At 70.0% G+C, this 56,654-nt stretch carries 49 protein-coding genes and 1 pseudogene (2 of these 50 cut by a window edge); 25 read left to right on the top strand and 25 right to left on the bottom strand.

Going from position 1 to position 56,654, the window contains the following annotated elements:
• From ACTOWY_RS30220 to ACTOWY_RS30200, 5 genes are all read right to left on the bottom strand, one after another.
• Positions 1-901, bottom strand: partial view of an AlkA N-terminal domain-containing protein gene (locus tag ACTOWY_RS30220; RefSeq protein WP_441312999.1) — the 5' portion only. Its footprint begins 569 nt before the window's first position; the window shows 901 of its 1,470 coding nt (coding positions 1-901); the start codon lies at positions 899-901; the stop codon falls past the left edge of the window.
• Between the two features lie 71 nt (positions 902-972).
• On the bottom strand, positions 973-2,379 hold the full coding sequence (locus tag ACTOWY_RS30215; RefSeq protein ID WP_441312998.1) for a glycoside hydrolase family 28 protein: 1,407 nt from the start codon (positions 2,377-2,379) through the stop codon (positions 973-975).
• A gap of 277 nt (positions 2,380-2,656) precedes the next feature.
• Entirely contained in the window at positions 2,657-4,813 is a 2,157-nt protein-coding gene (locus tag ACTOWY_RS30210) for a putative bifunctional diguanylate cyclase/phosphodiesterase (RefSeq protein WP_441312997.1), read from the bottom strand.
• Positions 4,814-4,992: 179 nt separating this feature from the next.
• Positions 4,993-5,838, bottom strand: a complete 846-nt coding sequence (locus tag ACTOWY_RS30205; protein WP_441312996.1) for an NAD(P)H-binding protein — start codon at positions 5,836-5,838, stop codon at positions 4,993-4,995.
• Complete coding sequence (locus ACTOWY_RS30200; RefSeq protein WP_441312995.1) at positions 5,831-6,259, bottom strand: nuclear transport factor 2 family protein; 429 nt, start codon at positions 6,257-6,259, stop codon at positions 5,831-5,833. Before ACTOWY_RS30200 ends, ACTOWY_RS30205 begins: the two co-directional genes overlap by 8 nt.
• A gap of 71 nt (positions 6,260-6,330) precedes the next feature.
• Between ACTOWY_RS30200 and ACTOWY_RS30195 the strand changes: the two genes are divergently transcribed.
• On the top strand, positions 6,331-6,933 hold the full coding sequence (locus tag ACTOWY_RS30195; protein WP_441312994.1) for a TetR/AcrR family transcriptional regulator: 603 nt from the start codon (positions 6,331-6,333) through the stop codon (positions 6,931-6,933).
• On the opposite strand, the gene ACTOWY_RS30190 is transcribed toward ACTOWY_RS30195, so the two are convergent.
• A complete protein-coding gene (locus ACTOWY_RS30190) occupies positions 6,921-7,187 on the bottom strand; it encodes a DUF397 domain-containing protein (RefSeq protein WP_441312993.1) in 267 nt (88 codons plus the stop codon). The two genes, ACTOWY_RS30195 and ACTOWY_RS30190, sit on opposite strands and share 13 nt — an antisense overlap.
• A gap of 204 nt (positions 7,188-7,391) precedes the next feature.
• Entirely contained in the window at positions 7,392-8,252 is an 861-nt protein-coding gene (locus tag ACTOWY_RS30185; RefSeq protein WP_441312992.1) for a helix-turn-helix domain-containing protein, read from the bottom strand.
• Positions 8,253-8,505: 253 nt separating this feature from the next.
• Between ACTOWY_RS30185 and ACTOWY_RS30180 the strand changes: the two genes are divergently transcribed.
• Positions 8,506-10,098 (top strand): hypothetical protein, encoded by a 1,593-nt coding sequence (locus tag ACTOWY_RS30180; protein ID WP_441312991.1) that lies wholly within the window; start codon positions 8,506-8,508, stop codon positions 10,096-10,098.
• A 29-nt stretch (positions 10,099-10,127) separates the two neighbouring features.
• On the opposite strand, the gene ACTOWY_RS30175 is transcribed toward ACTOWY_RS30180, so the two are convergent.
• Positions 10,128-12,212 carry an NB-ARC domain-containing protein gene (locus tag ACTOWY_RS30175; protein ID WP_441312990.1) on the bottom strand — a complete coding sequence of 695 codons (2,085 nt, stop codon included), beginning with the start codon at positions 12,210-12,212 and terminating at the stop codon, positions 10,128-10,130.
• A 564-nt stretch (positions 12,213-12,776) separates the two neighbouring features.
• Here ACTOWY_RS30175 and ACTOWY_RS30170 point away from each other — a divergent pair.
• Complete coding sequence (locus tag ACTOWY_RS30170; protein ID WP_441312989.1) at positions 12,777-13,205, top strand: nitroreductase family deazaflavin-dependent oxidoreductase; 429 nt, start codon at positions 12,777-12,779, stop codon at positions 13,203-13,205.
• Position 13,206: 1 nt separating this feature from the next.
• Here ACTOWY_RS30170 and ACTOWY_RS30165 read toward each other — a convergent pair whose 3' ends face one another.
• Positions 13,207-14,259 carry a phosphotransferase gene (locus ACTOWY_RS30165; protein WP_441312988.1) on the bottom strand — a complete coding sequence of 351 codons (1,053 nt, stop codon included), beginning with the start codon at positions 14,257-14,259 and terminating at the stop codon, positions 13,207-13,209.
• A 244-nt stretch (positions 14,260-14,503) separates the two neighbouring features.
• Between ACTOWY_RS30165 and ACTOWY_RS30160 the strand changes: the two genes are divergently transcribed.
• From ACTOWY_RS30160 to ACTOWY_RS30150, 3 genes are read left to right on the top strand one after another with little or no spacing between them, the layout of a single operon-like run.
• Positions 14,504-16,723, top strand: a complete 2,220-nt coding sequence (locus tag ACTOWY_RS30160; RefSeq protein WP_441312987.1) for an FtsK/SpoIIIE domain-containing protein — start codon at positions 14,504-14,506, stop codon at positions 16,721-16,723.
• An 8-nt stretch (positions 16,724-16,731) separates the two neighbouring features.
• Entirely contained in the window at positions 16,732-18,990 is a 2,259-nt protein-coding gene (locus tag ACTOWY_RS30155) for an FtsK/SpoIIIE domain-containing protein (RefSeq protein WP_441312986.1), read from the top strand.
• 24 nt (positions 18,991-19,014) lie between these two features.
• On the top strand, positions 19,015-20,865 hold the full coding sequence (locus tag ACTOWY_RS30150) for an FUSC family protein (RefSeq protein ID WP_441312985.1): 1,851 nt from the start codon (positions 19,015-19,017) through the stop codon (positions 20,863-20,865).
• Here the strand turns inward: ACTOWY_RS30150 and ACTOWY_RS30145 are convergent.
• On the bottom strand, positions 20,852-21,196 hold the full coding sequence (locus ACTOWY_RS30145; RefSeq protein WP_441312984.1) for an RNHCP domain-containing protein: 345 nt from the start codon (positions 21,194-21,196) through the stop codon (positions 20,852-20,854). The two genes, ACTOWY_RS30150 and ACTOWY_RS30145, sit on opposite strands and share 14 nt — an antisense overlap.
• Positions 21,197-21,211: 15 nt before the next feature.
• Between ACTOWY_RS30145 and ACTOWY_RS30140 the strand changes: the two genes are divergently transcribed.
• From ACTOWY_RS30140 to ACTOWY_RS30130, 3 genes are read left to right on the top strand one after another with little or no spacing between them, the layout of a single operon-like run.
• Entirely contained in the window at positions 21,212-22,258 is a 1,047-nt protein-coding gene (locus tag ACTOWY_RS30140; protein ID WP_441312983.1) for a FecCD family ABC transporter permease, read from the top strand.
• A gap of 2 nt (positions 22,259-22,260) precedes the next feature.
• Positions 22,261-23,271: a FecCD family ABC transporter permease gene (locus ACTOWY_RS30135; protein ID WP_441312982.1), complete on the top strand. Its 1,011-nt coding sequence runs from the start codon at positions 22,261-22,263 to the stop codon at positions 23,269-23,271.
• An 11-nt stretch (positions 23,272-23,282) separates the two neighbouring features.
• Complete coding sequence (locus ACTOWY_RS30130) at positions 23,283-24,260, top strand: ABC transporter substrate-binding protein (protein WP_441312981.1); 978 nt, start codon at positions 23,283-23,285, stop codon at positions 24,258-24,260.
• 50 nt (positions 24,261-24,310) lie between these two features.
• Here ACTOWY_RS30130 and ACTOWY_RS30125 read toward each other — a convergent pair whose 3' ends face one another.
• The 3 genes from ACTOWY_RS30125 to ACTOWY_RS30115 all read right to left on the bottom strand — a co-directional run bounded on the left by ACTOWY_RS30125 (position 24,311) and on the right by ACTOWY_RS30115 (position 27,103).
• Complete coding sequence (locus ACTOWY_RS30125; RefSeq protein ID WP_441312980.1) at positions 24,311-24,721, bottom strand: PIN domain-containing protein; 411 nt, start codon at positions 24,719-24,721, stop codon at positions 24,311-24,313.
• A gap of 3 nt (positions 24,722-24,724) precedes the next feature.
• Positions 24,725-25,600 (bottom strand): hypothetical protein, encoded by an 876-nt coding sequence (locus tag ACTOWY_RS30120; protein ID WP_441312979.1) that lies wholly within the window; start codon positions 25,598-25,600, stop codon positions 24,725-24,727.
• A gap of 291 nt (positions 25,601-25,891) precedes the next feature.
• Positions 25,892-27,103 carry a lipase family protein gene (locus ACTOWY_RS30115; protein WP_441312978.1) on the bottom strand — a complete coding sequence of 404 codons (1,212 nt, stop codon included), beginning with the start codon at positions 27,101-27,103 and terminating at the stop codon, positions 25,892-25,894.
• A gap of 126 nt (positions 27,104-27,229) precedes the next feature.
• Between ACTOWY_RS30115 and ACTOWY_RS30110 the strand changes: the two genes are divergently transcribed.
• Complete coding sequence (locus ACTOWY_RS30110) at positions 27,230-27,871, top strand: TetR/AcrR family transcriptional regulator (RefSeq protein ID WP_441312977.1); 642 nt, start codon at positions 27,230-27,232, stop codon at positions 27,869-27,871.
• Here the strand turns inward: ACTOWY_RS30110 and ACTOWY_RS30105 are convergent.
• A complete protein-coding gene (locus ACTOWY_RS30105; protein WP_247764143.1) occupies positions 27,868-28,323 on the bottom strand; it encodes a hypothetical protein in 456 nt (151 codons plus the stop codon). The genes ACTOWY_RS30110 and ACTOWY_RS30105 overlap by 4 nt on opposite strands.
• A 29-nt stretch (positions 28,324-28,352) precedes the next feature.
• Positions 28,353-29,057 (bottom strand): DUF998 domain-containing protein, encoded by a 705-nt coding sequence (locus ACTOWY_RS30100; RefSeq protein WP_441312976.1) that lies wholly within the window; start codon positions 29,055-29,057, stop codon positions 28,353-28,355.
• A 112-nt stretch (positions 29,058-29,169) separates the two neighbouring features.
• Here ACTOWY_RS30100 and ACTOWY_RS30095 point away from each other — a divergent pair, with 112 nt between their 5' ends.
• Both ACTOWY_RS30095 and ACTOWY_RS30090 read left to right on the top strand, forming a co-directional pair.
• Entirely contained in the window at positions 29,170-30,423 is a 1,254-nt protein-coding gene (locus ACTOWY_RS30095; RefSeq protein ID WP_441312975.1) for a sensor histidine kinase, read from the top strand.
• Positions 30,420-31,121: a response regulator gene (locus ACTOWY_RS30090; RefSeq protein WP_441312974.1), complete on the top strand. Its 702-nt coding sequence runs from the start codon at positions 30,420-30,422 to the stop codon at positions 31,119-31,121. Before ACTOWY_RS30095 ends, ACTOWY_RS30090 begins: the two co-directional genes overlap by 4 nt.
• Before the next feature lie 4 nt (positions 31,122-31,125).
• Here the strand turns inward: ACTOWY_RS30090 and ACTOWY_RS30085 are convergent, their stop codons facing one another.
• The 3 genes from ACTOWY_RS30085 to dhbC form a co-directional block, all read right to left on the bottom strand.
• Positions 31,126-31,791 carry a glycoside hydrolase family 75 protein gene (locus ACTOWY_RS30085; RefSeq protein ID WP_441312973.1) on the bottom strand — a complete coding sequence of 222 codons (666 nt, stop codon included), beginning with the start codon at positions 31,789-31,791 and terminating at the stop codon, positions 31,126-31,128.
• A 111-nt stretch (positions 31,792-31,902) separates the two neighbouring features.
• Positions 31,903-33,087 (bottom strand): 3-deoxy-7-phosphoheptulonate synthase, encoded by a 1,185-nt coding sequence (locus ACTOWY_RS30080; RefSeq protein ID WP_441312972.1) that lies wholly within the window; start codon positions 33,085-33,087, stop codon positions 31,903-31,905.
• A gap of 14 nt (positions 33,088-33,101) precedes the next feature.
• A complete protein-coding gene (dhbC, locus tag ACTOWY_RS30075; RefSeq protein WP_441312971.1) occupies positions 33,102-34,271 on the bottom strand; it encodes an isochorismate synthase DhbC in 1,170 nt (389 codons plus the stop codon).
• A gap of 187 nt (positions 34,272-34,458) precedes the next feature.
• Here dhbC and ACTOWY_RS30070 point away from each other — a divergent pair, with 187 nt between their 5' ends.
• Complete coding sequence (locus ACTOWY_RS30070; RefSeq protein WP_441312970.1) at positions 34,459-35,397, top strand: hypothetical protein; 939 nt, start codon at positions 34,459-34,461, stop codon at positions 35,395-35,397.
• Positions 35,398-35,466: 69 nt separating this feature from the next.
• Here the strand turns inward: ACTOWY_RS30070 and ACTOWY_RS30065 are convergent, their stop codons facing one another.
• On the bottom strand, positions 35,467-36,624 hold the full coding sequence (locus ACTOWY_RS30065) for a S8 family peptidase (protein ID WP_441312969.1): 1,158 nt from the start codon (positions 36,622-36,624) through the stop codon (positions 35,467-35,469).
• Between the two features lie 190 nt (positions 36,625-36,814).
• Here ACTOWY_RS30065 and ACTOWY_RS30060 point away from each other — a divergent pair, with 190 nt between their 5' ends.
• The 3 genes and pseudogenes from ACTOWY_RS30060 (at position 36,815) to ACTOWY_RS30050 (ending at position 41,851) form a co-directional block, all read left to right on the top strand.
• Positions 36,815-39,670: an ATP-binding protein gene (locus ACTOWY_RS30060; RefSeq protein ID WP_441312968.1), complete on the top strand. Its 2,856-nt coding sequence runs from the start codon at positions 36,815-36,817 to the stop codon at positions 39,668-39,670.
• A 372-nt stretch (positions 39,671-40,042) separates the two neighbouring features.
• A pseudogene (locus tag ACTOWY_RS30055) lies at positions 40,043-40,273 on the top strand (helix-turn-helix domain-containing protein); the annotation flags it as partial.
• 186 nt (positions 40,274-40,459) lie between these two features.
• A complete protein-coding gene (locus tag ACTOWY_RS30050) occupies positions 40,460-41,851 on the top strand; it encodes an NB-ARC domain-containing protein (protein WP_441313051.1) in 1,392 nt (463 codons plus the stop codon).
• Positions 41,852-41,952: 101 nt separating this feature from the next.
• Here ACTOWY_RS30050 and ACTOWY_RS30045 read toward each other — a convergent pair whose 3' ends face one another.
• The gene (locus tag ACTOWY_RS30045; RefSeq protein WP_441312967.1) at positions 41,953-42,555 is read right to left on the bottom strand and encodes a class I SAM-dependent methyltransferase; all 603 of its coding nucleotides are present in this window, start codon (positions 42,553-42,555) and stop codon (positions 41,953-41,955) included.
• Between the two features lie 356 nt (positions 42,556-42,911).
• Here ACTOWY_RS30045 and ACTOWY_RS30040 point away from each other — a divergent pair, with 356 nt between their 5' ends.
• On the top strand, positions 42,912-43,430 hold the full coding sequence (locus tag ACTOWY_RS30040; RefSeq protein ID WP_247764155.1) for a pyridoxamine 5'-phosphate oxidase family protein: 519 nt from the start codon (positions 42,912-42,914) through the stop codon (positions 43,428-43,430).
• The gene (locus ACTOWY_RS30035) at positions 43,420-44,526 is read left to right on the top strand and encodes a GNAT family N-acetyltransferase (protein WP_441312966.1); all 1,107 of its coding nucleotides are present in this window, start codon (positions 43,420-43,422) and stop codon (positions 44,524-44,526) included. Before ACTOWY_RS30040 ends, ACTOWY_RS30035 begins: the two co-directional genes overlap by 11 nt.
• Positions 44,527-44,592: 66 nt before the next feature.
• On the opposite strand, the gene ACTOWY_RS30030 is transcribed toward ACTOWY_RS30035, so the two are convergent.
• Positions 44,593-45,822, bottom strand: coding sequence for an aminotransferase class I/II-fold pyridoxal phosphate-dependent enzyme (locus tag ACTOWY_RS30030; protein WP_441312965.1), 1,230 nt, complete (start codon positions 45,820-45,822; stop codon positions 44,593-44,595).
• A gap of 350 nt (positions 45,823-46,172) precedes the next feature.
• On the opposite strand from ACTOWY_RS30030, the gene ACTOWY_RS30025 reads away from it, so the two are divergent.
• The 5 genes from ACTOWY_RS30025 (at position 46,173) to ACTOWY_RS30005 (ending at position 50,925) form a co-directional block, all read left to right on the top strand.
• Positions 46,173-47,246 carry a WD40/YVTN/BNR-like repeat-containing protein gene (locus ACTOWY_RS30025; RefSeq protein ID WP_441312964.1) on the top strand — a complete coding sequence of 358 codons (1,074 nt, stop codon included), beginning with the start codon at positions 46,173-46,175 and terminating at the stop codon, positions 47,244-47,246.
• A 78-nt stretch (positions 47,247-47,324) separates the two neighbouring features.
• Positions 47,325-48,617: a cytochrome P450 family protein gene (locus ACTOWY_RS30020; RefSeq protein WP_441312963.1), complete on the top strand. Its 1,293-nt coding sequence runs from the start codon at positions 47,325-47,327 to the stop codon at positions 48,615-48,617.
• A 144-nt stretch (positions 48,618-48,761) separates the two neighbouring features.
• Entirely contained in the window at positions 48,762-49,106 is a 345-nt protein-coding gene (locus ACTOWY_RS30015; RefSeq protein WP_441312962.1) for a hypothetical protein, read from the top strand.
• Between the two features lie 2 nt (positions 49,107-49,108).
• Positions 49,109-49,711, top strand: coding sequence for a DUF3558 domain-containing protein (locus tag ACTOWY_RS30010; protein WP_441312961.1), 603 nt, complete (start codon positions 49,109-49,111; stop codon positions 49,709-49,711).
• Positions 49,711-50,925 (top strand): hypothetical protein, encoded by a 1,215-nt coding sequence (locus tag ACTOWY_RS30005; protein ID WP_441312960.1) that lies wholly within the window; start codon positions 49,711-49,713, stop codon positions 50,923-50,925. The genes ACTOWY_RS30010 and ACTOWY_RS30005 overlap by 1 nt, the downstream gene beginning before the upstream one ends.
• Positions 50,926-50,991: 66 nt before the next feature.
• Here the strand turns inward: ACTOWY_RS30005 and ACTOWY_RS30000 are convergent, their stop codons facing one another.
• Together ACTOWY_RS30000 and ACTOWY_RS29995 are read right to left on the bottom strand one after the other, a co-directional pair.
• Positions 50,992-51,411, bottom strand: coding sequence for an organic hydroperoxide resistance protein (locus ACTOWY_RS30000; RefSeq protein WP_441312959.1), 420 nt, complete (start codon positions 51,409-51,411; stop codon positions 50,992-50,994).
• Complete coding sequence (locus tag ACTOWY_RS29995; protein WP_441312958.1) at positions 51,411-51,872, bottom strand: MarR family winged helix-turn-helix transcriptional regulator; 462 nt, start codon at positions 51,870-51,872, stop codon at positions 51,411-51,413. The genes ACTOWY_RS30000 and ACTOWY_RS29995 overlap by 1 nt, the downstream gene beginning before the upstream one ends.
• Positions 51,873-52,046: 174 nt before the next feature.
• Between ACTOWY_RS29995 and ACTOWY_RS29990 the strand changes: the two genes are divergently transcribed.
• The gene (locus ACTOWY_RS29990) at positions 52,047-53,480 is read left to right on the top strand and encodes an FAD-dependent monooxygenase (RefSeq protein WP_441312957.1); all 1,434 of its coding nucleotides are present in this window, start codon (positions 52,047-52,049) and stop codon (positions 53,478-53,480) included.
• A gap of 1 nt (position 53,481) precedes the next feature.
• On the opposite strand, the gene ACTOWY_RS29985 is transcribed toward ACTOWY_RS29990, so the two are convergent.
• Entirely contained in the window at positions 53,482-54,432 is a 951-nt protein-coding gene (locus tag ACTOWY_RS29985) for an acyl-CoA desaturase (RefSeq protein ID WP_441312956.1), read from the bottom strand.
• A 153-nt stretch (positions 54,433-54,585) separates the two neighbouring features.
• Here ACTOWY_RS29985 and ACTOWY_RS29980 point away from each other — a divergent pair, with 153 nt between their 5' ends.
• Positions 54,586-55,641: a Gfo/Idh/MocA family oxidoreductase gene (locus tag ACTOWY_RS29980; protein ID WP_441312955.1), complete on the top strand. Its 1,056-nt coding sequence runs from the start codon at positions 54,586-54,588 to the stop codon at positions 55,639-55,641.
• A 1-nt stretch (position 55,642) separates the two neighbouring features.
• Here the strand turns inward: ACTOWY_RS29980 and pdxR are convergent, their stop codons facing one another.
• On the bottom strand, positions 55,643-56,654 hold the 3' portion of the coding sequence (gene pdxR, locus ACTOWY_RS29975) for a MocR-like pyridoxine biosynthesis transcription factor PdxR (RefSeq protein WP_441312954.1). 344 nt of this gene lie beyond the right edge of the window; only the last 1,012 of its 1,356 coding nucleotides appear in the window; its start codon lies off the right edge, out of view — the gene reads right to left on this strand; its stop codon occupies positions 55,643-55,645.

Raw genomic sequence — 56,654 nt, 5'->3', positions numbered from 1 at the left:
GCAAGGGTTTGAGCACCGGGTCGGCACGCAGCTGCTCGTCCACCACGGCCGGGTCGGCGTCCAGGTCGAGCAGCACCCGGCAGCGGCTGATCGCCACCGGCAGATCGCGGACGTCGGTCAGGGACAGCCGGCAGCCGATGTGGTCGGGCAGCGGCCAGAGTTCGGCGATGCCGTGGCCGTGCGGCAGCCGCAGGGTGCGGCGGTAGGCGCCGTCCCGCCACTCCTCCACGCCGGGCACGGCGGTGGCGGCGAGGTGGCCGAACAGGTTGTCCGGGCACAGCGGTTTGCGGAAGGGCAGCCGCAGCAGCAGCGCGCCGGTGGTCGCGGCCGGGATGCCGCGGCCTGCCCTGGCACGCAGTTCGCTGGGCGAGAGCGCGAAGACCTCGCGCACGGTGTCGTTGAAGGTGCGCACGCTGCCGAATCCGGCGGCCAGCGCGATGTCGGTCATGGTCAGCGCGCTGGTCTCGATGAGCAGCCGGGCGGTCTGCGCGCGCTGCGCCCTGGCCAGCGCGAGGGGGCCGGCGCCGAGTTCGGCGTTGAGCTGGCGTTCGACCTGGCGGGTGCTGTAGCCGAGCCGGGCGGCCAGTCCTGGCACGCCCTCGCGGTCCACCACGCCCTCGGCGATCAGCCGCATGGCCCTGGCGACCGCGTCGGCGCGGTGGTTCCACTCCGGCGAGCCGGGACTGGCGTCCGGGCGGCAGCGCTTGCAGGCGCGGTAACCGGCCTGCTGGGCCGCTGCCGCGCTGGGGAGGAAGACCATGTTGCGTGCCTTGGGCGGGCGGACCGGGCAGCTTGGCCTGCAGTAGATGCCAGTGGTGCGGACCGCGGTGAAGAACCAGCCGTCGAACCGCTCGTCCTTGGCCTGGACCGCCCGCAGGCACCGCTCGAAGTCCTCGTGCACGGGTACAGCATCGACCCTGGCCGACGTGGTTGCTAGCAGGAATCCGACATCCACGTCGGCCAGGGGTCAGCTCAGGGTTGCATGGGTTTGCCGTTGACCGTGCTGCCGGTGAGTTTGAGGCCGTCGACGTACTTGATGGTGTTGCCGGTGCCGGCCACGCCGGTGAACTTGCAGTCGATCAGCTCAAGGCCGTTGACGTGCGATTCGGCCAGGCCGGCCACGTTGAGCACCGAAGCGGCCTTGGTGCTGCCGCAGTTGGTCAGCCGGAACGGGCCGAACCTGGGCGGCGTGGTGCCGGTCTGGTTGTTGTAGGTGGAGTTCACGTACACCACCGAGCGGACGTAGGTGCCGGTGACCGAATCCAGGTTGATGTTGGTGGAGAAGCCGCCGCGCTTGGTGTTGGACTTGACGTAGAGCGCGAACTTGGTCTCCCCCACCACGGTGAGCCGGTAGGCGTAGACGTTGCGGATGCCGCCGGTCTGCTCGCTGCCGCAGGTGATGGCACCCCAGTTGCCGTTCATCCGGCAGTCGGCGACCACGATGTTCTGACACGGCACGTTGATCCGGCGGCCGTCGGCGTCCCGGCCGGACTTGATCGCGATGTTGTCGTCGTGCGCGCCCAGATCGCAGTTGACGATCACCACGTGGTCGCAGGACTCCGGGTCGACGCCGTCGGTGTTGCTGGCCGCGGTGCTCGGGTCGGTGCTGACGCCGTCGATGGTGACGTTGCGGCACAGCGTGGGGTGGATCTGCCAGAACTTGGGGTTCTTCAGCGTGATGCCCTGGATGAGCACGTTCTCGCACTTGTACGGCTCGATGAAGGTCGAGCGCATCGTGTGGCCGGAGCCGGGCACGATCCGCTTCTCCGGCGCGGTTCCCTTGGCCACCAGCGATTCCAGGTAGGCCCGGTCGTTGCCCTTGTTCCACGGCGAGGTGCCGCCCGCGTCCAGGGTGGCCTTGCCGGTGATCGCGATGTTCTTCTCGCCGTAGGCGTAGATCATCGGCGACCGGTTCATGCACTCGATGCCCTCGTACCGGGTGAGCACGGTGGGGAACTTGGCGCCGTCACCGCTGAACTTGAGCACCACCCCGGTCTCCAGGTGCAGGTGCACGTTGCTGCGCAACCGGATCGCGCCGGTGACGTAGCTGCCCTTGACCACCGTGACGTGCCCGCCGCCGGCCTTGGTGCAGGCGTCGATGGCCTTGGCGAACGCCTCGGTGTTGTCGGTTTTGCCGTCGCCCTTGGCACCGTAGTCGGCTGCCTTGAACAGGCGGTCCGGGAAGCTGGGCAGGGTGGTCTCGGCGACGATCTTGTTCGCCTCCGGCCATGGCAGCGTGGGCACGGCGGGCCGGGCGAGGTAGGGCGCGTCGGGCACCGGGCTGCCGGTCGCCTGGGCTGCGGCCGGGACGAGCAGTGGGGCGGCCGCGGCGGCGGTGAGGCCGGTGATCAGCGTCCGGCGGTTGATCCTGCCTTCCATGGCTCCTTCTTCCGCGTCGAACGAAGGGGGTGGGGCGGGCGGCGTGGTTGACCGTAAACGTTTTCGGTCGAGGCGGCCAGAGCCGATCGGCGGAGTTGGGGCGGGTTCGCGCGGCGGGGCGCGGCGCGGCGAGGCAGGGGCGCGGGGCGCGGGGCAAGGCGGGGTACAGCGCGGCGAGGGGCGGCGGGCGAGGACGCGGCGCAGGGGGCGGGCGCGGGGCAGGGCGGGCTCGGCTCGGCTCGGCTCGGCTCGGCTCGGCTCGGGCGAGGCTGGGTGCTCAGTCCGTGGGGTCGGCGGCCAGGTCGGCGGTGAAGAGGTCGCCGGTGGCCGATTCGGCGCCGACCGCGCGCCACCAGTCCGCCTGGGTTTGCGTGTGCACGCCGTCGACCAGCACGGTGGCGCCGGCCAGCTGGGCGGTGGCGACCAGTTCGCGCAGGGCCTTGCTGGTCAGCGAGGCGGGCTGGGCCGCCTGGCGGGCGACCAGGGAGCGGGACACCCGGACCGCGCTGACGGGCAGGTCCTCCAGGTATTCGATCTCGCCGGTGGCCGAGCCGAAGTCGTCCAGGGTGATGCGGACGCCGGACTCGGCCAGGTCGGTGAGGTTGTCCACGGCCATGGGTGAGGCCAGGGCGGCGACCGGGATGCCGAGGCGGAGTTGTTCGCTGGGCAGGCCGGTGTCGTTGACCACCTGCTGCACCACGCAGGTGAAGTCGGGTTCGACGACCTGGGTCGGGGTGAGGCTGAGCAGCAGGGGTTGTTCCCGGCCGGAGCGCTGCACCCGGCGGCGGTTGCGTTCGGCGGCGGCCTGCAGCAGCCAGGAACCCAGCGGCACGATCAGGCCGGTGGACTCGGCCAGGGCCCGGCAGCGGTCGTGGTCGAGCGGGCCGAATTCGGGGCTGTCCCAGTGCAGCAGGGCTTCCAGGCCGAGTAGTTCCTGGTCGGCCAGGCGGACCACGGGGCGGTGGCGGAGCTGGACCTCGCCGTTCTCCCAGGCGCCCGCCATCGCACCTGCGATGCGGAAGTCGTCCCGGTCGGCGCAGTCCTTGCCCTGGTCGAACATGGCCCACTGGCGGTGGCCGGTGCGCTTGACCCGGCGCAGGGTCAGGTCCGCCGTGCGCATCACCTCGATCGCGCTGATGCCGGGGCGCGGCTGGTGCACCACGCCGATGGTGGCCGAGACGGCGACGCCGGTGGTGTCGTTGAGGTAGACAGGTTCGGACAGCTCCTCGTCGATCCGGCGCACCATGGTGAGCACCTTCGGGGTGTTCGCCGAGTTGCGCACCAGCACCGCGAACTCGTCGCCGCCGAGGCGGGCGATGATCGTCTCCTCGCCCTCGAAGATGGTGAGCAGCCGATCGGCCACGATCCGCAGCAGCCGGTCGCCGACCTCGGCGCCGTAGCCGTTGTTGATCGCGGCGAAGGCGTCCAGGTCGAGGTGGTACAGGGTGACGCCGGTGGCCGGGTCGGCCCGGCGCAGCATGGTCTCGGCCGCGGTGCTGAAGTACTGGCGGTTGGGCAGCGTGGTCACCATGTCGTGCAGCGACTGCCGGTTCAGCGTCTGCTGCAGCGCGGTGACCTGGGTGTCGTCCGCGATCACGGTGACCAGCCTGCCCGGCTCCTGGCCCTCACTGGGCTGCAGCGAGACGCTCAGCAGCGCCCACAGCGGCTCTTCCTCCTTGTGCAGCATGCGTTTCCGCTGCTGCCGGAGCCGGTCCACCCGGCCGGCGCGCAGGTCGGCGCAGGCGTTGCGCAGCGAGGCCCGCTCATCCGGCGCGACCAGGTCGAACAGGGTCAGCTCGGTGAGTTCCGCCGCGGTGTAGCCCAGCAGCTCGTGCACGGCGGTGTTGGTCTTGAGGAAGGCGCCGTCCAGGTCGGTGATGGCGATGCCGCTGGCCGAGCAGCGGAAGACCTCCTCCAGCCGGGCGTCGCTGTCCTTGCGCTGCCGCTCGGCGTCGTTGGCCGCCTTGAACAGCGCCCGGTTCAGCGCCTCCTGCTGCTGGAAGATGAAGGCGCGGAACGCCTCCAGGTACCCCGAGGTGAGCGCGGCCAGCACCATCACCACGCGGTCGGTGAGCTTGTTGACCCGGCGCAGGCTGGGCAGCGCGAGCAGGGCCCGGCCGAGCACGTCGACACTGCGCTCCAGGCTCTCCGGCCCGACGCAGTTGAGCGCGACCAGCTCCGCGCCGACCGGTGCGGCCGGCGCGGCGACGAAGGGCTCGGCCCGCACGGTGCCGACCAGGATGTCCACCAGCGCCTGCAGCCGCTGCTCCACCTCGGGATGGGAGAGCGGGATGTAGGCGGTGGTGCTGACCAGGTACGCCCACTTCCTGGCAAGTTTCTCCCGCTCACGAGGATTATCGGCCGGGGAGCCGCCCTGATGAGCTGACACCGGGCGCCGCGGCGCCGGGAGGTCTTCCGGGAGTGGCAGTGTCATGGTTGCTGGCCTGTTGTACGCGGTAGTCGGGGTGTCCACGTGCACGTCGGGAGTGCAAGGCACGGCGACTGGGAAGCCTACCGACGGCAGCCCGGAGTCGGCTAGCTACGGTCCGTTCCTGATCGGCTGGCTTCGCATCCGGCAACTATTACCGTGCGCAAGCTTTTTGCCACTCCCCGTCACCCGTTTGCCGGTACCTGCCCGGCCAACGCGCCCAGCAGCACCGCGCGAAGGGAGCAGGGCGGCCGTCCGGTCAGCCGCCGCACGGTGTCGGTGACCCGGTCCTCCGCGCCCTGCCGGATGCCCTCGTCCAGCCCGGCCAGCAGGGCGGCGAAGTCCGGCGGGTAACCAGCGGCGATGTGACGCTGGGTGAGTTCGGTCACCGAGACCGCGTGGTGCCGGGCGGGCACGCCGAGTTCGGTCCAGATCGCGGCCGCGTCGGCGTAGCTGAGCGCCGCCGGCCCGGTGAGCACCAGTTCGGTGTTCAGCGCCTGCTCGGCCAGCAGCGCGTGCTCGGCCACCGCGGCGATGTCCCCGGCGTCGATGAAGGCCACCCGCCCGGCGCCGGTCGCGCTGACCAGTTCACCCCTTTCGCGCAACCCCACGGCAAGTGGGTGATCGCCGAGAAAGTTCTGCATGAACCAGGACGGCCGCAGCACTGTCCACTCTGGACACTCGCGGCGCACCAGTGCGTGCAGCCGCCCCAGCGCCGGCGCGCCCTCGGGCACCGCGGAGGAGCTGAGCAGCACCACTCGTCGCAGCCCCGCGGCCCGCGCGGTGCGCAGGAACTCCGTCACCAGCGGCAGCGGCTCGGCCACCCCCGGCGGCGCGACCAGGTACATCCGCCGCACGCCCGCGACCGCGGCGGCGTGCGTGCCCGGATCGGCCCAGTCGAAGCGAACCTGGTTGGCGGCACTGGGATTCCGGCTGGCCGCGCGCACCTCCTGCCCGGCCGCGAGCAGCCGCCGGACCAGCCTGCCGCCGGTGGTCCCGGTGGCGCCGGTGACCAGGATCGGCTCAGCCACGCGCGCTCCCCGGCAGGGTCACCGCACCGTCGAGCAGTCCGGCCACCGCGGCCGGGCTCCAGTAGTCGCGGTAGGTGTGGATCTCGCCGTCGCGGATGGTCAGCACCGCGACGTAGCCGAGCCGGTAGGGCGCGCCACTGGCCACCACGAACCCGGTCGCCTCGAACTCGGCCACAAGCACCTCCGGGTCGGTCGTCTCGTGCACCCGCACACTCGGGAACTCCCGGATGTCCACGATCTCCGGGTAACTCCGCAGGTACTCCCGCACCGCCTCCCGCCCCTCGATCCGGCTGGGCCCGCCCGGCGCGGCGAACGGGAACTCCATGATCCCGGCCGTCGCCCACAGGTCGGCGAAGGCGGCCATGTCCTTGGCCAGCAACAACTCCAGCGCGTGGTCGAAGGTCTGCCGTGGTGTTCGCATGCTCGCTCCTCACATCGGACGGAACGGTACCGTCCCGACGTCAATATAGCCGGGACGGTACCGTTCCGTCCATGACCTCCCGTCGTACCCCCACCGGCGCCGCCGTGCTCCAGCCCCAGGTCACCGCCGCGATCACCGAGGCAGCCCTGGACGAGCTGGCCGAGGCCGGTTACGGCCGGCTGTCCATGGAGGCGGTGGCCAAGCGCGCCGGGGTGGGCAAGAGCGCGCTGTACCGGCGCTGGCCCACCAAACAGGACATGGTGCTGGCGGTGGTCGCCGAGCTGAGCGTGCCGATGGCCGCCGCCCCGGACACCGGCTCGCTGCGCGGTGACCTGCTGGCCGCGCTGAGCGCGGTCCGGGACTGGCTGACCCACCCGCGCTTCGCCCGGATCGTGCCGGACCTGATCGCCGAATCGGCCCGCCGCCCGGAACTGGGCGCGGCCATGGCCGAACTGCTCGGCGAACCCAGGCGGGCCAGGGGCGCGGTGGTGCTGCACCGGGCGATCGAACGCGGCGAACTACCCGCGGACACCGATCTGGAGCTGGCCCTGGACCTGATCGCGGCGCCGGTGTTCTGGCGACTGGTGGCGCGACGGGCGCCACAGGAGGAGGACTACCTGGACTCGGTGGTCGAGTTCCTGCTGCGCGGCCTGGGTGCGAGTCAGCGCGCCTGACCCGGTCGGACCCCACCCCGATCGCACCCTGGGATCCGCCCGGACACCACGCCGCCCAAGAACGAGGACCAGTTGTCAGCGGAGAAGGTCAGCCGGGCGCCACCGCGGTTTCGCGAGGTACGCACGTGGACGGTGTCGCCTTCGGCGGCCATCTCGACACAACCGCCCCCGCCATCTCCACTCTGCGAACTTTTTACCCAGACCAGGCCGGCAGGATCAACCTCGACAACCAGTGCTGATGCTCGCAGATCCACTCTGCCCCCTCGAACGATCGCGGACAGCAGGTCCGGACCCGATCACCGTTTCCGATGGTAATCACTCCGCACCAAGCCCCCTACCGCCGATCGAGGGAGAAACCATGCCAACCGTGGGCCGTTTGGGACAATTCACTACCCCGATCGGACAGCAATAACTCATCGACGCGGGCCCGCGCACGTTCGAAACCATGATCGTCAAAACTAGGCGAATGACTCCGCGATCACCCTGTCGATGATCTCATCTAGTTCTTCCTTTGCCGACGCAAGGGTCTCCAACTCAAAGAACAGTTCGACATACCTACTGGTCTCTGCCGGGTTGTTCTGAATGATCAGTGTGTCACCACTGGAGGATTCCAGGTAGATGGCATGATCCTGGCCCTCTTCGTCGAACTCGTAGACCACGAAGGACCCCTTCATGCCAACGTGCGCACCCTTGTCGAACCCGACGATCTGGATACTGACCTGAGGAAGGCCGTTCATCTCCTTGAGCTTCAGCAGCTGCTTTCGCATTACCTCCTTTCCGCCGACGGCACGTCGCAGAACAGCCTCATCCAACACATAGAGGACCCTTGCCCCCTTTTCAAAGAAATGCTCTTGACGCTCCATGCGAACCCGAACAGAACGCTCTATGAAGTCAGGCTTGTCTCGATCGTAAAGACTGATGATCTCGCGCGTGTATTCTTCGATCTGCAGCAACCCCGGCACCAGCAGCGACTGAAAATGTCGCGTAACCGAGGCTGAAGATTCCAGGGCAACCAAAGAGAAGAAGTTTGACGGGAAATGCGGTCGATACTTGTCCCACCACACCTGCTTGCGGCTCGCCTTGGCGATCTCGACCAGTTCGACTACCGCTTCATCCCGCACCTCATAGAAGGCAAGCAGCGCCTTGAGGTCGGTCGTCGAGATGCCAACCGCTCCGGTCTCGATCCGAATGACCTTGCTCGGAGACCAGTCAAGCGCCTCGGCCACCGTCTTCTGAGTCACCCCCGCCGCCTCACGTGCCCGACGTAGCTCGCTCCGGAGCCGCCGCTGGTGAGCGACAGGGCTGCCGCCTGCTGTCATGTCTCGTCTCCCAAGGTATGACACAGACCGATCTGCTATGTAGCAGATAGCCAGTCTGCTGTACGCCTGTTCCCATATTGCCTCCCAGCCTCTAGACTTCTAGCCAGAAGACGGCAATCGTAACGCAACCATGCTGACTGTCACCAAGCGCCCAGCGCTTCAACTCTTCTAGTCGGGTGATCAGGTGGGGACACGGCGAAGATCCACGAGAGGGCAAGGCGGTGGCCGGCCTGACACGCGATGGGTGCTGTGCGTGTTCCGCACCCACACCACGCTCGACCGGATGATCGACATCCTGCCGATCTTCGACAACGACCACCGGATCACCTTGCACGCGGTCATCGAGCCCGGCTCGGATCACGCCTCCGGACTGGCTGCCGCGCTCGAAGCCCAGGGCCTCAAGGTGATCAGCTATGAAGAGGCCGTCCAGGCTCGCTACGACCTGATACTGGCGGCGCACTGTGGCACTGGCCTCGCCGCGTTCAACGGACCGGTGGCGGTGGTGTCCCATGGCGCCGGCTTCGCCCGGATCCTGCCGACCCGGACCGGCAACCGCGTCGAAGCCGTGGGGCTGTCGCACCGGGAACTCACCTTGGGCGATCGCGTGGTGCCCGCCAGGATCTTCCTGTCGCATGAAGAACAGATCGGACGGCTGGCCGCGGCCTGCCCGAGGGCTGTCGACCGGGCCGTGGTGATCGGCGACCCGACTCTGGACGCCATCGAGAACAACCGGGTGCGCAGGGGATGGATCCGCCGGTGGCTGGGAGTGCAGGAACGGCAGCAGCTGGTGCTGATCTCCTCGACCTGGGGCGAGAACTGCACGGAGGCCACCGAGCCCGAGGTGGCGAGCAAGCTGCTCGCCCAACTGCCGTCGGACGAGTACCGGGTCGCGATGGTCCTGCACCACAACGTGTGGCGGAAGTACGGCGAGCTTGCGATCAAGACCAGGTTCCGAAACGCGCTCGACGCCGGACTGCTGCTCATCCCGGGGCATGCGGGCTGGCGTGGAGCCCTGGCCGCGGCGGATCTGGTGGTCGGCGACCACGGTTCGGTGTCGGTCTACGCCGCCGCGCTGGGCATCCGGTTCCTCGCAGTGGGCGGCAACCGCACCGAGGCGGACCCACGCTCGCCGAACTTTGCCCTGTTCGATGTCCGGATTCCGCTCGACCTGGCCGGTGACGTGCGCGCGCAGGTGGAGACGGGGGTGCCACCCGCCAACGTGTCCGCGGCGCAGGAAATCGCCGACCACATCATCGGCAACCGCGGCCAGGCCCGGAAGACGCTGTGGCAGGCCCTCTACGGCATGTTGGACCTGCCACCACAGAGCGAACGACTTCGCGACCACCCGGTCCCTGATCCGGTGCCGTTGCCCACTCCTGGCATCTCTGCCTACCGGATGACCGCCGGGCTCTACGAAGCAACCTCGACGACCGGGCGCATTGTGCTCGAACGGTATCCCGCGGTGGTCGGCCAGCACCGGTGGTTCGAGGGTGGCGACGACTCCTTCCTGGTGATCTCGGATGAGGTAGTCGATCGGCACTTCCGCCAGCAGGCCGAGATCGTGGTGCGGGAAACACCGCAGTACCGGCCGGCGGCGATTCACTGGACGAACAGCCCGCACCACCAGGCGTGCATGGTCATGGCCGCGGCCACCGTCGGCGGCAGTGTCGTGCGCCTGTTCACCGGGGCAGGCTGGCTGTTCGAGGTGAACGCGACGCCGCTGATCGCCGCCGCCGCGGTCTACGCCTGGCGCCGGTCGAACCGCAGCTGCCACTCGACGCTGAAGCTGGGCGTCCGGTGGGGTGGCATGACTGAGGAAGCTCTTGAGGTCCGGCTGCTCAGCTAGCCGCGGCACCCGTCCTGACCGCACTGCGCTCAGTCGCTCGCCCGGGTGCCCCGGACCAGCCAGTCGTGGACAACGGCCAGTCTCGGGCTCCCGGTTTCCTGGTACAACTCGGCAAGTCGCCGCGCCGAACTCTCGAACAGCTTCGGGTCCGGGTCCTGTTCGGCGACCTCGACCAGTGTCTCCAGCGCCAGCGCCTCCTTGATCGGCTGAGCGCGATCTCTGGTCACGGCCACCGCCTGGATGAGCGCGCTTCGCGCCTCCGCGGTGCGGCGCAGCTTTCCGTAGGCACTGCCCAGGACAACGCGAACCCGGGCCGCCAGCATGTCGTCGCCGAGTTCCTGGCTGTCACGCAACGCATCAAGCAACAGCGGCACTGCTTGGGCCGCCCGTCCACTGCGGGCCACCACATCGCCGAGGTGATACGCCTGGATAGCAGCGCCCCGGAGTTCGCCGATCTTCTGATAGATCCGGCGGGCGGCGCGGAACTCCTTGCCTGCGCGGCCGTAACTCCCTTCATCGCGGTACAACAGGCCGCGCGACTCGGTCACGACCGCCCTGGTCCGTGGGTCCTCGGCGGCGCGGGCGACCGCCCAGGCCCGATCAAGCTCCTCGCCGGCCCTGGCGAAATCGCTCAGGCCCAGGTAAGCCCGGGCGAGCTGATTGCGCATCCGCACTTCCACCGTCTGGTCTTCGCATTCCTGCGCGGCGATGACACCGAGCTGATGTGTCTCGATCCAATCCGCGTAGTGCTTGTGACTGTCGTAGAGCGCCCACAGCGCTTCGCACAGCTGCCAGACATGTTCATGCCAGAGCCGTCCTGCCGCGATACGGCAGGCGCCGAGCAGATTGCTGCGTTCCAGCTCGAACCAGGTCATCGCCGAAGCAGGGCTGAACGAGATCGGCCACCGGCTCACGTCGACTTCTGCGCAACGCCAGCGATTTTTTCCCAACACGGCACGGTCCGCGGCCGCGGCTCCGGTCAGATACCAGGAAATCACCGCACGCTGACCGATGGCGATCTCGTCCATTGATTCCTCACGTTCCAGCCATCGTCGCGCGTGCAGCAACACCAGATCGTGCAGCCGATAGCGTTCCAGGCCACGTTCCTCAACCAGGTTCGACTCGCACAGGGTGGCGAGAATTTCCGCGGCCGCCTCCTCGTCCACGCCGAATCCGACCGCCACTGCCGGCAGGTCAAAATCAAGACCGGGCAACAAGGCCAGCCGCCGGTAACCACGGCGAATCGGCTCCGGCAAATCCAGATACACCGCGTCGAACACGAGTTCCACCTGGTGGTCTTCGGCCATGGCGAGCCGGCTGAGCCGAAAGCGTTCGTCGGCCAGTTCACGCACCAGTCGATCGACCGGCCAGCAGGGCCGTTGCGCCAGCCGCGCGCCGGCGATGCGCAACGCGAGCGGCAACCCGCCGCACTGCCGCGCCAGTTCGCGCAGCGCCTCGGTTTCGGTGTGCGCGCGGGCCACCGGCAACATGTGCACAACCAGCGCTGAGGCGTCCTCATGGTCCAGCGGCTGGATCTCCAGCAGCATCGCGCCGTCTATCAACAGGCCGCTGAGCCTGCTGCGGCTGGTCACGATCACCGCACTCGCCGCCGAACCAGGCAGCAGCGGTCGCACCTGGGCAGCCTGGTCGACGTTGTCCAGCAGCACCAGCATGGGTGCGGCGGCGGTCCGGGTGCGGAACAACGCGGCCCGCTCCGCGAGATCCGCCGGGATGTAGTCGTCGTGCACGCCCATTGCCCGGATGAAGGCGCCGAGCACATCGCTGACCTCGACGCTCCCCCGCTGCCGATACGCGGCCAGATCGGCGTAGAGCTGTCCACCTGGGAACTCGACACTGTGCCGTCGAGCCCAGTGCAGGCCGACCGCGGTTTTGCCGACGCCGCCCATGCCACTGACCACCACGACGCCGGGACGGTCCCGATCCCCGCCGAGTAGCAGGTCGGAAAGCCGCCGCAACTCGGGTCCCCGGTTGACGAAACCGTGTGGTCCCGGCGGTAGTTGCCGCGGTGGTGCGAAGACCGGCGCCTGGGCAGTGATCACAAGACCGCCGATGCTGTTCGCCTGAATGACCGTGCCGTGGACTGGTCCGGACATCCGGTTGTCGGTGGCTGGATCTGACCTCCGTCGATCATGGTCATCGTCCGCTACCGACTTCATCGCCCGGCTCTCCACCCGGATTCCCCGTGGTGACCAGCTGGTCGGGCGCACACGGCATCTCGGCCTCCCAGGGTGGCGTCACCGAGTTCAGAGCCGAAAGTACGGCATTCCACCCCTGCTGCACCTGGCCCGAAGGAGTGCCACGACAAATATCGCCCATCCAGGCTGACCTGCCGGTCTGTGGTTGCTGAGGGTGACACCGGGCCGGGCAGTTTCATCGCCCTGCTCCTCCCTCTGTACCGCTGTCCGCTTCATCATTCGGCAGCGGGCGTGGCCGTCGTTACCAGTTCGTAGACCTTCCACCCGATCGCCCGGTCAAGCTCGGCCGTTTGCCCGGACCCGCTACGAGAATCACCGGCTGGTTGATCGCGGTCGGAGTTCTGGTCAAACGGGACGCGGAGCGGGCGGCGGTGAAACAAGTGCTCAGTGTCCGGACTTTCCGCGAACCCGCGGGCGTTGATCCACGGCGAGGGTGGCCAGTGACTCAAGAAGGAGCCGAGGGTGAGCGCGGAGCCGATCGACAGCCCGACGGGGTGGGTCCGGGAGCACATCGACCGGTACGTCTCCTCCGACGGCGTCCAGGGCCACGAGTGGAACGGCACCACCACGTTGCTGCTGACCACCACCGGGCGGCGCAGCGGGGAGCCACGACGAACGGCGCTGATCTACCAGCGGGCCGGCGCGGACTACGTGGTGGTGGCCGCCCAGGGTGGGGCGCCGACGCATCCGGCGTGGTACCTGAACCTCCAGGCGCGGCCGGAGGTCCAGGTTCAGGTGGCCGGGGACCGGTTCACCGCGCGGGCGCGGACCGCGGATGAGGCGGAGCGGGCGCGGTTGTGGCCGGTGATGACCGAGGCATGGCCGGACTACGACCAGTACCAGACCCGGACCTCGCGGCGGATTCCGGTGGTGGTGCTGGAGCGGGTCTGAGTCACCAGCCCGGTCCGGTGAGCAGGCGGTGCACGTGGGTCTTGTGCATCGGGTCGTACAGGTCGAACTGCTCGACCAGGCCGGGGCCGCGGCGGCCGTCCAGCAGGACCTCGCGGATCACCTCGATCAGCGGCGGGACGGTCCTGGTCAGCAGCAGCGGCATCAGCAGTTGCTCCTGGCCCTCGGCGAGCAGGTTGTTGCGGACAGCGCAGTCCAGGAACTGGGCCAGGGCGCGGCGCTGGGCGGTCTCGCCGACGCGGACCCTGGCGGCGGTGTCGGCCAGCGCGGCCAGGTCGAGCAGCGGGTCGCCCGCGTGCAGGGCGCCGAAGTCGAGCAGGCCCAGCACCTGCGGGTCGCGGCCGCCGGAGAGCACGAACTGCTTGGCGCACAGGCTGCCGTGCACCGCCGCGGCCACCTGGCGCGGGCGGATCGCGGCCATCAGGCCCTCGGCGGCCACCACGCCGCGCAGCATGGCCGCGCAGGCCCGGCCCCAGTCGTCGGTGCGGTGCGCGGCCACCGGCAGCAGCTCGGTCCTGGCCTGCTCCACCGCGCGCCGCCAGTCCGCGGGCTCAGGCCTGATCACCGCGGCCAGTGCGGTGACCAGGTGCGCCGGGATCTCGTCCAGGCTGGCGCGTAGCCGCAGACCGGCCCGGACCACCGCGACGATCTGGTCCTGACCGGCGTGGTTGGGCACCGCGCCCTTGAGCATGGGGGTCAGTTCGCAGGCCAGGTCGTCCCGCCAGGAGACAGTGCCGCCGTCGGCGGCGGGCACCGGGTTGGGTGCGGGCACGCCGTGCCGCCGGCAGTGCGCCATCACCTTCTGCCGTAAGGGATACAGCGCCGGCGCCACCTGCTCAGCCGGATCCAGCCGGATCTTGAGCACATGCGGGTGACTGCGGGCGTGCACCAGCCAGGAATCGCCGGTGGTCCGGCCCAGCCAGTCGGTGAGGGGGTTGAGTGGGACCCGGGCCCACTCCGGACCCCAGCCCCTGGTCAGCGCCGCGCGAACCCAGTCGGCGTCGATGCGGGTGCGAGTGTCGAGCTTCTGCGTCAAGGAGGGCCTCCGCCATTTCACACAGTCGAGCCTGGTTCCAGCCCCCGAATGGCGGATACGGGGGATGTTGGTGACAGTCTGACGCTGAATCCGCGTCTCCGCCATCCACAGGGCGACCGATGCGTGCGCCCCCGGACGGCGGTAGCCCTTCGACCAGTGACTGCGCCCGACTGGCTCCAGCACAGGGGCGGAGTACGTCAGGATGGGTGGCGGACATGATCGATGAGCACGGGGGGATCCGGGGTTGAGCGGGTGGCGGGCGCGACCGGCGGCACAGCGGTTGCGGGTGACCGTTGGGTCCACTGTGGACGGTCATCCGGTCGAGGTGGACCTGAAACCGCCGTCGCTGGGCGGGATCGGCGCGCACGGGCTGCTGACCGGGATCTCGGCCGCGGTCCGGCTCGATCTGCTGCACACGCTGCTGGGCGGGCTGATCGGCACGCACGCCCCGGACACGCTGCAACTCGTGCTGGTCGACGGTGCGGACGAGCATCTCTTCGAGCCCTACTACCGGGCCCCGCACCTGGCCGATCAGGCCCTGGCCCATGGCCGGTCACACCTGATCGAGGCGCTGGCCGCGACCAGCGCCACCCGCAGGCGGCTGTTGCGCGAGCACGGCATGCGCACCCTGCACGACTACGACCGGGCCCGGCACTACCGGCCGGAGCTGCCAGTGCTGCTGCCGCTGGTCGTGCTGGTGCACCGGCTCAGCCTGATCCACCGGGAGGGGCCGGAGCTGACCGAGCTGCTGCGCACGCACTGCGCGGCCTGGCGGGACCACGGCATCCACCTGCTGGTGGCCGAGGACCGCCTGGCGGATGTGCCAGCGGAACTGGACGGCTACTTCGGCTTCGAGCTGGCCACCGGTAATCACGGGGCGCAGCTGCGGGTGCCGGGCCGGGAACCGGTGCCGTTCACCCCGGCCGCGCCGCCGGAGCCGACGGCGCTGCTGGCCGGGATGCCGCCGCCGGCCGGACAGTGGTTCGCCCCGCCGAAGGAGATCGACTTCGGCGACCTGACCTCGCTGGTGCAGACCGAGGAACGTGGTCTGCAGGCCGAACTGGCCAGCAGGCACAGCGTGCTCGTGGGCGAGTTGCTAGGCCCGGAGCGCGGGCGCTCGTTCCAGGTCCCGGTGCAGTTCGGGCAGGTGCTGGTGGTGGGGGCGGAGCGGCTGGGCGTGCCCAGGGTGCTGCGCTCCTTCGCGCTGGGCATGGCGTTGCACCGGACTCCGCGCGAGCTGCGGCTCTACCTGCTTGATTTCAACGGCAGTTCGCTGACCGGGCTGGCCGGGCTGCCGCACGTGCGGGTCGCGGTCAGTGGCGCGGACGACAGCCTGCGGGACAAGACCAGGGCCGAGCTGGCCGGACTGATCAAGTACCGCGAGCAGCTGTACCACCGCCACCCAACACCTGAGCAGCGCGCCGAGACCGACGAGCCCACCGCGGTCGCGGTGATCGTGCACGGGTGGCCCGATCCCGAGCTGCACCCGGAGCTGGCCAGCCTGCTGCCGCAGCTGGTGCTGCGCGGTCAGGCGGTGGGGGTGCACGTGGTGCTCGGCCTGCACCGGTGGGCGGACCTGGAACCCCGGCTGCACGGCGCGTTCCGGCACCGGCTGGAGCTGACGCTGGACGATCCGGACAGTTCGCCGCTGTCCGGCCGGGCGCCGCGGCTGGGGCCGATGCGCGGCCGGACCGGCACGGGCCAGCTCTTCGCCATCGCCGAACCGCGGTACGCCGGCCGGGACCTGGCGCCGGAGATCGCCGCGGCCTGGCCGCACCCGGTGCAGCGGCTGACCGCATTGCCCTACCAGGTGGTTTACCCCGAGCTGACCGGCGATGACCGCAGCCACAAGCTCGGCCTGGTGGAGGGCTCCGGGCTGACCTTCACCCTGGACACCCGGCACCTGGCCTGCTTCGGCGATCCGGAGAGCGGGCGCAGCACACTGATCAAGACCTTCCTGCGCGGACTGGTCGCGCTGAAGAGCCCGGAACAAGCCAGGGTGGTCGGCGTGGACTACCGGCGGACCTGGTTCAACGCCTACTGCGAGGGGATGTTGCTGGAGTACATCCGGGATCCCGGCAAGTTCGAGACGGTCCTGGCCGAGATCCGGCAGTCCCTGGACCTGCGCCGCACCGCCGAGCACGGCTGGAAGGGCCCGGACCTGTACCTGGTGATCGACGACTACGACCTGTTGTCGACCAAGTCCCGGCACCAGCTGGCGCCGCTGCTGGCCGATGCGGACAAGACCGGGTTCCACCTGGTCCTCGCGGGGCGGCATCCGGCCCAGCTGGACGAGGTCACCAAGGAGCTGGACCGCGCGGACACCACCGTGCTGGCGCTCAGCGGCGGGTTGCCGACGCCGACGCCGGTGACCAGGATCATCACCCGGCCGCTGCCGCCGGGACGGGCGCTCACCCGGCGCGGGTATACCGAGGAGACGGTGCAGATCACGTGGACGGAGTAGGGGGAGCTGTGGCGGAGACCTGGCCGGTAGTGCCGGTGGGACAGCGGTTGCGGGTGCCGGTGGGGTCCACTGTGGAGGGTCAGCCGGTGGCGGTGGACCTGAAACCCCGTGCGCTGGGCGGGATCGGCGCGCACGGACTGATCACCGGGCTGAGCGAGGAGGCCAGGGGCGAGGCGCTGCGCGCGTTGCTGCTGGGACTGGTCGGCACGCATTCGCCGGACACGCTGAACCTGTTCCTGCTGGACGCGGGCGACGGCGCGGTCTTCACCGGGTTCGAGACCGTGCCGCAGCTCGCGCACCTGCTCACCGGGCCGGACGCGGCCGCGCACGTGCTGACCGCGTTGCGCGCGGAGAGCACCAGACGGGCGGAGTTGTTGCGGCAGCGCACAATGCGCACCCAGCACGACTACGAGCGGGCCCGGCACTACGACCCCGCACTGGACCCGATGACCACGCTGGTCGTGGTGGTGAACCGGCTGCTGAAGCTGGACCGGCTGGCGCCGAGGCTGATCGAACTGATCAAGGACGAGGCACCGGGCTGGCAGGACCGGGGCGTGCACCTGGTCGCGACCGCGGACCAGGTCACCGACCTGCCGAGTGGGCTGGCCAAGTACTTCGGCTTCGAGCTGAACATCCGGGACAGCGATCTGGTGCTGTGGCCCTCGGGGCAGGATCCCGTTGTCTGCCAGCCACTTCCGCCGGTCGAGGTGGCCGAGGGCCTGGCCGGATTGCCCTTCGGTGGCGCGATCCCGGAGCCGCTGCTGCTGCCGCCACTGGCCGAGCGGATGGCCCTAGACGCCCTGCTGCCACCACTGGCCACCAGCGAAGAACTCGGCCTGCACTGTCCCGGTGAGCCGCGGCTGGCCCCGGTGGTCGGCCTGGTGGACCGGCGCGGCGAACGGCGACGGGCGCCGTTCCGGCTGGATCTGTCCACAGGGGACGGTCACGCGCTGGTCGTCGGCGATCCGTCCGCCGGGGTCGAGGAGGTGCTGCACAACGCCGCGCTCGGCCTGGCGCTGGCCAACACCCCGGCCCACCTCCAGCTGTATGTGCTGGACTTCGCCGGGGAATCGCTGCTCGGGCTGCGCGAGCTGCCGCACACCAGGGTGGCCGCCGGATACCAGGACTTCTCCCTGCTGTGGCACACCGCCACCGACCTCGCCGCGCTGGTCGACCGGCGGGAACTGGCCCGGCGCAACGGAACCGCCGAGCGGGAACCGGCCGCGGTGGTGGTCATCGTGCACGGCTGGTACGGCCTGCGCCGCACCACGAATGCGCACGACGCGGTGTGGGACCTGATCTGCCGCGGTCCCGGGGTGAACGTGCACGTGCTGCTGGGCATCCACCGCTGGGCCGAACTGGACGGCGCGCTGGCCGACGCCTTCAGCACCCGGCTGGAACTCCGGCTGTCCGCACCGCACTACTCGGCGGTGGATCCGGTGCTGGCCAAGCGGATCTCCGGCCGCGGGCACGGGCTGACCGGTCAGGCCGAGCCGTTCCTGGCCGCGCTGCCGGTGTTCCAGGACGACGCCCAGCCGGTGGCAGCCATCGACAAGGTGTGGACCGGGGACCGGCCGAAGCAGTTGCGGCCGCTGCCCAGGATGCTGCCGATCGGCGAGGTGCCTGCGGACGAGCGGTGGCCGCTGGGGGTGCTGGAGGGCGAACTCCAGGGCTTCGGGTTCGGCGCGAAGCAGCACCTGCTGTGCTTCGGTGACTACGAGAGCGGGCGCACGAACGTGCTGCGCGCGCTGCTGCACCACCTCACCGCCTCGCTCACCCCGGACAAGGCCCTGGTCGCCGGGATCGACCCGCGCCGGAACTGGCTCGGCGCGGTGGAGGGCGACTCGCTGCTCACCTACCTGACCCAGACCGGCAAGATGGCGGTCCCGATCGGCGAGATCCGGGACTCCCTGGTCAAGCGGCGCGACGAGGGCCGCGGCACCGGGCCCGACCTGTACCTGGTGATCGACGACTACGAGATCATCCAGCGCGCCGAGGTGCTGGACGTGCTGGCCGACCTGGTGCCGCACGCCGGGAACATCGGACTGCACCTGATCATCGCCGGGCGCTACCTGAGCCGCACCGATCCGCTGCTCAACGCGGTGAACTACGGCGAGACGATGGTGCTGCTGCTCAACGGCGACCCGGCGACGCCGGATGTGATCACCGGTCTGAACCCGTACACGCTGCCGCCGGGCTGCGCCCAGCTCTACCGGGACAACCGGCCGACGCAGCTGGTGCAGGTGGGATGGGTCCCCGAGCAGTGAGCGGCGGTCCGGCATGATCGGCGCGTGAGTACCAGCGCGCCCCGGTCCGGGGGTCCCTCCGCCCTGATGCTGCCGGTCATGATGATCGTGGTCATCGGCGGGGTGGCCGGGCTCGGTTTCCTGGCCGGACTCGGTCCCGCCGCGGTGCTCGGCGCGTTGTCCGCGATGTTCTGCCTGATCGCGGCCTTCGGCGGCGCGCTGTGGCCGGATCTGAAGCTGCTCGCGGTGTTCGCGCCTGCCATGGTGCTGGTGGTGGCCGGGCCGCGGTTGCTGGCCGAGGTGTCGGTGGCGGCGGCCATCGCGGTGCTGACCGTGATCGTGTTCGCGGTGGCCTTGCTGCCCACCTTCGGGCCGCGGTTCATCACCGTCGGGCTCGGGCTGGGCATGGGCGCGCTGTTCGGGTACGCCTTCCAGACCACCGGCACCGCGGGCGTCTGGCAGGTGGTGTTCGCGCCCGCGCTCGGCGTCGGCGTGGTGCTCGTGTTCCGGCTGCTGCTCGGGCTGCGGGATCCGGACAAGCCGACCAGGGCGGCGGTGGCCGGGATGCTCACCGCCACCGATGTGCGCGGGCCGGACGCGGCGATCCGGGCCTGGCGCGGGGACCGGCAGCGCCAGTGGCTGGGTCAGGTGCTCGACGGCGGACTGCGCTACCGCACCAAGCTTTTCCTGCTCACCGACCGGGTGCACCAGCTCGACGAGGCACTGGCCGGGCAGCTGCGGACGGTGCTGGACGCGGCCAAGGCCGAGGCCGCCGCGCTGGCCGCCGCGGTGGTCGACGGCGGCGAACCGCCCGCGCCGCAACGACCGGCCACCCCGGCCGCGCTGCCAGGGGAGACCTCGGCGATGGTGATCACGCTGTGGGACGGCCTGGACCGGGTGCGGACCGCGCTGACCGATCGGGACCGGCGGCCGACCACCTCCCGGCTGGGCGCGGAGTACCCGGGTGAGCGGCTGATCGAGGCGATCTCCTGGCAGTCCGCCCAGTTCCGGCATGCCCTGCGCTGCGCGATCGGTGTGCTGCTGGCCCTGCTCATCGCCGCTCAGCGACCCGGCGACCCGCTGATGCCATCCTTCCTGATGGCGGTGTTCATGATCATGCAGCCGGACTGGCGGGCCAGCGCGCTCAAGGCCTGGCAACGTGCGGCAGGCACCCTGCTCGGCGCGCTCGCCCTGGTCGCGGTGCTGTGGGTGCTGCCGCAGGCCGCGCTGATGCCGATCGGGCTGGTCGCGATGATGATCGGGTTCGGCTTCCAGCAGCGCTATCCGATCATCTTCAACGGCTGCATGGTGCTGATGCTGGTCGGCATGAACGCCACCACCCGGCACCTGGACCCCGGGCCGGTGCTGGTGGAGTACGTGCTGCTGATCGTGCTCGCGGTGGGCATCGGGCTGCTGTTCGGCTTCGCCGTGGTGCCGGGCATGCGCACTCCGCCCCCGCTGGAGCGGCTGCGCCGGGCCACCGAGGGCGCCAGGGCCGGGCTGGCCGCGATCACCGAGCGGCTCGGGCAGTCCTGGGCCGAACTGGATGTGCGCTCGCTGATCCGGGATCAGCGCCGCAGTGCCGCGCAGCTGCACGAGCTGCTCGGCGGTCAGCTCAAGGGCCGGGACGACACCGAGGTCAACCGGACCGCGCTGGCCCAGGCCGACGACGCGTTGCGCGGGCTGCGCAGCGGCACCGCCGGACTGCTCATGCACGGCGGCGATCCGGCGCTGACCAGGGACACCCTGGACTGGCTGGTGCGCGCGCTCGGCGAGACCGAGCAGGTGGCCGAGCCGCCGGAGCCGCGCACCGAGGAGCAGCGGCTGCTGATCGACAGCCTGGCCGCGGACGTGGTCGGCCTGCGCCGAGCCACCTCGATGCTCAGCCCGGGATAGGGCGGCCGAAGTACGTGAGGATCGTCTCCCTGCTGTCCCGGGGGCCGGTCTTGTTCCGCCGCTGGTGGCCGCACTTCTCGCAGCGCTGCACCACGAAGTAGGCGTCCTTGTGGATGCCCGCGGCCACCGGCGGCATCAGTCCGCCGCAGGTCGCGGCCCGGTCACCCGGGTTGACGTCCACGTGCCGGGACCACAGGCAGTGCGGGCAGTGGTTGGTGTAACCGTTGCCACGCACGGTGCGCTCGCAGTGACCGCAGGTGAAGTCCTCGATCCGCCGGGTGAACCTGGCGGCCCCCGCGCCGGAATCGGTCGCGTCCTCGTACTTAGGCATGGCTATCCTCACCGCGTGACCACGGTCGATAAGCGGCAACCGGTGACGACCAGGCGGTCGGCACGGGTCGGTCTGTCGCGCCCACTCGGCTTGCTCCTCGCCCTCGGTGTGCTGCTGCTGATGTCCGTGCTGTCCATCATGGTCGGCAGCACCGACCTGGGTTTCGGCGAGGTCTTCCGCGCGGTGTTCCGGCCGGACGACCCGGATTCCAGCGCCATCGTGCAGGGCCTGCGGATGCCGCGCACCGGCTTCGGCCTGGCGGTTGGCGCGGCGCTGGGCCTGGCGGGCGCGCTGATGCAGGGCGTGACCCGCAACGCGCTGGCCGATCCGGGCATCCTCGGGGTCACCTCGGGTGCGGCCTTCGGGGTGACGCTGTCCGCGCTGCTGGGCGGACTCGGTTCGTTCTACGGCTACGTGTGGTTCGCCTTCGCCGGAGCACTGCTGGCCACCGTGATCGTCTTCGGCCTGGGCAGCCTCGGCCGGGACGGCGCGCGCCCCGCCAAACTCGCGCTGGCCGGGGCGGCGGTCTCGGCGATGCTCAACTCGATGGTCTCCGCGGTGCTGCTGCTGGACGCGGCCACGCTCAACCGGTACCGGTTCTGGGCGGTCGGCGCGATCAACGGCCAGGATCCCCAGGTGCTCGGCCAGCTGCTGCCGTTCCTGCTCGTCGGCGCGGTGCTGGCGTTCGCGGTCAGCCCGGCGCTGAACAGCCTGGCACTGGGTGAGGATGTGGCCAAAGCGCTGGGGCACAACGTCGGGCGGATCCGGGTGATCTCGATCATCGCGATCACTTTGCTGGCCGGCGCGGCCGCGGCCGCCTGCGGACCGATGGTCTTCCTCGGCCTGGTGGTGCCGCACATGGCCCGGCAACTCACCGGGCCGGACCACCGCTGGGTGCTGGTCTACTCGGCCGTGCTGGCGCCGATCCTGTTGCTGGCCGCGGACATCCTCGGCCGGGTGCTGGCCCGGCCGGAGGAACTCCAGGTCGGGATCATCGTGGCCTGCCTCGGCGCGCCCTTCTTCATCGCGCTGGTCCGCCGCCAGCGCCTCCCGGAGCTGTGATCGTGACGACCACCGTGAAGCTGGGCAACCGGGTCCGCGTCAGCGTGATCTCGGCGCTGCTGGGCGCGCTGACCCTGCTGATGTTCTGCGTCAGCCTCGCCGTCGGCGAGTTCCAGTTGGGCCTGGACGAGGTGGTGGCCGCGCTCGGCGGCGTCGGCGACTACTCCACCTTGCTGGTGGTGCAGGAACTCCGGCTGCCAAGGGCGCTGGTGGGGCTGCTGGTCGGGCTGGCCTTCGGCCTCTCCGGCGCGCTGTTCCAGTCGCTCACCCGCAATGCGCTGGCCAGCCCCGACCTGATCGGCATCACCGGCGGCGCGAACGTGGTCGTGGTCGCGGGCACCGCGCTCGGCCTCGGCAGTGGACTCGGCGTGCCGCTGCTGGCGTTGCTGGGTTCGCTGGCCTCGGCCTTCGCCGTGTACACCCTCGCGTGGAAGCGTGGCACCACCGGCTACCGGATCGTGCTGGTCGGTATCGGCGTGCAGGCGGTGTGCACTGGCGCGACGAGTTATCTGTTGCTGCGCCTGGGGGTTTACGACGCCCAGGGCGCGATGGTGTGGCTCACCGGCACGCTCAACGCACGCGATTTCGGCCACGTGGCCTGGATCGGGGTGGCCGTCGCGGTGCTGCTGCCGCCCACCCTGTTGCTGCGCCGCTGGCTGGACGCGTTGCAGTTCAACGACGACACCGCCACCGGGCTGGGCATCCCGGTGCAGCGGGCCAGACTCTCGCTCGGCCTGATCGCGGTCGGCCTGGCCGCGGTGGCCACCGCGGCCGCCGGACCGGTCGTCTTCGTCGCACTGGTCTCCCCGCAGCTCGCGCTGCGGCTGTGCCGGTCGGCGACCCCGCCCCTGCTGGCCTCCGGGCTGGCCGGGGCCCTGCTCCTGCTCGTCAGCGACCTGATCGCCCGGACCCTGCTGCCCGCCGAACTGCCGGTGGGCGTGGTGACCGGGGTGGTCGGGGCGCCGTTCCTGTTGTGGCTGCTGGCCAGGGCCAATCGCGCCAACGCCGGCTGAAAGGAAAGAACATGCTGGGAAGCACCCGTCGACTGCTGCGAGGGGGCGCCCTGCTGGCCGCCGCCGGACTGCTCGCCGCCTGCGGCGCCACCGCCCCGACCGGCGGCGGCTCGTGGGAGTTCACCGACGACCGCGGCGAGAAGATCAGCCTGCCGGCCAAGCCGACCCGGATCGTGGCCCAGTCCGCGGCCGCGGGCACGCTGTGGGACTTCGGGGTCAAGGTCACCGGCGTGTTCGGCCCGCAGAAGCTGGCCGACGGCCGCACCGACCCGCAGATCGGCAACGTGGACCTGAACTCGGTGCAGTCGGTTGGCTCCACCTACGGCGAGTTCAACCTGGAGAAGTTCGCCTCGCTGCGGCCCGAGCTGACCATCACCACGATGTATGACGACACGCTCTGGTACGTGCCGGACACCGCCAAGGACAAGGTCAAGCCGACCGCCGGGATCAAGATCGGCGGCAAGCCGATCCCCGAGGTGCTGTCCCGGTTCAGCGCGCTGGCGCAAGCACTCGGCGCGGACGTCAAGGGCGGTCCGGTGGCCACGGCCAAGGCCGAGTTCGACAAGGCCGAGGCCGGCCTGCGCGAGGCGGCCAAGGCCAAGCCGGGCCTGAAGATCCTGGTGGTCAGCGCGACCAAGGACGACCTGTACCTCGTGCGTCCGCAGGAGTCCGGCGACCTCAAGTACTTCCGCTCCCTCGGCCTGGACATCTACGAGCCCAAGTCCGGCGCGGAGTACTTCCAGAAGGTCAGCTGGGAGCAGGTCCGGGAGTTCCCGGCCGACCTGGTGCTGGTGGACAACCGGGAAGCCCAGGCGCTGACCCCGACCCAGATGGCCGGGATCAGCACCTGGAAGCTGCACCCCGCGGTGCAGGCCGATCAGGTCGGACCGTGGTTCGCCGCGGCCCCGATGAGCTACCAGTCCTTCGCCAAGGTGATGAACGAGCTGGCCGAGCTGGTCCGCCGCTCGCGCACCGACGTGGTCAGCTGAACCGATCGCAACACAGCGGGGCCGTCCGGACCGGGTGGCCCCGCTGTCCCCTAGGCCGCATCGACCAGGTTCAGCCCAGGAAGCCCCTCGAAATGCCGCTTGTTGGCAGTCAGCAGCGGCGCCTGGTAGTAGATCGCGCAGGCTGCGATCCAAAGATCATTTGTATTGTCGCGATGAGCCAACGCATGACCGTTCAGGCACGCCGTACTTCTCAGCTCGCCCCACAGCTTGGGAAGATTGGCGTCATACGGAAGCACCACGCATCTCCGCACAGCACCTTCCAGCGCCGTCACTCGGCGCTCGCCCCAGCCAGCCTTGTAGGCACCGAAATAGATCTCGCCGACAGACGTGAAGGTCAACGCGGGGATTTTCCCGATCAGAAAACTTGAGTAGCCGGATGCCTGCGGCCTCGCAAAGGCAAGGTTCGAGAAAACATCCGTATCCAGTATTACGTGTTGCACTAGTCAGGACCTCGCCGACATTGCACCATTCACAAACTGATCAAAGTCATCGTCGCCCAGATCAGAGAGCTTCCCGAACTCCGAAAGACTCGTCACCGGACGCACTTCTTGTTCTTCGGCAAGCTGACCGAGATCACGGCGGCTCGCCTCGTCAACTATGGAGATACTGAGCAGATCCAGCGTTCTGATTCGACCATCAGGCTGCGTTTCCGCCACTCCGGTCACCATGACCATCGAGTCCATCGCGGCCAGGATCCTGTCCCTGAGATCCTGATCAAAGGTGCAGGGGATAGACGCATCCCAGGTGTCAACTCTGCATCTCAGCGCGGCTGGCGCGAAATCTCCCTCATGCAGGCGGCCAACAATAGCCACCTCATCCCGCTGCACGAGACGACGCAGCGCACGAACGCGCCCACGAAAGACGTCATCAATCCTGACCGTAGGACCGCCCCGCCGGGAAATCTCCAAGAACGCGATCGAACCCGGCGATATACCACCAGAGAGACGAATAAGGCCATCGAGAACCTGGGGCGTGAATTCGCTCGGACTCTCAGAAATTCCTCGGGAGACCTGCTCCACACCAGCAAAGAAGGCATCAAGCGAGCGCTCAAGCAATCCGTGATCAAATATCACATCAGCCGGTGCCGATATCTCCAGAACGGTCGAGCCGGTCTTGAAACCAGTCAATTCAAGCCGAACGGCATCCACAACCTCACGAGGTCGCCTGCCAGCGCCACCCGACGCCCCCAGAATCACATGGGCAATTCTCTCCATGGTGGCCTGAAACTCACCCGCAATGCGAGCCATTTCAGCAAGCGGAAGCCGACCGCCTTGAGCAGTAGGCCCAACAGCCCTGAGCGTGATTTCTGACTGCTCCACAGCGATCCCCTCCTCACCGGCCGCTCGCGTTTCACTGGACCAGCACCACTGTAGACCGGCGGTACCGCGGAACCCGTTGATCGTTACCAATGTGACAGGGCAACCCAGATCTAGCACCCGACCGGGCGCATCCAACTCCGACGATCAGGGCCCACCGTCACCGACAGTAGAGGAATCTCGCTGCCTTCGATCAAATTTCTCCAGCTCGGTAGGCACAAGACCACTAGCTGACAAGAACGGCTCGCCCATCACAATGATGGACGAGCCGTCCTGCGGAGCCCTCGCGCTCAGTCAGCAGGAGGTGGCGGCGGGCACCCCGGCGAACCGGGACTTCAGCCAGTCCACCGCCATCGGCACCCCCGCGATGTTGCCCAGGATGTGCTCGGTGAGGTGGGTGGTGCGCCATTCCACCGTGGCGCCGCGGGCGCAGTAGTCCGCGAGCAGTGGTTTGGCGATCTTGAACGGGATGACCTCGTCGAAGTCACCGTGGAAGAGCAGCACCGGCGCGGTCGGCTTGTGACTGCCCGGCACATCCGCTGCCAGCCGGGCGTCCCAGCGCGGGTCCTTGATCGGATCCGGGACCGTGGTCAGGTCCTTGAGCCACTTGAACGCGCCGGTCAGCAGCATGGTGCCGATGATGCACTCGGTGCGCTGCTTGGCGATCAGCTTCTTGCCGGCCTCGTTGATGAACTGCTCGGGCAGGTCGGGGTAGGCGCCCATGTGCCCGGAGACCGCACCGATCATCAGCGCGGAGAACGGTCCGCCGTCGATGATCGGGAACAGCTGGCGCAGATCGCGTGGGATGCCACCGGCGACCACGCCTGCCACCTGGAGTTCCGGCGCGTAGCTGGGCTGCAGCTCACCGGCGTGGCTGGCGGCCTGGCCGCCCTGGGAGTAGCCGTAGATGCCCACCGGGCCGACCCCGAGTTCCGGTCCGGGGGTCTTCTGCGCGGCGCGGGCCGCGTCCAGCATGGCGTGCCCGGCGGCCGGGCCGACCGCCATCGTGTGCGGGCCTGGCGTGCCGAGGCCCTGGTAGTCGGTGATCACCACGGCGAATCCGGCGAAGAGGAACTGGCCGATCAGGGCCACCTCGTTCTCGGTGCCGGTGCGCATCTTGTAGGAGGGCGCGCAAGTCTCGTGCAGGCCGTGCGCGCCGACGGCGTAGCTGACCAGCTGGCGTGGTTTGCCGGTGGACGGGGTGCGAGGCACCAGGATCGTGCCGGAGACCGCCATCGGCGCACCGGTGGCCGAGGTGGAGCGGTAGAGGATCTGCCAGGCCGAGACCGGCACCTCCAGACCAAGCACGGTGACCTTGACCTGACGGGATCGCAGCAGGTCACCGGGCTTGCCTGCGGGCAGCGGGTTCGGCGGCTGGTAGAAGGGGTCGGCGGAGGGCAGGGGTACCGCGGCCGGGGCTGCGGTGGCGGTGCCGGGCAGGGTGGTCAGCGCCAACGCGGTAAGCAGACAGGCGCTGAGCAGGCGGAGTCGGGGGGACGGCGACACGGGCGACCTCCTGGACGCTCGCTCTGGTAATCGAGATTTTCACACGCTAGGCCGTCCGGACCAGATGTGGCAATGGTCATGACCACTTAACAATCGAACACCCCCCGAACGATCTACGCTGGTCGTATGGCCCAGGAGACGGGGACCACCGCGCGCATCTACCGCGGCATGCGTCCCGAACAGCGCAAGGCCGACCGCCGAGCCCGGCTGGTCGAGGCCGCGCTGGAGCTGTTCACCACCGCCGGCTACCACGGCACCCGCATCGAGCAGCTGTGCACGCACGCCGGGGTCTCCACCCGCAACTTCTACGAGGAGTTCGCGAACAAGGAGGCCCTGCTGCTGAGCCTGCACAACGACATCAACGCGGTCGCGCTGCACCACGTGGTCGGCGCGCTGCGCACGCTGCCGGATACCGCGGACGCGCCGGAGCGCATCGGCACCCTGCTGGATGTGTTCATGGCCGACATCACCGCCGACCCGCGCAGGCCCCGGCTGGCCTACGTGGAGGCGGTCGGGGTGAGCCCGGCGATGGAGCGGCAGCACCAGCGCTGGGTGGCCGAGTGGACCACGCTGATCGAGGGCGAGGCCACCCGCGCGGCCAGCCGTGGCCAGGCCCCGGACCGGGACTACCACCTGATCGCGACCGCGCTGGTGGGCGCGGTGACCGGGCTGCTGCGGGAGTGGCAGGCGGCCGAGCGGCCGATGCCCGCGGCCGAGGTGACCGCGACCATGCGGCACCTGATGGTCGCCGCGATCACGACCCGCTAGACGTCGTAGTCCAGGCTGTACTTCACCGTGGTCTCGGTGTCGAAGACGATCGTGCCCTCGCCCTCGATGCCGCGGAAGCGGCCGGTGCCGCCGACGATGGCCGCGCGGTGGGTGTCCTGGCTGGCCAGCTTCCGGGTCACCCGGGCGGTGGTGTGGATCTCCGCGTTGTCCTGGAAGCGGAAGATGTGCAGGCACTGGGCCTCGATCAGCGGCGGCGCGTCCACGGTCAGCGCGACCACGGTGCAGTTGATGGTGAGCTTGCCCGCGGCTGAGCCGTCGGTGTTGGCCAGCTCGGACTGCACCGCGTAGCCGATGCCGGGCACCGGGAACACCGGCAGCGTGATCAGCTTGCGGGTGGCGGTGAAGTTGAGCGTGGTGCCGGGAGCGGCGGTGGCGGCTGGGCTGACGGCGACGGCCGCGAGCAGGGCGGCCAGTACGGCGGTTCGGCGCATCCGTCCACGCTAGGCGTCCACTGTGGACCTCAACAGCGTTCGCCACGGACGAGTGCGGGTTCCCGCTTCGGGGTGATCTCCGGCTGCGTTGCGTGCCGGCGCAGCCGCCAGGCCAGCACCAGCAACAGCACCACATGGGCGGCCAGCAGCAGCCGTTCGGTGAGGCCGCTGTAACCGCGTTCGCCGAACAGCCACAGCGGTCGCTCCAGCGGCAGGAAGGTGGCCAGGAAGGCCAGCACCCCGGCCAGTCCGAGCGCGGAGAGCACCCGCAGCGTGCGGGTGAGGCAGGCCCACTGCGGGTGCTCGCGGAACCGGGTGGCCAGCAGCAATCCGGCCAGTGGCAAGGTGATGAACCCGGTCAGCGCGGCGTAGCGGTGCACCGCCCCGTGCGCGGTCAGCGGCTCGTGCACCGGTTCCATCGGGAACACCGCGGCGATGCCGAGGCCCAGTGCCCACACCCCGATCAGCCAGGCCGCGGCCCGCCCGCCGGGCACCTTGGCACTGATCAGCGCGGCGCCAAGGACCAGCGAGGCGAAGGCGGTGGCCAGCATGCTGATCCCGACCAGCCGGGCCCCCTGCCGGGTGAAGATGAACTCGCTGAAGGTGGACCGGAACGGGTCCAACTGTCCGAAGTAGACATAGTCGATGAACAAGGCCACCGCGGCCGCGCAGGCCAGCCAGCACAGGGCCGAGGTGGCGAGCAACCGGGTGAGCAGACGCAGCGTGGGATCCATGTGTCCGAGACTGGTGAGGCCGGTTCTGTCTCGTCGTCACACCACGGGTTGACTCCGGAAACCGGACCACGGTGTGACGATCGGCGGCCTGATCCTGGCTAGCGTCAGCACCATGCAGAAACACCTCCGAGCCGGGTGGCGGGTGCTGTTCACCGCCAGGGACGCCGAGTGCGGACCCCCGGTGGCCGGGCTGCCGGGTCCGCTGTGGGTGCGCCGCGCCATCGTGACGGTGCTCTTCCTGTACCTGACCGCGGCCAACATGCTCACCTGGGGACAGCTCTTCGGCACGCCGGTCGCGGCGGTGTTCATCGCCGCGCACCTGCTGCCCTGGCTGCTGAGCAGGCGTTCGCCGCTGGCCGCGTGGCGGCTGGCCATGGGTGTGCTGGTGCTGCTGACCGTGGTCTCCTCGCTGCTGCACTTCCCGCGGATCCTGATCGGCATCCCCAATCTGGAGCGGCCCTGGTCGATGGGCGCGCTGGCGCTGATCCCGGCGATCTACCAGGCGGCGGCCCGTGCGCCGCGGCAATACCGGCTGCCGATCGGGGTGATCACCGTGGGGCTGACCACGCTGGCCGGCGCGATCCCGCTCGGCGGCGTCGCGGACTCGTTGTTCCCACCGCTGTTCGCCCTGGCCGCGGTGCTGGCGGGGGTGAGCCGCAGCCAGCTGCGCGCCACCGAATCGGAACTGGCCTGGGTGCGCCGGGACATGGCCGAGGAACAGGCCCGGTCCGCGGTGCTGGCCGAGCGCACCCGGATCGCCAGGGAGTTGCACGACATCATCGCGCACCACCTGTCGATGATCGCGGTGCGCACCGACTCCGCACCCTACCGACTGTCCATTTCGGACGAGAAGGTGCGCGAAGAGCTTGCCCAGCTTGGTGATGCCGCCCGGCAGGCGCTCGCGGAGACCCGCGGCTTACTGGGGGTGCTGCGGACCGAGGACGCCGGGCCGGAACTGGCGCCACAGCCGACGCTGGCTGAGTTGCCGGGACTCCTCGCGGCGGCGGGTGACTCGGGAGTGGCGGCGACGCTGACCGTCGAGGGCGAGCCGCGGCCGGTTCCGGCGGCGGTCGGGCTGGCGGTGTACCGGGTGACGCAGGAGGCGCTGAGCAACGCCCGGCGGCACAGTCCCGGCGCGGCCGTGCAGGTGTGGCTGCGGCATTTACCGGACGGGCTGCACCTGGTGGTGGACAACGATCCCGGCGCCGAACCGGCTGGCGAAACCGGGCCGGGCAACGGGATCACCGGGATGCGGGAGCGGATCGGCATCGTCGGCGGTGCCTTCCAGGCCGGGCCGCGGCCGGATGGCGGGTATACCGTGCGGGCGAGCATTCCGTTGGCGGACAACACCGAGGGGGCGGCGTGATCCGGGTCTTCGTGGTCGATGACCAGGCGATGGTGCGGGAGAGTTTCGCCGGGCTGCTCGGCGCGCAGGAGGGCATCGAGGTGCTCGGCGGCGCGGGCGACGGGATCGAGGCGCTGGCCCGGATCGCCGAGCTGGACGCGCGCGGCCTGCGGCCGGACGTGGTGCTGATGGACATCCGGATGCCCCGCCTCGACGGCCTGGAGACCACCCGCCGGCTGCTTGGCGATCCGTCCACTTCGGACGGTGAGGTGGACGAGAACCCGTTGCGGGTGCTGGTGCTGACCACCTTCGACCTGGACGACTACGTGTTCGAGGCGTTACGCGCCGGCGCCAGCGGGTTCCTGCTCAAGGACGCGCCCGCGGCCGAGCTGATCGCGGCGATCCGGGTGGTCGCGGCCGGGGATGCGTTGCTGGCGCCGACCGTGACCCGCCGGTTGATCAGCGAGTTCGTCCGCACCCGGCCTGCCGTTCCGGCCGCGCGGCCGGAACGGCTGGACGTGCTGACCAACCGGGAGACCGAGGTGCTCACCCTGGTCGCCAAGGGCCTGTCCAACACCGAGATCGCGGTGGAACTGGTGCTGTCCGAACAGACCGTGAAAACCCATCTGAACCGGATCCTGGCCAAGCTCGCGGTGCGCGACCGGGCCCAGGCCATCGTGCTGGCCTATGAGACCGGCCTGGTCCGCCCCGGTGTCTGAGTGGTCAGCTCCCGACGAACGCGGTGGCGAGTTGTTCGCCGGCGCTGACCGCCTTGCCCGCGTTCTCGATCGGGGAGACCTTGGAGCCCTTGAAGAAGATGTAGGTCACCGGGCCGTCGCTGCCGCCGTGGTGCGGGTCCGGGTTGATGCCCAGGTTCTTCGCCGCGGCATAGGATGCCTCGCCGATGATGTTCGCCGGACCGGTGTCGCCGACCACCGCGTACTGCACCTTGTTGTTGTAGATCACCGCGACCACGCCGCCGCCGGCGATCCCGTGCTTGCGGTAGTCGAAGGTCCCGCTCGGACTGGGCACCACCACATAGGGCAGCTTGGCCGAGATCAGCGGTTTGCCGTCGGACTGGTGGAAGGCGGTGTCCGGCTGGAACCAGGGATCAGTGGTCTTGTTGCACTCCGGGGTGATCTGGCCGTCGCAGTCGATGTCCAGGTCCGCCCGCCAGTGCACCACCTTCGACTGGCCGCACACCGGCACGGTCGCGCCGGTCCCGGTGTCGGTGCGGTACTTGCCAGCGGAGATCTGGTCGCAGGAAGCCACTTTCGCCAGCAGCTGGGCCGCGGTGGGTCCACCTGCCGGAGTCACGGCCGCGGCCGGACCGGTGAGTCCGGTGACGGCGAGCAGGGTTCCGGTGGCGAGCACGAGCAGCTTGCGCATATCCACCTCCCAAGTGAGGAAAATTTCCTAACGTGGCGGCGGACTCCGAACTATCGACCTGATGCAAGCGTTGGCGCTACCGACCTGAGTAGGTTCAGCTGGACAAAACGGTCAGCGCCAGGCCGCGGCCAGGGTGATGGCCTGCTGCTGGTTCAGCCGGGGGTCGCACAGCGAAGTGTAGTAGCGACCCAGGTCATCGGCCTCCACACCGGCGCCCAGGCATTCGGTCACCGGGTCCGGGGTGGCTTCCAGGTGCAGGCCGCCCGCGATGCCGCCCTGTTCCGGCACGATCCGCTGGAACTGGCTGACCTCGGCGATCAGATCGGCCAGCAGCCGGGTCTTGACCCCGCCTGCCGCGCTGATCGTGTTGCCGTGCATGGGATCGCTCAGCCACACCACCGGATGCCCCGCCGCGCGCACCGCGGCCACCAGCGGCGCCAGCTCCGGCGCCCGGCGCACGCCGAACCGGGCGATCAGCGTCAGCCTGCCAGGGGTGCGGTGCGGGTCGAGCACCTCGCACAGCTTGAGCAGATCGGCGCGCGGCGTGGTCGGGCCGACCTTGCAGGCCACCGGGTTGGCCACCGAGGCGAGCAGGCGCACGTGCGCGCCGTCAGGCTGCCGGGTCCGGTCGCCGATCCACGGCCAGTGCGTGGAGGCCAGGAAGGTCTCGCCATCGGGGTTCTTGCGCAGCAACGGGAGTTCGTAGTCCAGCACCAGGGCCTCGTGCGAGGTCCACACCGGCTGGCCGAACGGCCTGCGCGCGCCGCGCAGCGCGCCGACGGCCACGCTGGCCGCCTCGTAGCAGGAGAGCAGCCGGGCCGAGTCGGGGCGCCGGGCGGCGAGGTCGGCCTCGGGACCGTTGACCAGGTGCCCTCGGTAGGAGGGCAGGTCCAGCTGACCGTGCCGTTCCGACGGCTTGGAGCGGGGTTTGGCGAACTGACCGGCGAACCGGCCCACCCGCGCCACCGGCAGTCCGCTGCCGCCGCCGACCACTCCGGCCAGCGCGTCCAGCATGGCCACCTTGCGCGCGATGTGCTCCGGGGTGCACTCGGCCGGGTCCTCGGCGCAGTCACCGGCCTGCACCACCTTGGCGCTGCCCGCGGCGACCTCGGCCAGCCAGCGGCCCAGCCCGTCCACCTCGGTCCAGTGCACCAGCCCCGGCCGCGCGGCCAGTTCGGCACGGTGCGCCGCGGCCAGCGCCGGATCGGTCCAGCTGGGCTGCTGGCGCGCGGGCAGCAGCTGCCAGTACGCCAGTTCCTCGGCCGCGAGCGACTCGCGGATCAGCTCGGTGTGCATCGGAGACCTCCAGCTCAGGCGATCTGCTCGATGCCCATGGCCAGCAACAAGGTGCGGAACTTGGCGGCGGTCTCGGCCAGTTCGGCCTCCGGGCTGGAGTCCCCGACGATGCCTGCCCCGGCGAACAACCGCAGCGAGTGGTCGTCGGCCTCGGCGCAGCGGATGGTGACCACCCAGTCGCCGTCCCCTCGGCCGTCGCACCAGCCGACCATGCCGGTGTAGAAGCCGCGGTCGAAGGGCTCTAGGGCGTTGATGGTGTCCCTGGCCTTGTCCACCGGGGTGCCGCACACCGCGGGGGTCGGGTGCAGCGCGGCGGCCAGCTCCAGCGCGGAGCTGCGCTCGTCGGCCAGTTCGCCGGTGACCCTGGTGGACAGGTGCCACATGGTCGCGGTGCGCACCAGCTCGGGGGCGGCGGGCACCTCCAGGGTGCGGCAGTAGGGGCGGAGCGCGGCGGCGACCGCGTCCACCACCACCGCGTGCTCGTGCCGGTCCTTGGCCGAGACCAGCAGGGCGGCGGCGCGGCGCTGGTCCTCCTCGGGATCGGCGCTGCGGGCGGCCGACCCGGCCAGTGGGTTGGACAGCACCTTGCCGCCGCGCCGGGACAGCAGCAGTTCGGGGCTGGCCCCGATCAGCGTGCGGCCGGGCAGGTCGGCAGCGAAGGAGTAGCCGGCGGGGTCCCGGCGGATGAGGTTGTTGAGCAGGCGGCCGAGGTCGACCGTGGTCGGCGCGGTCAGCGCCAGCGAACGGGCCAGCACCACCTTGTCCAGCTCGCCCGAACCCAGCGGCGTGAGCGCGGCGCGCACCGAGCGCACATAGGCCGCGGGTTCGGGCACCGGGGTGATCTCCCACTCCGGCACGTTCATGCTCAGCTCGGGCAGCCGGACCGCGCTGGAGAACGGCTCGGCCCGGCGCACCACCTCGGGCACTACCAGGCTGGCGGCGGCGTTGTGGTCGAAGGGCACCGCGCCGACCACCAGCGCCCCGGGTTCGGCCTCGGCCAGCACCTGGGCGACCCGGCCGGGCAGCGCACGCAGTTCGCCCGGGGCGGCGACACTGGGCACCGGCGCGGCCACACCCTCGGCGAGCAGCACTCCCCGTGGCGAGGAGAAGAAGAAGGACGATCCGGCGCGGTACTCCGACAGCAGCTCAACCGGGCTCACGGTGCTGGCGTGCCGCGTGGTCATGCGTCCTCACTTCGTCAGCAGCTTGCTAAGGGAAGGCTAACCTTCGTTAGTAGAACCTAGTCTGCCGCGCGGCCTCAACTACCACCCGGACGGGTGACTCTGATCACCGGCGTGAATAAGTCGCGTACCCCCTACCTACCGGGCTCCGGATTGTTCGCCCGCCGAACATCGCCGGACAGTGACGGCCATGCACCTGCGCTCGTTCCCGCTGCCCGCCCCCCGCACCGGCGAGCCTGACCTGACCGTGCCGGACAGCTTCCCCGCCCTGCTGACCAGCGCCATCGAGCGCAGCGGACTCAGCCTGGACTCGCTGCAGCGCAGGCTGGCCCAGCGCGGGGTGCGGGTCAGCCTGTCCACCCTGAGCTACTGGCGGCGGGGCCGGTCCCAGCCGGAGCGGCGGGAGTCGCTGGCCGCGGTGGGGGTCCTGGAGGAAGTGCTCGGGTTGCCCAGGCACACCCTGCTGGCGTTGCTCGGGCCGCGGCGGCCGCGCGGGCGCTGGCTCAGCCGGAGTTTCCCGGTGCGGCCGCTGGACACGCTGTGGGAGGACGCGGCCACCCTGTCCGGGCTGCTGGAGTCGCTGGGCGCGCCGACCGAGGAGCAGCTGACCTACCTGAGCTTGCACGAGGTGCACGTGGTCAACGAGCACGGGGTGGACGGGTCCAGCACGGTGCGGGCGGTGATCAGGGCCGAAGTGGACGGGGTGGACCGGTGTGCGGTGACCTACCTCGGCGAGGGCGCGGCGCCCACGGTGTCCGCCCGGCGGTCCTGCCGGCTGGGGCGCAGCCGGATCGGGCCGGATCAGCGGCTGGTGGTGGCCGAGCTGATCCTGGACCGGATGCTGCGGGTGGGTGAGACCGCGGTGCTGGAGTACGAGGTGGTCTGGCCCGCGGGGCAAAGTTCGGCCAGCAGGCTCCACCGGTTCCGGCGGCCCGTGCGGGAGTACGTGGCCCAGGTGGAGTTCCACCGGGACGCGGTGCCCAGCCGCTGCTTCCAGACCTATCGGCACGGGTTGTGGGCGGCGGAGGTCGGGCGGCAGGACGTGTGGATCGGGGCGTTCCGCACCGCGCACCTGGTGGCCCTGGACGTGCCAGCCGGAATTGTCGGACTGCGCTGGGAATGGAACTGAGACATCACCCCCGCCCGCGAATGGCGATAGCGGGCGGGAGTGCTGCGTCGTTTCAGTTGATGGGAAATTTCACTTACCGACGTAGAGCAGCTTGTTCGGCGAACCGGAACCCGGGTTCTTCACCACGTTCGGCGTGGACTTGTCCAGCAGCGCCTTGAGCACCTCGGCGGGGCTGGCGTTCTTGTTCGCGCCCAGCACCAGCGCCGCGCCACCGGCCACGTGCGGGCTGGCCATCGAGGTGCCGCTCATGCTCGTGGTGCCGGTGTCCGAGCTGTGCGAGGCCGAGGTGATGCCCTCCCCCGGCCCGAAGATGTCCAGGCAGCGGCCGAAGTTGGAGAAGCTCGCCCGGTTGTCCGTGCGGCCGGTGGCGCCCACGGTGATCGCCTCCGGCACCCGGGCCGGGCTGGTGCCGCAGGCGTCGGCGGAGCTGTTGCCCGCGGCCACCACGTAGGTGAACCCGGCCCGCACCGAGGCCTTGAGCGCCTCATCGCCGACACCCACGTTGTCCATGCCCAGGCTCATGTTCACCACGCCGGGGCGCACCCCGTTCTTGGTGACCCACTCCATCGCGCTGACCGCGGCCGAGTCCGGCGCGCTGCCGTTGCAGCCCAGCGCGCGCAGGGCGACGACCTTGGCCTCCTTGGCGATGCCGTAGGTCTTGCCCGCGATGGTGCCCGCGACGTGCGTGCCGTGGCCGTTGCAGTCGTTGCCGTTCTGGCCGTCGTTGAGGAAGTCCGCGCCGATCGCGGCCCGGCCGCCGAACTCGCTGTGCGACTTGCGGATGCCGCTGTCGATCACGTACGCGGTCACGCCCGCGCCGGTGCCGACCGGGCTGTACTTGCGGTCCAGCGGCAGTGCGCGCTGGTCAGAGCGGTCCAGGCCCCAGGTGACGCTCTGCGCGATCCGTGCGGTGCCGTCCTGGTACACGGTGCGCACCGCCGGGTCCGCGGCCAGCCTGCGGGCCTGCACCGGGGTCAGATCGCGCACGTGGAAACCGCGGATGGTGGCGGTGTAGGTGTCCCCGAGTTCGCCGCCGTAGCGGGTGGCCAGGGTGGCCGCCGAGGCGGCGGAGGGGACATCCTTCAGCACGGCGATATAGCTGCCCGGCACCGGCGCCGACGCGCCGACCACCGCCGCCTCGGCGGCGAAGACCGGACCGGCCCCGATTCCCGCGGCAGCGCTCAACGCCACCGCGGTCAGACAGACGACGACCGTCGACTTTCGCATGTGCCCAGCCTTCCGATTGCAGGGAAATCGTCTCTGGCGAACAACTCGAACGGTAAGCGGAAACAATGGCTTCACAGCCGTTTCAGTTTCCTTCGGCCGGTACTCACTGAAAACCCTTCGTCCGGAGGGACGCGCTCGCCAGCGGGACCAGCGAAGATGACGATTGGTCCACACACCTGGGGAGCGTGCGATGGCGAGGGACAACGGCCTGCGCACCAGTTCACCGGTGCTGGTCGGCAGGCACCGCGAACTGGGCATCCTGGCCGAGGCGGTGGCCCGGCCACCGGCGCTGGTGCTGGTCGAGGGCGAGGCGGGCATCGGCAAGACCCGGCTGCTGCGCGAACTGCTCACCGGCATCGGCACCCCGGTGCTGCTCGGGCACTGCCAGCCGCTGCGCGAACCCTTTCCCTACGGCCCGGTGCTGGAGGCCCTCGGCGGGCTCGGCAACCGGGTCGGCCCCGGCCTCAACCCGGTCACCGGGGCACTGCGGCCGCTGCTGCCCGAGATCGCGCACCGGCTGCCAGCCCAGCCCGAACCACTCGGCGACCCGGCGGGCGAGCGGCACCGGCTGTTCCGGGCCGTGCGTGAGCTGCTGGTGGCCGCCGGACCCGCCCTGCTCGTGGTCGAGGACCTGCACTGGGGTGATGACGGCAGCCGGGACCTGTTGCGCTTCCTGGTCGCCAGTCCGCCGCCGGAGCTGGCCCTGGTGGTCACCTACCGCCGGGAGGACCTCGGCGGCGCCCTGCTCGGCAGCGCGTTCCGGCCGGCGCACGGGGTCAGCGCGGCCATGCTCCGGCTCGCCCCGCTGGACGTGGCCGGGGTGCACGAGATGTCCCGCGCAATCCTTGGCACTCCGCTGCCGGCCGCCGGGTTCGCCGCCCGGCTGCACGAACGCACCGCGGGCATCCCGTTCGTGGTGGAGGAAGCCCTGCACGCCCTGCGCGACCACGCGGGCGAGGTGCGCACCGCCACCGCCCGCCGCCTGCTCGACCACCTGCGGGTCCCGGTGCTGCTGCGCGAGGCCACCACCGAACGCCTGGCCGCGCTGGACCCGCTGGCCGCCCGGATCGTGCGCGCCGCCGCCGTGCTCGGCGTGCCAGCCGAGGAGGACCTGCTCGCCACCGTGGCCGGGATGACCACCGGGGAGGTCGGCGCCGCCCTGGTGCAGGCGCTGGCCGGAGTTGTCCTGCACGAGCTGCCCGGCCGCCGCTACGGGTTCCGGCACTCGCTGGCCCAGGAAGCCGTCTACGACACCATTCCCGGCCCGGACCGGCGGCTGCTGCACGCCCGCGCCGCCACCGAACTCGCCGTCGCCGAACCCACCCCATGGGTGCAGCTGGCCCGGCACAGCCGGGAGGCGGGCGACCGGGCGGGCTGGCGGCGGCACTGCGAGGCCGCGGCCGACCACGCCGCCGCGGTCGGCGAGGCGGGCCTGGCCACCGACCTCTACCAGCAGCTGGTCGAACTGCCCGAACTCAGCACCCCCGACATCGACCGGCTGGCGGGCAAACTCGGCGCGAACGCGGTCCGCGGGGTCGAGCAGCTCGACGTCTCCGCGGTGCTGCGCCGGGTGCTCGACGACCCCCGGCTCTCCCCAGCCGCCCGCGGCGCCACCCGGCTCAACCTCGGCTTCCTGCTGGTCCGCCAGGCAGGCGGGCTGACCGAGGGGCACCAGGACATCGCGATGGCCGTGGCCGAGCTTGGCGAGCACTCGGCACTGGGCGCCAAGGCCATGTCCGTGCTCGCCCAGCCCTTCCGCGGCACCACCCCGCTGCGGGAGAACCTGCGCTGGATGGCCAGGGTGCAGGAGGTCATCGAGGCCGACCCCGACCCGGATCTGACCCTCAACCTGCTGGCCAACCAGCTCGGCTCCCGGGCGCTGATCGGCGACCCCGGCGTCCACCCCGACCTGGACCGGCTGCCCAGGCAGGCCGCCACCGAGGCCGGACGGCAGCACCTGACCAGGGCCTACTGCAACCTCGGCGACTCCTTCGCCACCACCGGCCACTACCGGCGGGCCCGCACCTGGCTGGACCCGGGGCTGCAGCTGGCCCTGGACGGCAACATGCCGTTCATCGTGAGCGTGGCCAGGGCCACCGCGGCCAGGCTGGACTTCTGCACCGGCGGCTGGGACGGCCTGGCCGATCGCTGCGCCCGGCAGCTGGAGGACTACCGGGACCTGCGGCCGGTGGCCACCGAGCTGTCCCTGGTGCTCGGCCAGCTCGCGGTGGCCCGCGGCGAATGGCCGGAGGCCGAGGCGCACCTGGGCGCCACCGGGCTGGACGCCCCGGAGGACTCCTTCACCCCGGTGATCATGACCGCGGCCGCCGCGTACACCCAGATGCAGCTGTCCAGGGCCGAGTACGAGGGCGCGCTCGCGCATGCCGAGCAGGGCCTGTCCATCGTGCGCCGCAAGGGCGTCTGGCTGTGGGCGGCGGAACTGCTGCCGCTGGCCCTGGTGGCCAGGATCCACACCGGGCAGCTGCCCGCGGCCGCCGAACTGCTGGCCACCTTCACCGCCGAGACCACCGGCAAGGACGCGCCACTGGCCGCCGCCGCGGTGCTGGCAGGCCAGGGCCTGCTGCTGGGCGCCCGCGGCCGGTTGCTCGCCGGGGCCGAGGCGCTCACCGCCGCCGCGACCGCCTACGCCGGGCTGCCGCATCCCTACCTGGCCGCGCAAGCCCGGCAGGAGGCCGCCCGGCTGCGGCTGACCGCCGGGGAGACCGCGGTGGACGAACTGACCGAGGCGGCCGCCGCCTTCGACCGCCTCGGCGCCACCAGGGACGCCGCCAGCTGTCGCCGTCACCTGCGCGAACACGGGCTCACCGCGCCCGCGGCCCCGGCCAGGCGCGGCCGCCGCGGCTACGGGCCGGAACTCTCGCCGAGGGAACGCGATGTGGCCCGGCTGCTCACCCACGGCCGCACCAACCGGGAGATCGCCGAGGTGCTCTTCCTCTCACCGCGCACGGTGGAGCAGCACGTGGCCAAGGTGCTGCGCAAGCTCGGTCTGGCCTCCAGGACTGACCTGGTAGATCTTCCGAGTTAGCTCGATCGTGCAGCCAGACGTCCGCCCGATCGGGCGATCCGTGCCCGGTTGACGGCGGTTTCCTGCCAGCAAAACGGGCTTGATCAGCCGGAATCTAGGTGAAACTGCAGAGTCTGGAGATCACGCTGAGCTGGGGTACCGGCCAGTCACCCCAGTCGTCGTCACCGAGGGTTACAGGACAGTGCTCATCATTACGTGATTCAGGTGAGACGGCGCAGCTTCATTTGAGCTTTTGTCAACACACTGGCGAGGGTTGCGACACAGCGTCCAGACTGGCTATGGGGCGGCAGGTCGATCACCACCGGGGCCCGGTGGTCGACCAATTCGGGGTGCCCGTCAGCCCGATTGCCGCAGCGCGCACCGGGAGGAAGGATGTCAACAGTTCAAAATTCAACACCGGATGAGGTTCGCTTAACTTCAGGAGACTTCGGGGGAATGCTCCTGCGGCACCGGCGAGCCAACGGCCTGACCCAGGAAGATCTGGCGATGTGCTCCGGGTTGAGCGTAAGGACGATCAGTGATCTGGAGAGGGGGAGAGCGAGGGGACCGCAGCAGCGCACCGTCGGTGCACTGGCGGCGACCTTGCGACTGGCCGGCGACGAACTGAGGGAGTTCGAGCGGGCCGCGAGGGCAGGGCGATTCCGGTTGAGCCGTCATGGGGACAGGCCGACCGTACTGCCGGCGCACGGCACATCTGGGGTAGCACGTGCCGCGTTCGGCAGCCTGGAACTACCGAAAATCACCGAGGAACTGACCGGGCGCAGTGCCGATCTGGACTGGCTGCGGGCCATGGCAAGGGCGTCTCGCGCGTCCGCGCCGCGGACCGTGGTGCTGTCCGGACCGACCGGGGTGGGCACCACCTCGCTGGCCGTCACCCTGGCCAGGCAATTGACCAGGGATTTCCCTGGTGGTCAGTTCTTCGTCAACCTCCGGGCCAACAGCGATCGTCCGCTGCACCCGGGGGCGGCCATGGGGATGCTGCTCGGCGCGCTCGGTGTGCCGAGGGACGGGATCCCCACCGAACTGGAGGCGCGGGCAAGGCTTTATCGCTCGCTGCTGCACGGCAGGCGCGCGTTGATCGTGCTGGACAACGCGGTCAGCGAGGCACAGGTGCAGCCACTGCTGCCGGTCAGCTCCACCTGCCTGGTGATGATCACCAGCAGGCAGCCGCTGACCGGACTCACGGCGGTGCAACGGCTCCAGGTCGAGCCACTGGCCGAACATGAGGCGATGGCCGTGCTGGGGCGCGCCGTCGGCCCACACCGGGCAACCGCCCAGCAGGAGCAGTTGCGCCACCTCGCCCGCCTGTGCGGGCGACTGCCCCTGGCACTGCGACTGGTCGGCGGCATGCTGGCCGGTCATCCCCAACTGCCCGCCGTCGAGCTGAGCAAGCGGTTGCTCGAGGTGGGCAGGCGGATCGCGCCGACCGTGCGGGGAAGCGTGCAGGTGCACGCCGCACTCGCCGTGGCCTACCGGTTGCTGCGACCCGCGGCACAGCTCGCACTGCGCAGGCTGGCCCTCTCACCGGAGAGCCGGTACTGCGCGGAGATGACCAGCGTGCTGACCGAGTGCACCTCCACCGAGGGCACCGCGCTGCTCAACGAGCTGGCGGTCAGTGGACTGGTCACGCCGATCGGCGACTCGGAGTTCTTCACCTGTCACGAGGTGGTGCGGGCCTTCGCGGAGGACCGGTTGCGGGAGGAAAGCGATCCCGTCGCCAAGTTCGCCGCGGAGAACCGGCTGCTGGACTGGCTGATCCACACCGCGATCAGCATCAGCAGCGTCTACGAGCAGCCGAAGCCGACCACGGTCTCCGGGCGGTTCGCCGCCAGGGAACTGCGGTCCCCGGTGGAGGACGCGGGTTCGGTCGAGTTCGACCGGCTCCGGGCCGCCTCTGGGATGGAACTCGGCGGCGCCGGTTCGCAGGAGGGCCAGGCCCTCAGATTGCTGCGGCAGGCGCTGGTGCTGGCCAAGCGGCTGGGCGACAAGCGCAAGGAAGGCTACGTGCTGCTCTACCTGGGCACCGCCAACGAGCGGTTGCAGCGACACCAGGAAGGGGTCGACCACTACCTTCGGTCGGCCGCGGTGTTCCGGGAGATCGGCAGCCGGACCGGAGAGGCGGCGGCGCTGGGCAACATCGCGCACGCGGCGGCTCCGGCCCAGCGCTACGCCTCGTCGTAGCGGCAGGCAGCTAAAGCACGAGGAAGGGGGTTCCCGCCGGGCGATGGCGGGAACCCCCTTTTTCCTCATGGGCAGTCCGGGCGGGACTGCTGAGGGTGGTCTCAGCTGTGCACCTTCGGGCGGGCGGTGAAGACCCTGGCGGAGCCGAGACCGGTGGTGCCGTGCAACTCCAGGCCCTGTCCGCGAGCAGCGGTGGAGATCTCGGCCCAGGAGTTGTCCGGCGCGAAAGTGCCGTCCTTCTGGCTCATCTGGTGGTAGTACTGGGAAAGCTTGTGGCCGTCGGTGGTCAGCGTGCTGACCGCGATCTGGCCCTCGTCGGCGACCACCCGGCGCAGCTCGCCGAAGACCGCGGGCTTGTCGTGGAAGCAGTGGATGCCGAACATCGACACCGCCCCGGCCATGGTGCCGTCCACGATCGGCAGCGCGCAGGCGTCCGCGCGGATGATCAGGTGCTTCTTCGCGCCCACCGCCTCGACCTTGGCCGCGAGCTGCTTGAGCAGGTGCCAGGACAGGTCGGCGAAGATCCACGGGCCCCGGTCGCGGTAGCCGGCGGCCTGCTTGAACAGTGGGCCGTTGCCCGCCGGGATCTCCAGGATCGGACCGTCCGGCAGGCCGGCGATCCGGTCGGCCATCTCGCTGTAGTAGCGCTTGACGTCCAGGCCGAGCAGCCAGGAGTCCAGCCGCTGCCGGGTCGGGCTGCTCATCAGCCAGCCGTACAGCTTGGCGTTGAGGCCCTCGTAAGGTTTGTCACCGGCAGAAACCGGACCGGAAGAATTAGCGACCAGATCGAGAACGCCATCGACAAATGGCGCGAGATGCCCACAGGAATCGCAGTCCAACCCCCGAGACCCGATCGTCAGGGCCGGGATCGAGCAGGCCGGACACCGCAGCAGCGGAACCAGTCCAGCCAGCACTTCCCGATCAATGGAGACACCCGTCATGACAACCTTCCCGTTGTGATCACACGTACTGCCGGATCCTGGCGCGCCGGTGATGAACCCAGTAGCATTCAAGCGAAATCCGGGCGGTTTATCAACACACATGTAGTTCAGGAGGAGCTGTGGGTCAAGAATTCACCGAAGCCACGGACCGGGCAATCTCCATTCTTCGGGAGAACCGGTACGTGACGCTGGCCACGGTGGACGCCGCAGGACCCTGGGCAGCCGCCCTGGCCTTCGCCCCGGCCGCGCCCGGCTACCTCTACTTCGCCTCCCAGAACGACTCCCGGCACGGCCTGGCCATCGCGGGCGACGCGCGGGTGGCCGGGGTCATCTACAACTCCACGATCACCTCCGATGAGGCCGACGGCGTCCAGTTCAGCGGCACCGCGACCGCCATCGAAGACGATGACCAGCAGATTCTGCTCTTCCTCAAGCGCACCGGCGACCTGCTGATCGACCCGCTGGAGGAGGAGTTCGCCTTCTTCAAGCAGGCCGAGGGCCTCACCCTGTACCGGATCACGGTGGAGGCGGCCTACGTGCTGGACCAGAAGCGCTACCTGGAGGAAGCGGTTGACGCGCGCGAGGAGGTCAACGTGAGCCGGCTCTTCGCCGAGACCGAGGCGCGCTATGCCGAGTGAGCCCGGCACACTACTCGTCCGGACCTCAAAAAAAATTGATGTCGATCCGGCAGAATGGGCGAAACTAACTCTGCCGGAACCACCCCGCTCGGCGCCGTACCTGGATCTGCTGAGTCGGCTGGAGATCGACGGGGACCTCCGCTTCTTCACCGCCGAACGCGATGGCAGGCTGATCGCCGCCGCGTTCGGCGCCTTCATGCGTTATCCGGTGTGGAAAAATATCAAGATCCCGTTGTTCCTCGCCGGTTCACCGGCCAACCTGGGCTGCGGTTTCCTGTTCCGCGACGAGTCCGTGGTGGCCGAGACCCTGCCCCTGCTTTCCGCCGCGATGACCACCGAGGCGAAGGCACTGGGCGCCAAGGTCCTGCTGATGCGCGACTTCTGGGACCCGGGTCCGGAGGCGGCGTTCGCGCCGCGGTTCGCCGAGCTGGGTTTCCGCCGGGTGGCGCAGTTCCCGGACGCGGTGCTGGACGTGCCGTGGACCGAGGTGGACGGCTGGCTGGCCTCGCTGCCAGCCAAGGCGCGCAAGACCGCCAAGCGGGACGCGCGCCGGGTGGAGGCCGCCGGGTTCCGGTTCGAGGTGCACCGCGGCCGGCCGGGTCCGAAGCTGGCCGGGGACATGGAACGGCTGTGGCTCAACCTGTTCCACAAGTACAACGACCCGGACCAGATCCTGCTGCCCGGCGAGTACTTCCGCGAGGTGCCCGCACTGGCCGAGAGCGTGCTGCTGCTGACCTGGCAGGGCGATGACCTGGTGTGCTTCGACATGCTGCAGGAACGCGGTCAGCTGCTGGAGTCCACCTACAGCGGCGCGGACTACGAGCGGATCGGCAGCACCCCGGTGCACCGGTTCATGGGGCACCAGATCATCCGGCACGCCATCGAGGGCGGCTTCACCCTGATCGACTTCGGCCTGTCCAACGAGGCGGCCAAGCTCAAGATGGGCTGTCACCTGCGAGTGGCCTGGGGCTACAGCAAACCGCTGTCCCCCTTCGCCAGGCTGTCCCGGCTGGACAAGCTGGTCTTCCCCGACCAGGACCCGATCGCGGACCTGCGGAAGGAAATGGCCAAGCAGCAGCAGGCCGACGAAGACTGATTCCGTTCCCACCACAGCGAAAGAGGCGGTCCCCGGCGGGACCGCCTCTTTCGTGTCTGTCCGGACTCAGAAGTCGTGCTTGGCCTTCAGCTCGGCCAGCGTGCTCAGGAAGTACTCAAGCTGCTCTTCGGTGTGGTCGTTGTTGATGATCAGGCGCATGACCGCCTGGTTGCGCTTGACCGCGGGGAACATGAACATCGGGATGAGGAAACCCTTCTCGATGAAGGCGTCCTTCACCAGGTCCGCGGTCTCGTCCTTGCCGATCAGCACCGAGGTGATGTAGCTGGGCGTCTCGAACGGCGGCGCGCCGATCTCGGTCAGCCGGGCGCGGAAGCGCTCCACCCTGGCCAGGTAGTTGTCCACAATGGACGGATCGCTGTCCAGGGTGCGGATCAGCAGGCCCACGGTGGCCGCGGTCGGCGGCTGCATGGCCGCGGTGAACATCGAGGTGCCCGAGGTGATCTCGAAGGCGTTGATGGCATCGGCCGGTCCGGCGATGGCCCCGCCCTCGATGCCGATGGCCTTGGAGAAGGACATCATCACGAAGGTGGCCCGCCGCATCGCGGCGAACTCCTCGGCGAAGGGCCGGTTCTCCGGGCCGTAGAGCATGAAGCCGTTGGCGTCGTCGACGAAGCTGAGCGCGCCGTACTTCTCGCAGATGTCGATCAGCTCGTTCATCGGCGCGATGCTGCCGTCAGCGGAGTAGACGCTCTCGATGACCACGACGACCTTGGGCGAGCTGACCCGCTTGAGCACCTTCTCCAGGTCCTCCGGCGAGTTGTGCCGGAAGGTGTGCAGCCGCTTGCCGTGCTCCAGGTGCTCGGCGGCCTTGAGCAGGCTCCAGTGCGAATGCCGGTCCATGATCACGACCGCGTCGGAGTTGTCGCACTTCATGCCGGCGCCCCAGTCGATGTACTTCGTCATCGCATTGAGGAATCCGAAGTTCGCCAGCAGACCGGTGGCGAAAGAAATCGCGCGCTCTTTGCCGGTGACCCGGCAAATTTCCTGTTCCATTTCCAGGTGCGGGCGGCTGATCCCCTGGGTCATTCGGGATCCGCCGGTGGTCAGCCCGTGTTCCCTCGACGCGGAAACAAAGTGCTCCAGCACGTCAGGGCGCTGGTGCAGGTTGAGGAAGTTGATGCTCGCGAAGTTCACGAGCTCCCGGCCGTTCTGGACAATGGTCGGGCCGACCGCACCGTCCACCACGGGAGGATCGACCTTCGCGTTGACGGACTCGGCCGCGGAAAGCAGCTCGGCGAAGGGCCAATTAGCGGTCGGCGCGAGGGCTGTCGTCATGTTTTTCTACTCCTGCGCATAGAGCCGGGGACTCGTCTGGGTTGTGGCGATATTCAGTAAACCCAGACCGGTGAGCCGCAGACCACGAAGAAGTGCAGGTGACCGATTACGTGGCTAATACTGCCGGTTGAGTCCTCCGGTTAACCAAGGAGTTTTTTCGGTTGACCCCGTCACCAGCGGCTTTGTCGCCACCGGGACGGCAGATCTGAAGTTGTGGCTGGCGTCGTTCTGCCCGGAATCTAACCGCTCCCGCTCCGCCGGGCTAGGCCGAACGAACGAACCGGCGGCAAAGACTTTGCATCGTCTGGACCCCTGCCGAAGCAGTGCCGCACCGGGTAGTTTTCGCCGTCATGAGGCTGTTCGCCCTGATGGGGCTCTGTGCCACCGCCGCGCTGACCCTCGCCGCGGCGGTGCCCGCCGCCGCCGCGCCCGCCGGGGTGACCTCGGCCACCACCCTGTCCTGGGAACTCCAGCCCACCGGCACCGACGCGCGGTTCCGCGGCCTGGCCGCGGTGAACCGGCAGGTCGCTTGGCTGGGCGGCAGCAAGGGCACCGTGCTGCGCACCACCGACGGCGGCAAGAGCTGGCAGAACGTGAGCCCGCCCGGCGCGAGCGCCTTGCAGTTCCGCGATATCGAGGCTTTTGACGCCCGCACCGCGGTGGCGCTGACCATCGGCGAGGGCGAGGACTCCCGGATCTACCGGACCGGCGACGGCGGCCGGACCTGGACCGAGTCCTTCCGCAACACCGACCCGAAGGCCTTCTACGACTGCGTGGCCTTCTTCGACCGGCGCAACGGCCTGGCCATGAGCGATCCGGTGGACGGCAAGATCAGGGTGCTGTCAACGCAGGACGGCGGCCGGTCCTGGACCGTGCTGCCCAGCGCGGGCATGCCTGCCGCGCTGCCCGGCGAGGCAGGCTTCGCCGCCAGCGGCCAGTGCCTGGTGACCTCGGGCCCGCGCGATGCCTGGATCGCCACCGGCGGCGGCGCCAAGGCCAGGGTCTTCCACACCGCCGACCGCGGCCGCACCTGGACGGTCAGCGAGACCCCGCTGGCCAGCAAGCCGAGCGCGGGCGTGTTCGCGCTGGCCTTCCGGGACAGGCACACCGGCATCGCCATCGGCGGCGACTTCGAGCAGCCGGACACCGCCAAGGACGCGCTGGCCCGCACCGGTGACGGCGGCCGGGGCTGGCAGGTCCCGCCGCAGGCCCCCGGCGGCTACCGCTCCGGCGCGACCTGGCTGCCGTACTCCCTCGGCGGCGTGCTCGCGGTGGGCCCCTCGGGCAGTGATCTCAGCCTTGACGGCGGCAGGCACTGGAAGCAGTTCGACGCGGGCAGCTTCGACACCGTCACCTGCACCCCGGACCTGTCCTGCTGGGCCGCCGGGGAGAAAGGCCGGGTCGCGAGGTTGCGGCTGGGCTGAGTCACTGCCAGGGTCCGCGGCGTGGCCACGCCCTCACATCAGCCGGTGACAGCAACATCACACTCGGTTCATCCGCTGGTGAGCCCGGTGCCCACCGAGCGGCGGGAGATGCCGCACCCCTCGGTCTGGCATGGTGAGGACGTGGCCACTGAGGAACCCGGCGTGTGCCCGCGCCTACACGGCGCGGAGTTCGACGCCAACCCGTACCCGGCCTATGACTGGTTGCGCCGGAACTCACCGGTGCACCGCATCGACATGCCCGGCGGGGCCTGGGCCTGGCTGGTCACCCGGTACGACGACGCACTGGAAGCGCTGGCCCACCCGAAGCTGCACAAGAGCCCGGCCAAGGCCAACGTGGTGTGGCAGCGCTCCGGCATGGGCCTGCCCTTCGACCACCGGCCGACGCTGGCCCGCAACATGCTCAACGCGGACCCGCCGGATCACGCCCGGCAGCGCCAGGCGGTCAGCGCGTTGTTCAGCGCGCAGCGGATGGAACGGCTGCGCGAACGCTGCCGCCGGATCACCGAGCAGGCCATCGCAGGCTTCGCGCCCGCGGGCCGGGCGGACCTGATCGCCGACCTGGCCTACCCGTTGCCGGTCACCATCATCTGCGACCTGCTGGGCATGCCCCAGGAGGACCGGGCCAACTACCACCGCTGGGCCGCGGTGATCGACTCCTCCGAGGTCGCCGCGATCGACGAGGTCTGGGGCGTCACCGACTCGCTGGAGCGCTACGTCCTCGGCCTGATCGCGAGCAAACGCGAGCACCCGGCCGATGACCTGGTGAGCGCGCTGGTGGAGTTGCAGGACAAGAAGGTGCTCAGCGCCGACGAGGTCAGCTCGATGGTCTTCCTGCTGCTGATCGCAGGCCACGAGACCATGGTCGCCCTGATCGGCAACGGCCTGCTCACCCTGCTGCGCAACCCCAAGTACGCCGAACTGGCCCGCACCGACTCCAGCACGCTGAGCGCGATCATCGAAGAGGTGCTGCGCTACGCGGGCCCGGTCCGCAACGCCACCTGGCGCTTCGCCATCGAGCCGGTCACCATCGGCGGCCAGCTCGTGCAGACCGGCGAACCCGTGCTGGTGTCCCTGCTCTCGGCCAACCACGACCCCGAGGTCTTCGACTCGCCCGCCGAGTTCGACCCGTACCGCCGCGCCCAGCACCACCTGGCCTTCGGCCACGGCCCGCACGTGTGCGTCGGCCAGTCCATGTCCCGGGTGCTGGGTGAGGTGGCGATCGGGATGGTGCTGCGGTACCTGCCGGATCTGCGCCTGGCGGTCCCGGCGGAGAAATTGAGCTGGTGGCCGAGTGCGATCATGCGCGGGGTATACGAACTCCCGGTGGAGTTCACACCACGAAAGATGTAATTTCTCTAGAGTTTAGCGATACGTCTTTTGGGTGACCCGAAAGACGATTACCCAGCACCATCGGAACCACTGCCTACCCTATCACCTGTGGCAATTTGCCCGGGGGACGGGGGAAATTCGATGGCAGTTCCACGCGATACGAAGGTGTCGATCGACTTCGGCGGAGGCGACCGGTTCGTGGTCGAGGTCGCGCAGCTAGACGGGCTGATCAGGGGCCTCGCCGAGGCCAGGGACGCGATCAAGAAGGTCAACGACGACACCAAGTTGACCCGGCAAATGGCGATCGCACCCAGCCAGGATCCGTACAGCCCCGATGCCATACAAAAGATCGTTGAGCGGACTGTCGAGCTGACGCCAGGCAGCCATTCTTCCGCCAATCTTGCCTACCAGGCTGCGGTGCAAAGCGTGCTGGACAAGCTCATCGCGGCGCAGCGGCAATACCTGGGCGCCGAGGGCGTCAACCAGTCCACCATCAAGGGCAAGGGATGATCGTGGCTGCCAACCGACTCCACCACCTCCTCGCGGCCGGGCTCTGCGCCACGCTGGTGCTCACCGGGTGTGCCGGCGCACCGGGCACACCGACCGCCGCCACCACCTCGAGCAGCACGAACACGAACGGCGCACCGGCGCTGACCCAGCCCGAACTCGACGTCGCACCGTTCGTGGCCAATCCCTGCGGCCTGCTCGACGAACCCAAGCTGAACCAGCTCGGCATCACCGTCACCGGCAAGCCAGACGAGGGTCCGCTCGGCAAGAACTGCCGCTGGATCGCCACCGACACCGCGGCCAGGATCGACTTCTCACTCCACATCAACACCCAGCTCGGCGGCCTCGACCAGCTCTACGGCCGCAAGAACACTTTCCCGCTGTGGCAACCGGTGGAGGTCTCCGGATACCCGGCGGTGATCGCCGATGACGACGACCAGCAGTCCGGCGAGTGCCAGGTCACCATGGCGGTGTCCAACACCGTCCTGCTCCCGGTCGGCTTGCAGCTCAAGAGCGGGGTGGACAAGCCAGCGGACTTCACCAACCCCTGCCCGCGCGGGGTCAAGATCCTTGAGCAGGTCATCCACACGTTGCAGGGCGGCCGCTGATGCCGTTGCCACTGCTGCTCATCGCCGCCGGGGCGACCGCGGGCGGACTGACCGCGGCCGGCTTCCTCACCTCCGACACCCCGCGCCCGGAAGGCCACGCCGGAGACCGGATCTACAAGTGGTTCCACGAGGAAGCCAAGACGCCCTCGGCCGGGCTGGTCCCGATCGAGCGGATCTGGACCAAGGCGGCCGGTGACTACGGGCTGATCCGGGACCAGATCGAGAAGGTGATCACGGCCTCGCACGGGGTCTGGCAGGGGGCGGCGGCGGAGGCGGCGCGGCGGCAGCTCAGCCCGCTGGCCGGGTATGCCGAGGCGGCCGGGGGCCTGGCCAAGCGGACGGCCGAGGCGGTCGCCCAGCAGACCGCGGACTGGTACGGCTGCAAGAACCAGCTCAAACCGGTGCCTGCCGATCCGCCGCAGAACAACCTGCTGAACAAGGTGACCCCGTTCAGCACCGATCTGGACCGGGAGATCGAGCGGTTCCGCGCCGACACCGGGGACAACCAGCGGGTGCTCGCCGGGTATGGCGTGCGCAAGGAGGACAACGTCACCCGGCTGCCGAGCTGGACCGCCCCGCAGGCAGCCGGCGGTGAGGTGTCGGTGGTCGAACCCGGTGGTGGCGGGGGCTTCGACAACCGGGACCGGGGCCGGGACGGTGGGCGCGGCACGGGTCGCGGGACCGGTGGCGGGCAACCGGGCGGTGGTCACGGCGGCACTGGCACCGGGACTGGCGGCGGCACCGATGGTGGTGGCACGGGGGGCGGCGGGACTGGCGGCGACCCTGTTGGGGTGCCCGGTGGGCAGGTGACCGGGCCGCCGAATCGGGATGGCACCGGGTTGGCGGGCTGGGCCGAGCCGCCGCCGGGCACTGCCGCCGGTGGCGGGAGCGGTGCTCACGGCCTCGGCGCGGGTGGCTCGGCCGGTGCATCCGTCGGTGGGTCTGGCGGCTTCGGCGGGGCCACCGGGTTCGGCCCCGGGGTGGGATTCGGGCCGGGCGGCAGTGCCGGGGTTGGCCGGGCGAGCAGCGGCGGGGCCAGTCCGGCCAGTGGTGCCGCGCGGCCGGGTGCGCCGGGTCTGAGCGGGGTGCCGGTCGGTGGCGCCGGGGCACGCGGGGACGAGGACGCGGAGCACGAGCGGCCCTCGTACCTGCTGGAGACCGAGGACGTCTTCGGGGACACCCGGTACGCCGCGCCGCCGGTGATCGGCGAGTAGGCCAGAACGTGACAGAACCCGCTCACCACCTGGGGGTCGTGGTGAGCGGGTTCCGGGGCGGGTCGGTCAGACGACCGTGACCTGCACCTCGATGTTGCCACGAGTGGCGTTGGAGTAGGGGCAGACCTGGTGAGCCTTGGCCACGAGGTCCTCGGCGACTGCCCTTTCGACCCCGGGGACGGTGACCGCGAGGGCCACGGTCAGCTGGAAGCCGCCCTCGGCGCGCGGGCCGATGCCGACCTTGGCGTTGACCTCGGAGCCGTCGACCGGGGTCTTGTTGTTGCGGGCCACCAGCTGCAGGGCGCCGTTGAAGCAGGCCGCGTAGCCCGCGGCGAAGAGCTGTTCCGGGTTGGTGCCGTCGCCGCCCGCGCCGCCCAGTTCCTTGGGCACCGCCAGGCTCTCGTCCAGCACGCCGTCGGAGGAGACGATCTCGCCGCCCCGGCCGCTGCCGGTCGCGGTCGCCTCTGCGGTGTAGAGCACGCTCATCACTGGCCTTCTTTCTGTCGTACTGCCGTCATCGAGTCGTTCAGCCGCCGCAGCCGCGTGTGCAGCTCGGTCAGCTCGTCAAGGGGCAGGCCCATACCGCAGGTCAGCCGTTCCGGGATGTCCAGCGCCCTCGCCCGGAGGTCGCGGCCCGTCTCGGTCGGCTCGACCAGGACGCTGCGTTCGTCCTCTTCGCTGCGCCGCCGCCGGAGCAGGCCTGCCGACTCCATCCGCTTGAGCAGCGGGGAGAGCGTGCCGGAGTCCAGATGCAGCGCGTCGCCGAGGTCCTTCACCGACACCGGGCCGCGTTCCCAGAGCACCAGCAACACCAGGTACTGCGGGTAGGTCAGGCCCAGTTCGTCCAGCATCGGGCGGTACAGGGCGGTGACCGCCCTGGAGGCGGCGTAGAGCGAGAAGCACAACTGGGAGTCCAGGATCAGCTCCGGTCCCGCCTGCTTCGTCATCCCGCTCACCTCGTCCCGTCGTCGTTCTACCGAGAACAGTAGCGCACAACTGAGTTGTACACAACCTAGTTGCTAAATCGATCGCCCCCCGGAGTCGTCCACGGCTACCTTCACCCACAGCACCCGGCCCGGCCATCTGAGCGCCCGGCCGCGGGATCACCTCTGGGGAATCTCATGAACTTCGAAAACTCTCATTCCGATGTGCTCGTGGTCGGCGCCGGACCGGTCGGTCTGCTGCTGGCCGCCGAGCTGCGCCTGGGCGGCGCGTCCGTCCTGATCCTGGACCGGCTCACCGAGCCCAGCGCCTTCTCCAAGGCCTTCGGCCTGGGCGGGCGCACCCTCGACCTGTTCGACCAGCGCGGGCTACTCGACCGGCTGCCCGCCGACGCGCACCGCTGGCAAGCCGGACACTTCGGCGGCCTGCCCACCTGGCTGACCTACGACCGGCTGCCCACCGCGCACCCCTACGCCGTCCGGATCGCCCAGCACGAGACCGAACGGATCCTCGCCGAGCACGTCACCGAACTGGGTTGCGAACTACGCCGCGGCCACGAAGTCACCGCGCTGCACCAGGATCCGGACGGGGTCACCGCCACAGTAGACAGTCCACAAGGGACATACACGGTCCGCTCGGCCTACCTCGCCGGCTGCGACGGCGGCCGCAGCACGATCCGCAAACTCGCCGGGATCGACTTCCCCGGCAGCACCGGGGAGACCGCCAGCCTGCTCGGTGACGTGGTGCTCACCGAGGAACCGCGCACCGGGCTGACCCGCACCGGCACCGGCACCGTCTTCGTCGGCCCGCTCGGCGACGGCCTGCACCGGGTGGTGCCCACCCGCTTCGACCAGCCACCGCCCGAAGGCGATGCGGAACCCACCCTGGACGAACTGCGGGAGGCCCTGCGCGCGGTGCTCGGCACCGATCTCGGCGCGCACTCGCCGCGCTGGCTGTCCCGGTTGCGGCACAACAGCCGGATCGCCGCGACCTACCGCAGTGGCCGGGTGCTGCTGGCGGGCGATGCCGCGCACGTGCACGCGCCCATCGGCGGCCAGGGCCTGAACCTGGGCTTCGGGGACGCGCTGAACCTGGGCTGGAAACTGCTCGCCGCGCTGCGCGGCCGGGATGACCTGCTCGACACCTACGAACAGGAACGCCGTCCTGCCGCGGCGAGCGTGCTGGCCAACACCCGCGCCCAGTTCGCGCTGAACCGGCCGGGTGAGCAGGTCAGCGCACTGCGTGACCTGCTGGACAGCCTGCTGGACATCCCGGAGGTCAACGACCGGCTGGCCGCGATCACCACCAGCACCACGCTGAGCTACGACCTGCCCGGCGAGCACCCGCTCACCGGCACCTTCCTCGCCGACCTGCCACTGGAAGTCGACGGTCGGCCGACCCGGCTGGCCGAACTGCTCCGGACCGGTCAGGGCGTGCTGCTCAACTTCACCGACAAGCCGATCGAGGCCGAGGGTGTGCCCGTGGTCGTCGCGAAGACCGGGCAGCCACCGGCGCCCGCGCTGTTGATCAGGCCGGACGGGCACATCGCGTGGGCCGCCGGTCCCGAAGGAACCGACGGCCCAGGCGAAGCGATGCAGCGGTGGTTCAGCTAGCTCAGTCGTCCTGGCCCTTGGTGATCCGGGCCAGCCGGCGCGGGGTGGGCCACCGGACCTGGGTGGCCCAGCCCAGCTTCTCGAAGATCCAGATCACTCGCGCCGAGATGTCGACCTGACCGCGCAGCACGCCGTGGCGGGCGCATGTCGGGTCGGCGTGGTGCAGGTTGTGCCAGGACTCACCGAAGCTCAGGATCGCCAGCGGCCAGAAGTTCGCGGCCTTGTCCTTGGACTTGAACGGGCGGTCGCCGATCATGTGGCAGATCGAGTTCACCGACCAGGTGATGTGGTGCAGGAAGCTGACCCGGACGAAACCGGCCCAGAACAGCGCGGTCAGCGCGCCCCACCAGGACCAGGTGATCAGGCCGCCGAGAATGCCGGGCAGGATGAAGCTGAGCGTGGTGATCGGCACCAGCAGCTTGTCCACCGCGCGGATGTTCTTGTCCGCCATCAGGTCCGGCGCGAACCGGTCCAGGTTGGTCTTCTCCCGCTCGAACATCCAGCCCATGTGCGCGTGCCAGAAACCCTTGGCCAGGGCCAGCGGGGAGTCACCGTAGAGCCACGGGGAGTGCGGGTCGCCCTCCTTGTCGGAGAAGGCGTGGTGGCGGCGGTGGTCGGCCACCCAGTCGGTCGGCGAACCCTGCACGGCCATGGTGCCTGCCACCGCGAGGCCCACTCGCAGGGCCGGGCTGGCCCGGAACGAACCGTGGGTGAACAACCGGTGGAAGCCGACGGTGACGCCGAGTCCGCTGATCGCGTAGAAGCCGAGCGCCAGACCGATGTCCAGCCAGCTCAGGCCCCAGCCCCAGGCCAGCGGCACGGCCGCGATCAGGGCGAGGAACGGGAGGATGACGAAAATCTTGACGCCCAGGTACGAGGCGGCAGAGCGTTCGCCGTCGAGCATCGGTTTGGGCCCACCAGGCTGCACCGGGGTTTCAAGAGTCGCTGTCACGAGGCCGACGCTAGGTGCGGTTTCTGGGCAAAGCGAGGTCTGCGGCGAAAGAGGGGAGGTAACTCCCCCATGAAAGAAATGCCACCACTACCTTCGGCTCCAGCTTTCGGGCGCGCGGGCGCGCGTAGGGGCGCTCGCTCTTAGTCTGATCGCATGACAGTGCGCGCGGCCCTGGTGGGCTATGGACTGGGCGGCTCGGCCTTCCACGCCCCCTTCCTCGACAGCACCCCCGGCCTGCGACTGGCCGCGGTGGTCACCGGCAACCCGGAGCGGCAGCGGGCCGTGCTGGACCGGTACCCGGACACCGAGATCATCCGCGGCCTGGACGACCTGCTGGTACGCGCCGACGAGTTCGACCTCGCGGTGATCTCCACGCCGAACCGGGAGCACTACGCCAACGCCTCGGCCGCGCTGCGGCACGGGCTGCCGGTGGTGGTGGACAAGCCGTTCTCGGCCACCGCCGCCGACGCCCGCGCGCTGGCCGATCTGGCCGCCGGGCGGGGTTTGCTCGCCGCGCCGTTCCACAACCGGCGCTACGACGGGGATTTCCTTACCGTGCGCCGACTTCTTTCCGAGGGAGCAATCGGAAATCCGACCCGGTTCGAATCCCGGTTCGAGCGCTGGCGGCCGGATCCCAGCACCAGCTGGAAAGCGTGGAAGGAAAGCGCGGACCCGGCCGACGCCGGTGGCATCACGCACGACCTGGGCAGTCACCTGATCGACCAGGCGGTGGCGTTGTTCGGCCGGCCGGTGCACGTCTACGCCGAGATCGGCGTCCGGCGGGCCGGCGCGGTGGCCGATGACGACGCCTTCGTCGCGCTCACCCACCACGACGGCGTGCGCTCCCAGCTCTGGATGAGCGCGCTGGCCGCCGATCTCGGACCGCGGTTCCGGCTGCTCGGCGACGGCGGCGCCTACGTCAAGCACGGCATGGACCCGCAAGAGGACCTGCTCAAGCAGGGCGCGGTGCCCGGCGGACCCGGCTGGGGCGAGGAGGCGGAGGATGCCTGGGGCCGGGTGGGTTCGGTCGGCGAGTTCCGGCCGGTGCGCACCGAAGCGGGCGGATACCAGCACTACTACGCGGGCATCGTCAAGGCGCTCACGCAGGGCGCGCCACCACCGGTGACCGCGCTGGACGGAGTGACCACCGCGGAGATCATCGAGGCCGCCTACGCCTCCAGCCGCACCGGCCAGGTGGTCGAGCTGTAGCTCAGCCTGAGCGCAGCAGGGCGTTGAGCGCCTGCACCGAACGGCGGGCCTGGGCGGCCGGGACCCGGCTGTAGGCCAGCACCAGCCCGGTCCGCCGCGGCTCGCCGTGCCAGTACGGCTCCAGGCCCTCCAGCGCGATCCCGCGCCGGGCCCCGCGCTGGACCAGTTCCCGTTCCAGGGCAAGACCTTCGGGCAGCTCCAGCACCGCGTGCAGACCAGCCGAGATGCCGGTCAGACCGGCGCCCACGGGCAGTTCGGCCAGGGTGGCCACCAGGTGCTCGCGGCGACGGCGGTAGGCGGTGCGGGTACGCCGGATGTGCGCGTCGAACCGGCCGCTGGTGATCAGCTCGGCCAGCCCGAGCTGATCCAGCGCGGGCACGGTCTGGTAGGTCAGCACGTCCACCACCGGGTCCACCAGCTGAGCGGGCAGCGCCAGCCAGCCCAGCCGCATGCCGGGGGCGAGCAGCTTCGAGGTGGTGCCGCCGTAGATCACCCGGGACGGGTCCAGCTCGTGCAGCGCGCCCACCGGCTGCCGGTCGAAGCGGTACTCCCCGTCGTAGTCATCCTCGATCACATACCCGTCCACCCGACGGGCCCAGTCCACGATCTGCTTGCGCCGCAACGGACTCAGCGTGTAGCCGAGCGGGTACTGGTGGGCCGGGGTGACCAGCGCGGCGCGGCCGGTCAGCTCGCCGACCGCCAGGCCCTCGGCGTCCACCGGGGTCGGCCGGATGCCCAGCCCGGCCTTGGTCACCACATCGCGGTGCCGGTACAGGCAGGGCTCCTCCATGTGCAGCTCGGTGATGCCCAGCCGCTGGAAGGTCTCGCACAGCACCCGCAATGCTGGCGAGAACCCACTGCAGATCACGATCCGCTCCGGCGGGCAGAGCACCTTGCGCGCACGGGCCAGGTAGCCGGACAGCGCGGTGCGCAACTCGATCCGGCCCCGCTGGTCGCCGTAGCCGAAGGCCGAGGACGGGGCACTGCGCAACACCGTGCGCAACGCGGCCAGC

Origin of the sequence: Crossiella sp. CA198 (assembly GCF_052078295.1) — a bacterium.
Taxonomy (GTDB): Bacteria; Actinomycetota; Actinomycetes; order Mycobacteriales; family Pseudonocardiaceae; genus Crossiella.
Note: the sequence above shows the minus strand (reverse complement) of the source record. Positions and strands in the feature narration are given on the sequence as shown.

Excerpts from the sequence above, each read along its gene's own strand:
- ACTOWY_RS30215 (WP_441312998.1), bottom strand. The coding sequence starts at position 2,379 with ATGGAAGGCAGGATCAACCGCCGGACGCTGATCACCGGCCTCACCGCC.
- ACTOWY_RS30210 (WP_441312997.1), bottom strand. The coding sequence starts at position 4,813 with ATGACACTGCCACTCCCGGAAGACCTCCCGGCGCCGCGGCGCCCGGTG.
- ACTOWY_RS30200 (WP_441312995.1), bottom strand. The coding sequence starts at position 6,259 with ATGCGAACACCACGGCAGACCTTCGACCACGCGCTGGAGTTGTTGCTG.
- ACTOWY_RS30195 (WP_441312994.1), top strand. The coding sequence starts at position 6,331 with ATGACCTCCCGTCGTACCCCCACCGGCGCCGCCGTGCTCCAGCCCCAG.
- ACTOWY_RS30185 (WP_441312992.1), bottom strand. The coding sequence starts at position 8,252 with ATGACAGCAGGCGGCAGCCCTGTCGCTCACCAGCGGCGGCTCCGGAGC.
- ACTOWY_RS30175 (WP_441312990.1), bottom strand. The coding sequence starts at position 12,212 with ATGTCCGGACCAGTCCACGGCACGGTCATTCAGGCGAACAGCATCGGC.
- ACTOWY_RS30145 (WP_441312984.1), bottom strand. The coding sequence starts at position 21,196 with ATGCCTAAGTACGAGGACGCGACCGATTCCGGCGCGGGGGCCGCCAGG.
- ACTOWY_RS30130 (WP_441312981.1), top strand. The coding sequence starts at position 23,283 with ATGCTGGGAAGCACCCGTCGACTGCTGCGAGGGGGCGCCCTGCTGGCC.
- ACTOWY_RS30110 (WP_441312977.1), top strand. The coding sequence starts at position 27,230 with ATGGCCCAGGAGACGGGGACCACCGCGCGCATCTACCGCGGCATGCGT.
- ACTOWY_RS30105 (WP_247764143.1), bottom strand. The coding sequence starts at position 28,323 with ATGCGCCGAACCGCCGTACTGGCCGCCCTGCTCGCGGCCGTCGCCGTC.
- ACTOWY_RS30100 (WP_441312976.1), bottom strand. The coding sequence starts at position 29,057 with ATGGATCCCACGCTGCGTCTGCTCACCCGGTTGCTCGCCACCTCGGCC.
- ACTOWY_RS30095 (WP_441312975.1), top strand. The coding sequence starts at position 29,170 with ATGCAGAAACACCTCCGAGCCGGGTGGCGGGTGCTGTTCACCGCCAGG.
- ACTOWY_RS30085 (WP_441312973.1), bottom strand. The coding sequence starts at position 31,791 with ATGCGCAAGCTGCTCGTGCTCGCCACCGGAACCCTGCTCGCCGTCACC.
- ACTOWY_RS30080 (WP_441312972.1), bottom strand. The coding sequence starts at position 33,087 with ATGCACACCGAGCTGATCCGCGAGTCGCTCGCGGCCGAGGAACTGGCG.
- dhbC (WP_441312971.1), bottom strand. The coding sequence starts at position 34,271 with ATGACCACGCGGCACGCCAGCACCGTGAGCCCGGTTGAGCTGCTGTCG.
- ACTOWY_RS30070 (WP_441312970.1), top strand. The coding sequence starts at position 34,459 with ATGCACCTGCGCTCGTTCCCGCTGCCCGCCCCCCGCACCGGCGAGCCT.
- ACTOWY_RS30065 (WP_441312969.1), bottom strand. The coding sequence starts at position 36,624 with ATGCGAAAGTCGACGGTCGTCGTCTGTCTGACCGCGGTGGCGTTGAGC.
- ACTOWY_RS30060 (WP_441312968.1), top strand. The coding sequence starts at position 36,815 with ATGGCGAGGGACAACGGCCTGCGCACCAGTTCACCGGTGCTGGTCGGC.
- ACTOWY_RS30050 (WP_441313051.1), top strand. The coding sequence starts at position 40,460 with ATGGCAAGGGCGTCTCGCGCGTCCGCGCCGCGGACCGTGGTGCTGTCC.
- ACTOWY_RS30045 (WP_441312967.1), bottom strand. The coding sequence starts at position 42,555 with ATGAGCAGCCCGACCCGGCAGCGGCTGGACTCCTGGCTGCTCGGCCTG.
- ACTOWY_RS30035 (WP_441312966.1), top strand. The coding sequence starts at position 43,420 with ATGCCGAGTGAGCCCGGCACACTACTCGTCCGGACCTCAAAAAAAATT.
- ACTOWY_RS30030 (WP_441312965.1), bottom strand. The coding sequence starts at position 45,822 with ATGACGACAGCCCTCGCGCCGACCGCTAATTGGCCCTTCGCCGAGCTG.
- ACTOWY_RS30025 (WP_441312964.1), top strand. The coding sequence starts at position 46,173 with ATGAGGCTGTTCGCCCTGATGGGGCTCTGTGCCACCGCCGCGCTGACC.
- ACTOWY_RS30005 (WP_441312960.1), top strand. The coding sequence starts at position 49,711 with ATGCCGTTGCCACTGCTGCTCATCGCCGCCGGGGCGACCGCGGGCGGA.
- ACTOWY_RS30000 (WP_441312959.1), bottom strand. The coding sequence starts at position 51,411 with ATGAGCGTGCTCTACACCGCAGAGGCGACCGCGACCGGCAGCGGCCGG.
- ACTOWY_RS29995 (WP_441312958.1), bottom strand. The coding sequence starts at position 51,872 with ATGACGAAGCAGGCGGGACCGGAGCTGATCCTGGACTCCCAGTTGTGC.
- ACTOWY_RS29990 (WP_441312957.1), top strand. The coding sequence starts at position 52,047 with ATGAACTTCGAAAACTCTCATTCCGATGTGCTCGTGGTCGGCGCCGGA.
- ACTOWY_RS29980 (WP_441312955.1), top strand. The coding sequence starts at position 54,586 with ATGACAGTGCGCGCGGCCCTGGTGGGCTATGGACTGGGCGGCTCGGCC.